Origin of the sequence: Haloferax sp. Atlit-6N, from assembly GCF_003383195.1 — an archaeon.
GTDB classification, from domain to species: Archaea; Halobacteriota; Halobacteria; order Halobacteriales; family Haloferacaceae; genus Haloferax; species Haloferax gibbonsii.
Genome location: NZ_QEQJ01000003.1, coordinates 229,246 through 285,001, shown reverse-complemented (window position 1 = coordinate 285,001; position 55,756 = coordinate 229,246). Strand labels below are relative to the sequence as shown.

The window sequence follows — 55,756 nt, the reverse complement described above, 5'->3', positions numbered from 1 at the left end:
GAGAGGTCGCCGAGAACCGCCGGCCAGTCGTCGAGTTCGAGTCGCGCTTCGGCGGCGCGTCCGAGCGCCTCCATCCCGACGCGAGTCAGTTCGGCGTGTTCGGAGAGGCCGACGTTGCCGCCGGAGACGACGGCCGCGACGTGCTCGCCCTCGACGTCGACCGCGCCCGATAGCAGCGCTGCGACCGGGGCCGCACCGGCCGGTTCGGCGACGGTCTTCGCCCGCTCGGCGAGGACCGTGGTGGCGACCGCGAGGTCCGTGTCGTCGACCGAGACCACGTCGTCGACGCGGTCGCGGACGACCGCGAAGGTCCGCTCTAACAGCCGCGCGTCGGCGATGCCCTCGGCGACGGTATCGACCTCCGAGAGCATGCGAATCTCGTCGGCCTCGAGCGAGGGCTTGGCGTGGGCCGCGCCCTCGGGTTGGACGCCGACGACGCGCACGTCGGGGTTCCGCGCCTTCAGCGCGGTGGCGATACCGGAGATGAAGCCGCCGCCGCCGATGGAGACGAGAACCGTATCCACGTCGGGCGCGTCAGCCGCGAGTTCCCGTCCGACGGTCCCCTGTCCGGCGATGACGGCCGCGTCGTCGAAGGGGTGGACGAACTCCAGTCCCTCGTCGTCGGCGAGTCGCAGAGCGTGTTCGTACGACTCCTCGTACAGGTCGCCCTCGACGACGACCTCCGCGCCGTAACCGCGGGTGGCGTCGATTTTCACCGCCGGCGTGATTTCGGGGACGACGATGGTCGTGTCGATGTCGAGCAGGTCGCCGGCGAGCGCGACGCCCTGCGCGTGGTTGCCGGCGCTGGAGGCGACGACGCCCCGTTCTCGCACCGACTCGGGGAGCTGCGCCATCGCGTTGTACGCGCCGCGAATCTTGAACGACCCCGTCCGCTGGACGTTCTCCAGTTTGAGGTCGACCCGCTCGGCCCCGCAGCGGTCGGCTATGGTTCGCGAGCTATCGAGCGGCGTCCGGTGGACCACGCCGTCGAGTCGCTCGTGGGCGTCCGCAACGTCGTCGGCGGTGACGACTTCCGACGCCGGGGGTGCCGACTCGCCGGTGACGCGCCCGTCGCTCATCGGTTCGCTCCCGCGATTTCTGGAACCGACTCGACGCCGGCGACCGACAGAATCGACCGCGTGAGGACTTCGACGCCGGTTTCGAGGCTTCGCTCGTCCACGTCGAACGTCGCGGTGTGGTGGCTCGTCGGGTGGTCGGTGCCGACGATGGAGTAACATGCGAGGCCGCCGTCGCGCTGGACGCGCTCCATGAGGAACGTGGCGTCCTCGCTCGCGCCGAAGTCGGCGGTCGGCACGACGCGGTCGACGCCGCGCACGCCCTCGGCGGCGTCGGCGACGGCCTCCACGAGTTCGGGGTCGCTGTCGGCCCGCGGGCTCTCGCTGACCACGTCGACCGTCGCTTCGCAGTCGTGCAGTTCGGCGGCCTTCTCGAACCGCCGGCGGAGTTCGGACTTCGCGTACTCCATGAGTTCGGTCGTCTCGCCGCGCGCCTCGGCGACGGCTTCGACCTCGTCGGCGATGACGTTGCTCGCGGTGCCGCCTTCGACCCGACCGACGTTGACGCGGGTCATCCCGTCGGAGTGCCGCGGAATCCCGTAGACGCTCTCGATGGCGGTGCCGAGCGCGTGGATGGCGTTCGCGCCGGCTTCCGGTTCCTTGCCGGCGTGGGCAGTCGTCCCCTCGATTTCCGCGTCGATGTGGCACATGGCGAGCGGCTTCTCGATACCGGCGACGACCTCTCCCGTCGGGTGGTCGAGGCCGACGTGGACCGCGAAGAAGTAGTCGATACCGGCGGCGTACTCGCTTTTCGCCATAGGCGCGCCGCCCCCCGAGATCTCCTCCGCGGGCTGGAAGAACACGACGAGCCGACCCGAAAAGTCGCTTTCCTTGACGGCTTCGAGCGTCACCAGCCCCCACGTCATGTGGGTGTCGTGGCCGCAGGCGTGCATCGTCTCGCCCGTCTCCGAGCGGAAGCCCTCGGCGGCGGGGTCGTGGCCCGCGTCGTCCGACTCCTCGATGAACAGCCCGTCGATGTCGACCCGAAGGCCGACCGTCGGCCCCTCGCCGCGGTCGAGGACGGCGACACAACCGGTCGTCCCGCCGCGGAGCGGTTCGAGGAGGTCCGGGTCGACCCCGCTGTCGAGCGCCCGGTCGTACCACTCGTCGAGTCGGTCGTCGCTCGGAACGGCCATCCGGTCGTCGGGGTCGTAAGCGTCCGCGCCGACGGCGAGTTCGTCCACGCCGATGGCGCGCAGTTCCTCGACGAGCCGCGCGGTCGTCCGGAACTCGCACCAGCCGGGTTCGGGGTGGCGGTGGAGGTCTCTGCGAAGCTCCGCTAGTCGCGCTCGAACGGCGTCGGCCATGCGTACACGTACCACTCGCCACCCACTTAAGCATAAACGGTATCCGTGGACACCGGCTACACAAAAAGACTAAGGGAACGTCACCCAATCGATGTAGCAACCGCGCCCGCGACGCGCGCGACTCACACCATGACCGAGACAGACATCGTCGTCCTCCGCGAGGGGACCGAGGGCCTTTCGATGGAATCGTACGCGAACGCGCTCCGCGAGCGCCTCCCGGACCGGACCGTGACGCTCGCCCGGACGCCGAAACAGGAACGCGAACTCGTCGCCGACGCCCGCGTCGTCACGGGCATCACGATAGACGAGGACCTGCTGGACCGCGCCGACCGCCTCGAACTGTTCGCCTGCACGTTCGCCGGGACCGACCACGTCCCGATGGACGCGCTCGCGGAACACGGCGTCGCCGTCACCAACGCCGGCGGCATCCACGCGCCCGGCATCGCCGAGCAGGCTATCGGCAACATGCTCGTGTTCGCCCGCCGCCTCCACGAGGGCTGGCGGCGCAAGGAGCGCGCCGAGTGGCGGCACTTCCAGTCCGGCGAGTTCACCGACAGCACGGTGACGATTATCGGCCTCGGCTCCATCGGGCAGGCCGTCGCCCAGCGGTTGCAGGGCTTCGAAGTCGAGACTATCGGCATCCGCTACACGCCGTCGAAGGGCGGCCCGACCGACGAGGTCGCCGGCTTCGAACCCGACGCGGTTCACGATGCGCTCTCCCGGAGCGAGTACGTCGTGGTCGCGTGTCCGCTGAACGACCTGACCCGCGGGCTCATCGACGAGGCGGAGTTCGCCACGATGCCGACCGACGCCGTGCTCGTCAACGCCGCCCGCGGCGGCATCGTCGACACCGACGCGCTCGTGTCGGCGCTGCGGTCGAACAAGATTCGCGGGGCCGCGCTCGACGTGACCGACCCCGAGCCGCTTCCCGCCGACCACCCACTGTGGGGACTGGAAAACTGCCTCATCACGCCCCACACGGGCGGCCACACGCCGAAGCACTGGGACCGCCTCGCCGACATCGTCGCCGGGAACCTCGGGCGGCTCGACGAGGGCGAGGAGCTGGAGAACCAAGTGCTGGCCGCCGAGTCGAACTGACTCCCGATGGCGACGCAGGAACGTCCGGACGACTCCAGCGACGGCCAGCGGACCGACCCGTCAGCCGACCCCGGCGACGACCCGCGCGCCGACTACGACTACGTCGGCGGCGACACCGACCGCGAGGCGCTCGTCCGCGACCTCGAACGCCTCGTCGACGGCGACGTGCGGTTCGACGAGTACACCCGACAACTGTACGCGACCGACGCCTCAGCGTACGAGGTGCTCCCCGTCGGCGTCGTCATGCCGACCTCGACCGCCGACGTGGCGGCCGTCGTAGAGTACTGCGCCGACCGCGAGATTCCCGTCCTCCCCCGCGGCGGCGGCACGAGCCTCGCCGGACAGGCCGTCAACGAGGCGGTCGTCCTTGACCTCTCGCGGCACATGGACGGGGTCCAGTCGGTGGACTCCGAGGCGGCGACGGCGACCGCGCAGGCCGGGGTTACGCTCGCGGACCTCAATAACTCCGCGGCCGACCATGGTCTCACGTTCGGCCCGGACCCCGCCGCGGGCGACCGGAGCGTCCTCGGGGGCGCTATCGGCAACAACTCCACCGGCGCGCACTCCCTGAAGTACGGCAAGACCGACTACTACGTCGAGGAGTGCGAGGTCGTCCTCGCCGACGGGAGCGTCCACCGCTTCGACGAGATGCGCGTGGACGAACTCCGGGAGAAGGCCGACCCCGAGAGCGACGCGTGGGGTTCCGACGGGCCGCAGAGTCCGCTTCTCCCCCGAATCTACGCCGAGGTCGTCCGCGTGCTCGACGAGGAACGAGCGGAGATAGACGCCCGCTACCCGGACCTCAAGCGCAACGTCTCGGGCTACAACCTCGACGCGCTGGTCGAGGAGGCCCGCGGGGAGCGCCCGCTGGCCGACGGGACCGGAACCGACCCGGACTGCGAGTCGGGGACCGTGAACCTCGCGCGCCTGCTCGCCGGGAGCGAGGGGACCCTCGCCGTCGTGACCGAGGCGACCGTCTCGCTCGAATCGCTCCCGGAGACCAAGGCCGTCGCGCTCCTCACCTACGAGGACGTGTTCGACGCCGCCGCCGACGTGGCCCCCATCCTCGACCACGACCCGGCGGCGGTCGAGCTCATCGACGACGTGCTCATCGACCTCGCGCTCGACACCGCGGAGTTCCACGACGTGGCCGCGTCGCTCCCCGACGGGACCCGCGCGGCCCTGCTGGTCGAGTTCTACGCCGACTCCGACGCTGACGGCCGGCGGAAGGTCGCCGACCTGCTGACGGCTCGCGCACCCTCGGTGACGCCGGAGGCGACGCCATCTTCGGGCGTCGGCGTCGCCGACGACGCCCGCGCGTTCGACGCGCTGGAAGCCCACGACGAGGCGGCCCGCGCGGGGCTCTGGGAGATGCGCAAGGCCGCCGCGCCCATCCTGCTCTCCCGGACGACCGACGAGAAACACATCTCCTTCATCGAGGACTGCGCCGTGCCGGCCGACGAACTGCCGGGCTACGTCGAGCGGTTCCGCGAGGTTATCGACGACCACGACGCCAACACGAGTTTCTACGCCCACGCGGGGCCGGGCGTGCTGCACGTCCGCCCACTCGTCAACACGAAGACGCTCGACGGCCTCGATTCGTTCGAGACCATCGCCGACGAGGTGACGGACTTCGTCGTCGAAGCCGGCGGGTCGGTGTCGGGCGAACACGGCGACGGCCGCGCGCGGACCCAGTGGAACCGCAAACTGTACGGCGACCGCCTCTGGAACGCCTTCCGCGACCTCAAGACCGCGTTCGACCCCGACTGGCTCCTCAACCCGGGGCAGGTCTGCGGCGACGTGTCGATGACCGAGAACCTCCGGTTCGACCCCGACTACGAGTTCGACGCCGGCTTCGACCCCGAACTCGAGTGGGACACCGAAAACGGCTTTCAGGGGATGGCGGAACTCTGCCACGGCTGCGGCGGCTGTCGGGGCGACCAGTCGACCACCGGCGGCGTGATGTGTCCGACCTACCGCGCCACAGAGGAAGAGGGGCTCTCCACCCGCGGTCGCGCGAACATGCTCCGGCAGGCCATGAGCGGCGACCTCGACGCCGACGCGACGGACACCGAGTTCATGCACGAGGTGCTGGACCTCTGTGTCGGCTGTAAGGGTTGCGCCCGTGACTGCCCCAGCGAGGTCGACATGGCGAAGCTCAAAGCCGAGGTCGAACACGCCCACCACCAGTCTCACGGCGCGAGCCTCCGAGACCACCTGTTCGCCGAGGTGGACCGACTGAACGCGCTGGGCTCGCGGCTCGCCCCGCTTTCGAACTGGGCGGCGAAGATACCGGGCGCGCGGACGGTCATAGAGAAGACCGTCGGCATCGCCAGAGAGCGGTCGCTCCCGACGTTCCACCGCGAATCGCTGGAAGACTGGTTCGAGGCGCGGGGCGGCGCTCGCGTCCCCGAGGCCGAAGCCACCGACAAGGTGCTCCTGTTCCCCGACAGCTACACCAACTACAACCACCCCGACGCGGGGAAGGCCGCGGTCCGCGTCCTCGAAGCCGCCGGCGTCCACGTCTCGATTCCGGACGACGTGACCGCCACCGGCCGCCCGGCCCACTCGAAGGGCTTCCTCGACCGGTCGCGGGCGCGCGCCGAGACGAACGTCGACGCGCTCGCGCCCCGCGTCGAAGCCGGCTGGAGCGTCGTGCTCGTCGAGCCCTCGGACGCGGTCATGTTCCAGTCGGACTACCTCGACCTGCTTTCGAGCGACGCGGCCGAGACCGTCGCCGCCGAGACCTACGGCATCATGGAGTACCTCGACGCGAAGCGCCTCGTGGAAAACATCGACGCCTCAGCGTCGGCCGAGACGCTGACGTACCACGGCCACTGTCACCAGAAGGCGACGCGCAAAGACCACCACGCGGTGGGCGTCCTCCGGCGCGCCGGCTACGACGTAGACCCGCTCGATTCGGGCTGTTGCGGCATGGCCGGGAGCTTCGGCTACGAGGCCGAACACCACTCACTGTCGAAGGCCATCGGCGGCATCCTCTCGGACCAAATCGGCGAGAGCCGCGGCGACACCGTCGTCGCGCCCGGGGCGTCCTGTCGAACCCAACTCGAAGACATGGACGGCGCGGCCGACGACCCACCGCACCCGATAGAGAAGGTCGCCGAAGCGGTCGCTGACTGAGAAGCGCGCCGAAAAAGAAACCGGGCCGCACCGCGGCCCTTGAGTCGTCGGTCGATTGGGGTTCGCTCGACGCTCAGCCGCTCAGGGCCAGAGGCCCCGCGTCTCCTTCGCGCCGCCGATGCGGGAGAGCGCGACGACGTACGCCGCGTCGCGCCACGTCAGGTCGCGTTCGTCGACGTGTTCGCGGACCGCGTTCCACGCCTTGAGCATCTCCGCTTCCAGTTCCTCGTGGACGCGGTCGAGCGACCACTGGCGGCGGTTGATGTCCTGCAGCCACTCGAAGTACGAGACGGTGACGCCACCGGCGTTGGCGAGGATGTCGGGGACGACGGGAATCCCGCGCTCTTCGAGGACGGCGTCGGCCGCGAACGTCGTCGGCCCGTTCGCGCCCTCGACGACCATGTCCGCCGAGATGGCGTCGACGTTTTCGGTCGTGATGACGTTCCCGATGGCCGCCGGGATGAGCACGTCCACGTCGAGTTCGAGCAGTTCCTCGTTCGTGAGCGACTCGGGGGCGTCGTAGCCCGACACCATGCCGGGGCGCTCGTCGTGACCCTCGACGTCCTGCGTGTCGAGGCCGTCGGGGTCGTAGATGGCCCCGTCCACGTCGGAGACGGCGACCACCTTCGCGCCCCACTCGTCGAGGAGGCGGGCGGCGTTCGCGCCGACGGAACCGAACCCTTGGACTGCGACGGTGGTGTCTTGGATGTCCCAGTCGTAGAAGTCGATGGCTTCGCGGGTGACGATGGCGACGGAGCGACCGGGTGCCTCCTCGCGACCGTACGAGCCGCCGATGACCGGCGGCTTGCCCGTCACGACGCCGGGCGTCGTCTCGCCCTGCTGCATCGAGTAGGCGTCCATGAACCACGCCATCTCCTGCGGACCGGTTCCCATGTCGGGCGCGGGAACGTCCTTCTTCGGCCCGACGACGTTCCGAATCTCCTCGGCGAACCGTCGCGTGAGGCGCTCGCGCTCCTCGTCAGAGAGCGTCTTCGGGTCGACCGCGACGCCGCCCTTGCCGCCGCCGAACGGGAGGTCCATCACGGCGCACTTCCAAGTCATCCACATCGAGAGCCCGATGCACTCGTCGGCGGTCACTTCCGGGTGGTAGCGGAGGCCGCCCTTGTACGGCCCGCGCACGTCGTCGTGCTGCGCGCGGAAGCCAGTAAACACGTCGAGGGAGCCGTCGTCGCGGCGGAGCGGGACCGACACCTGTTGGACTCGTGTCGGGTGCTTCAGGCGCGCGACGACGCCGTCGTCGACGTCGGCGTGGCTCGCCGCGCGTTCGAGCTGCCTGCGCGCCGTCGCCAGCGCCGATTCGGGTTCGGACTCCGAGCCGCCGTCGGCGACCGCTTCGCCGTTTCGATTTTTGCCATCTTCGGTCATCATATGAGGGCTGTGACCCGGAGTCATAATTAAGTTGTGAATAGCCGGCGGGGGAAGTCGGCCAGCGGTTCCGCCCCAGTGGCCGTGACGACGAACGTCTCGCTGAGTTCGACGCCGAAGTCGTCGAACCAGAGGCCGGGGATGGTGTGGAACGTCATGTTCTCTTCGAGCACCGTCTCGTCGCCGGGGCGGAGGCTCGCGGTGTGCTCGCCCCAGTCCGGCGGGTAGCCGAGCCCCATCGAGTAGCCGATGCGGTCTTTCTTCTCGATGCCGTACTCGGCGATGGTGTCGCGCCACGCCTTCTCGACGGCCTCGCAGGTCACGCCGGGTTCGACCGCGTCGAGGGCGGCTTCCATCCCCTCGACGACGATGTCGGCCCGCCGGGACAGCTCTTCCGGGGGGTCGCCGACGAACGTCGTCCGGGCGAGCGGCGAGTGGTAGCGGTGCCGACAGCCGGAGAGTTCGATGATGACCGGGTCGCCGTCCTCGAACTCGCGGTCGGTCCACGTGAGGTGCGGCGTCCCCGTGTGGTCGCCCGAGGGCATCAGCGGGACGATAGACGGGTAGTCGCCGCCGTAGTCGTCGGTGCCCTCGATGAGCGCCGAGTAGATGGCCTCGGCGGCCTCGTACTCGGGAACGCCCTCCTCGATGACGTCGAGGCCGGCCTGCATCGCGTTCTCGGAGATGCGGGCCGCCTCGCGCATGTAGTCGAGTTCGGCGTCGGACTTCTTGATGCGCACCCGGTTCACGAGGAGCGTCGTGTCCTCGAAACTCGCCTCGGGGAGATTCTTCTGCAGGCGCGTGTAGGACTTCGCGGTGAAGTAGTAGGCGTCCATCTCGAGGCCGACGCGCGCGTCGTCGACGCCGAGGTCCTCCAGCACGGCCGCGACGAAGTCCATCGGGTGGAGGTCGTGGGGCGACTGCACGTGGTCGTCGCTGTACGGCCGGATGCTCTCCTCGCTCAGCGTGGTCGTCGCGCGCGCGCCGTTGGCGTCCATGTCGCGACCGACCCACACGGGTTCGTCGCGGTCCCGCGTGACCACGACCCCCTGATGGACGTAGAACGACCACCCGTCGTAGCCGGTGAGATAGTTCATGTTCGCGGGGTCGCTCACGAAGAGCGCGTCCAGCCCGCGTTCGGCCATCCGCTCTTTGGTCCGGGCGATGCGTCTGTCGTACTCGGCGCTGTCGAATACGGCTCTTGGCATGGGAACCTCTATCGAACCATCGGATAGGGCCCGTAAAAATTTTTTGTGGACCATGGTCACGAATTCTGTGTACACCGACGGCTCGGGAGATGAGTATAATGGGTAGATAGTACAAGAATACAGTCCGACCCAGATAACTATAGATGTCTTCTATCCAGATATCCCACGTAGGATGCCTTAAAATGCATAACTGCTTAAATAATCTAGATTATTCGAGTTTTTCAAGATATTCAAACATATAATAAGGTACTATATAAACAATACTAATGTCCCTCCGACCCACCGAGAACAGTACGCATCTGCTGGGAGCCCAATCGTTATTCCTCGCAGTCTCGGAGGCGGGGTATGGACCTCTCTATCGTCGACCTCTCCCCGGTTCCGCGGGGCGGGACCGCGACCGACGCCTACGCGAACACCGTCGAGGCCGCCGCGCAAGCCGAGCGACTGGGTTACTCGCGCTTCTGGGTCGCCGAACACCACGGCATGGCGAGCACCCTCGCGGGAACGACCCCCGAGGTGTTGCTCGGCCACCTCGCCGCGGAGACCGACTCGATTCGGCTCGGCTCCGGCGCGGTGCTGCTCAACCACTACAGCCCGTTCAAGGTCGCAGAGCAGTTCGGCGCGCTCGACGGGCTCGCTCCCGGTCGCATCGACGCTGGGCTCGGCCGGGCGAACGGGTCGCCCGCCTCGGACCAGGCGCTCGGGACGGACCGGCACGTCGAGGACCCTGACGGCGACCACGCCGAGAAGGTCGAGGCCGTCGTCAACCACCTCTACGACGACTACCCCGACGAACACCCCTACGCCGACCTCGAAATTCCGCGAGGCAACGGCGATCCGCCAGTTCCGTGGGTGCTCGGGTCGAGTCCGTCGAGCGCGACCATCGCGGGCGAACTCGGGCTGCCCTACTGTTTCGCGGGCTTCATCAGACCGCAGTTCGCCGTCCACTCCTTCGAGGAGTACCGAGAGAGCTTCCGGGCGTCGCCACTGGCCGGCGGCATCGACGAACCCCACGGGATGGTCGCGGTGAACGCGGTCTGCGCCGAGACCGACGAGGAGGCGGCGCGGCTCCGCGCGGTGGCCGAGGCGACGTACAAGCGGATGCGTCGCGGCGAGGTCGGGACGAGACCGACTGTCGAGGAGGCGATAGACGAACTCGGCGGCGTCCCCGAACCCACGCCCGCGACGCTCGGGGCGAAAGAGTGGCCGCGAGCCATCTCCGGCAGTCCCGAGACGGTTTCGGGGCTGTTGGACCAGCTCGCCGAACGCGTCGGAGCCGACGAGATGATGATTCAGCACGTCGTCGGCGACCACGAAGACGGCCTCCGCTCGCACGAACTGCTCGCCGAGGGCGTCGGGCTCGTCTGACGCGTCAGCTTCCGCGACAGTCCGTCGGCCCGGATAATTCATATTGCGGTCCCCGAAATGGAGAGTGTGTCACGCGTACGGTATCTTCGACTCAAGGACACGCCCTTCGAGGCGCGGGAATTCTCGCTCCTCTGGCTCATCGCGCTCGCAACCTACGGCGTCGGCGACATCGTCACGACGCTCACTATCCTCTACTACGAGCGCCGGTTCGACGAGGCGAACGCCCTGCTCGTGGCGAGCACGGACGCCCTCGGCCATTGGGGGCTCGTCCTCCCGAAGCTCGCGGTCTTCTTCCTCTGTCTCGGAATCTGCGTCTACGGCGCTCGCGTGGGCGATAAGGTGCTGTACTACCTGCCGCCGGTCACGCTCTCCGTCATCGGGGCGTTCGCCACGGCGTTCAACCTCAGACTCTTCGTCGGGTGAAGGGGGGCCAGGAGAAAACGTGTCGCAACCCGCTCAGTCGGTCGCCTGTTCGAGCGTGAAGACGAACTCCACGTCGACGCTGTCGGTCTGTATCTCGTTGCCTGCCGACTCCCGAATCCGCCACTCGACGACGAGCGACAGGGATTCCCCGCCATCGAGTCGGCCGAGCGTGACGGACTCGTTCCACACGTCGGCGAAGTCGAGATACGTCGTCTCGTCGCCAAGCACGTAGGCGCTCGTCCCGTTCGCCCGCTCGACGCGAAGTCGGACGGCGAGCGCCTCGTGGAGTTCACCCTCGTCGGCTCCGCCCGTCGAATCGACCGACAGTTCAGGTCCGGAGCGGCCGTTTTCGGCGGAGTCGAACGGCATCGAATCCAGCGTCAACACGCCGGGGTCGCGCCCGCGGTTGGTGAGCGTCCCCGTCGAGTTGCCCGCGGAGCCGGGCGCGACCGACTGCGTGTCGAGAAGCGAGACGCCGGCCCCGCCGGAGCCGAGTTCGAGGTCGACGCCCTCCGGGGCGCTCCCGGCGGTGTTTTCGACGGTTACGTCGAACGACGCGGTCTCCTCGGTTCGGGCGACCTCGGTCGAACCGCGGAAGAACACCGCAGTCACGGAGACGTAGCCAGTCGTGACGGCTGTCTCGCCGTCGTCGCTGGCGGCGAAGCCCGCGGTTCGGTCGCCGTCGGCGTAGGTCACGTCGGAGCCGAGCGCGTCGGCGACGTCCACGGGACTCGACCCCCGGCTGGTGACGCGTCGCTCCTCCTGCCAGCCGTCGTCCGGTGCCCACGTGTTCACCACGAGAACCACGCTGTCGACCGCGCCGGTCCACGAGAGCGATCCGGTCACGGGGCCGCTGAGCGTCCCGACCGTTCCGTCGGCGCTTCGGACCGTCGGTGGGTCGGCGGCCTCGACCGTCAGCGTCGGGTCGGGCGCGGGCGACGATGCGGCCGTGGTCGCGGTCGTCGTTTGGCTGTCGCCACCAGAGCCACCACCGCCACCACCTCCGCTGCCCGTAGAGCGCGCCGTAGTGGTCGGCCCGGGAGTGCTCGTCGGCGCGGACGTCGGCGACGGCGTTGGTGGAGCCGGTGTCGATGTCTGCGCCGGCGTCTCCGTCGACTCGGGGTCCGTCGTCGTGGCCGGCGTAGACGTCGCACTCGTGGTTGGCGTGGGCGTTGGTGTCGGCGTGTCGCCGGACTGGTTCGTCTCGTCGGACGGGGCGTCCGATGTCTGCGGAGGCGGCGTCACGGTGACCTCCGGCGGCGACGGCTCGGGGTCACCGTCACCTCGGAGGTCGGAGAGCGCGTCGTTGACGCCGCTGTCGTCGAGGAAGCGGTCGATGCTTCCGGGGGCGGCCAAGCCGGTTCCGACCAGCACGATGCCGACAACCACGAAGACGATGACTAACCGGCCGAGGACTTGAGAGAGCCGCGGCGAGAGCGTGCCGAGAAGTTTCGCCGAAAAGAGCGAGGCGAGCGACAGCGGAATCGGGAGCAGGCCCGCTCGCGACGGGCGGTACTCGACCACCAGCGCCGTCTCGGTGGGGCGGTCGCCGGCTTCGACCTCGTCGCCGACGGCGACCGGACGCTCGTCGGTTCGCGGGCCGTCGTCCTCGTCGGTCGAGATGCGCTCGACGGTCGTGGAGTCGGCGGCTGTGTCGCGCACAAACGACGACGAGCGGGGGCTCCAACGGCGAACCTCTCGGACGACCCCGTGGACGGGCAGGCCCTCGCCGGGGAGACAGAGGACGCGGTCGCCGCGTTCGAGGCGCTCGAAGTCGACCTCGTCGAAGTCGTCCGTGTCAAAGTCGGTCGCGTCGCGGTCGGCTTCCGTCTCGTCGACGAGGCGGCGGCACCGGGTCGCGTCGGCGAGAATCAGTTCGGGCGACTGCTCCGGAGTCCAGTCGAGCGCGTCCGCGTCGTCCGGGCCGCTCACGAGGGAATCACCGCCCGTCCTCGGATGCGGGCGTCTCGTCGGCCGCCGTCGCCGCCGCATCGCGGTCGGCAGGGTCGGTCACCCACTCGATATCGTCGGTCGAAGCGGAGGTGTCGGAGGCGGAAGACGAGGGAGGCGATTCGACGACTGCGACGGGGTCCGAAAGGCGGACCCCCGTCCGCTCCGGGTAGAGCGTGACGCCGCCGTCCGAGGCGCTGACGTAACCGGCGTCGATACCGGCTCCGCCGTTGGGCCGGCCGTCGCTTCCAGCGCTTTCGGCGCTCCCCCCGGGGCCGTCCTCCTCGTCGCCGTCGACCTCGACGAGCGCGTCAGTGTACAGCGAGTAGAGTTCGGTCACGACGAGGAGCGCGCCGGGGAGGATGACGAACAGGACCAAGCCGAGTTTCGACTGGGCAAACTGGGAGGCGAGTCCGAGGTACGGCACGTGGAACCAGACGCTCCCGACCACGCGGTCGGCCGCGACGGGGTCCGAGTCGACGTCCTCGTTGGCGTCGCCCTTCGTCCGGAACACCGGACTGTCGCCGCTTCGGTCCACCGCGACGACCCGGTGGGTCACGCGGTCGGTCCGCTCGTCGGTGATGGCGCTGCCGGCTTCCCGGTAGGTGATGATATCTCCCTCCGAGATGTCCGTGGGCGGAACGTCGCGGACGACCACCACGTCGCCGGCGTCGAACGTCGGCGACATGCTCCCCGAGAGGACGGTGTAACTGGCCTCGGCACCGAATACCTGCGGGGCAGCGAGCACGACGACGAGGGCGACGGCGACGAGGAGGACGACGCCGCCAAGGACGCGAGCCGCCGCGGCGAGACGGGACCAGTGCATCGGTCAGTCGTCTCCGTCGTCATCGTCGTCGTCGTTCTCGTTGCCGTCCTCGTCTTCGTTCTCGTCGTCGTCTTCACCGTCGTCGTCATCGCTGTCCGAGCCACCGTCACCGTCGTGACCGTGGTCGTCATCGTCGCCATCTCTGTCGTCGTGATGACTGTCGTCGCCGTCATCGTCGCCCGTCTTGACGTCGACCCGAACCACGAGGTCGTCGGGGTCGATATCTTCGTCAGCATCCCACGAGAACCGGAGCGTCCCCGTGAGCGAGAACGACCCGTCAATCTCGCGGTCGATGCGGACGTGGCTCGTGCCGGTCGCGTCGACCGAGACGTCGGCGAGGGCGCTCGTCTCCCCGTCCGCGGAGAGTTCGAGGTCCGAGACCGTGACCGACGACCCGGCGGCCGAGGCGGAGACTGTGACGCCGAGCGCGACCACGTCGTCCGCGCCGACGCCCTGCGCCTTCCGCCCGTTCTTGTCCGGGTACTCGGTGCCGCCGATGGTCATCGTCACCTTGCTGCCGTCGAAGTCGACCCGGAACGACTCGGTCCGTCCCGAGGACCACGCGTGCTGCCAGTGGTCGTTCTGCTTGTGGACGCGGGTCTCGGAGCGTCCGGAGCGCTTCAGCACCGCGACTTCGTAGTTCTCCGGCTCCGAGTTACCGGGGGCGGAGCCGTTTTCGGGGTCGCCGTAGCGAGCGAGCGTCGCCCAGTCCCACCCGCCCATCGCGGCGCGGGCGTCGCCGGAACCGGACGCCGAATCGTCGTCACCGTCGCCATTGTCGTCATCGTCGTCACCGTCGTCGTCGACCTCGCAAGTGGCGTCGCCGTCGTCGTCGGCCCGCTGGTCGAGCGCGAACCGGAGGTCGACGCCCGCGACGTCCGAGGCGACCTCGTTGCCGGCGCTCGACGGGAGCCGCCACGCGATGACGAACTCGACGGACTCGCCGGGGGCGAGTTCGTAGTCGAGGTCGAACGTCTCGTCTGCGACGAACATCGAGTCGAGGATCGCGTAGTCGGAACTGCCGCAGAGGAACGTCTTCGACCCGTCCGGGGCTTCGAGCCACGCGCGGACTTCGAGCGCCTGCGCGAGTTCGCCGTCCCCGACGCGGGGGTCGTTCTGCGACGGGGGCTCCGACTGGCCGTTCTCGTCGTCGGTGACACCGAGTACGTCGATGTCGAGAAAACCCGGGAGCGACCCGCGGTTGCGGAGCGTCACCGACGCGGTGCCGCTGTCGCCGGGCGCGAGGCCGGACTCTTCGAGGAACGTGAGTCGCTCGTCGTCGCCGTCGACCGTCAGGTCGAGCGTGCCGACGCCGAACGACGCGTCGGCGCGCTCGGTGTCGGAAAACGCCGAGTACGTGCCAACGCCCGCGGCGGCGCTCCCGGCGCTAATCGTGAAGAGGCCGCCGAGGAATCGGCGTCGAGTGAGCGTCAGCGTTGGTGTCTGTTTCGGCATCGAGTGGCGTCGGTGAGTGCGTCCGGCGGGTCGGGACGAAAGAGGTGAACTCGGTCGACTGCGACCGGGTGCGTCGTCTGCGTCGCCCGCGAACGCGAGTGTGGTTACTGGCTGTCCCGCTGGTTCAGCTCGAAGTCGAACTGGACGTCGAGGCCGTCGGCCTGGAACTCGTTGCCGGCGCTCTCCTGCATCTCCAGCGCGAAGGAGAACGTCTTGGTCTCGCCGGACGCGAGCGCGATGTCTCGGACGTTGGAGTCGTCGTCCTCGCCGGCGTTGTTGGCGACCACGTCCGCGAGGGTAGCCGACCCACCGAAGCGGTCGGCGAGCACGTCGAGGCTCCCGACTTCGAACGTCGTCACGTCGAGGACGCCCGCGAGGTCCGCCACCGAGGCGTTCGCGTCGCCGTCGTCGCCGGCCGTGGCGTCGCTGTCGTTTTCGGTCAGCGCGAGGTCGATGTCGAGGCTCCCGTCGAGCGTCCCGTCGTTTTCGAGGTCCACTTCGAAGGTGTCGGTCTCGTCGCCGGGCGCGAGGCCCGTGGCGCTGAAGCTCGCGGAACTGGCTCCGTCGGCGAGGCTCAGCGTCCCCGCCTGGAGCGTGTTCTCGGTGCTCGATTCGGTGTCGTTGAAGAGGGCGAACGTGCCCACCCCGGCTGCGGCGCTTCCCGCACCGATCGTGAGGAGTCCCCCGAGGGCGCGGCGTCGTGTGAGTTTGAATACTTTCTCTGGCATCGGTTTCTCCGTGCGGCCCACCATACACCCACTCCCTTCCGTGACGTTCTGGGTGGGGTGACCTTCAGAGATAGCTACTCGATTAGGCGGCAATAATCCGATACCACCACTATGCGGTATCCGGCAAAAACCGGGTGACGTGATAGCCTTCGTCAGGGGAGAGATGAGACGAGGACCGACCGGGCGTGTCGGCTCGACTGGATTACACGTCGCCGGGCTCGCCGTCGAACAGCTCGGCGAAGACCTTCCGCTGGGCCGCCCTGAGGTGTTGGGTGAACGTCGACCGCGAGACGCCGATGGCCTCCGCGACCTCGGCGGCGCTGCGGCGCTTCGGACGCTCGAAGTAGCCCGTTCGGTACGCGACTTCGAGCGACTCGCGCTGTCGGTCTGTGAGTCCGGCCAACACGCTGGCCCCGATATCGGACTCGACGGAGCGGTGGTTCCGCGCGGTCATGACGACGCTGTCGAACCCGGCTGCGAGCGCCTCGACGAACGGGCCGGCCGGTCGCCGCCGGGGGAGGTCGACGACGACCGTCGCCTCGCCGGCGGCCACGACGACGCGCTGGAGGACGCCGCCCGCGTCGGCGATGGCCGTCCCGAAAGAGGGCGCGGCCGTGTCGAACTGCGCCCTGACAACTTCGTCCTCGGCCACCACGCCCCCGGGCGTCACGCCGTCGAGACTCGCCAACGCGTCGGTCACCGCGGCCTCGGTCGCCCCGCGAACCGTCACGAAGTAGCGCTCGCTGTCGCCGCGGGGCAACACCGTGTGGACGACGAGTTCCGCGTCCCGACCGAGGGCGTCGCCGACCGCCAGAACCCCCGCGCCGCCGTCGCGGACGCTGAGTCGGACGCGGACGACCTCGTCGGCCACGAGCGCCTCCCGGCCCTCGGCGGTGCTGAGGGCGTACCCGAGCGTCTCCGCCAGTTCTTCGAACCGCCGGCGCTCGCGGTCGTCGTCGGCACCGCGGCGGTAGACGCCGAGGACGCCGTAGTCGACGCCGCCGTATCGGAGCGAGACTGCGACCGCAGTTTCGATTCCGGCCGCGGACGCGGCCTCGACCCAGCGCCGGTCGGAATCAGCGTCGGGGCTCCCGGGGTGTGACGCTTCTGCACCGACTGTGCGAACGGTTGTTCCCCCCTCGCGGAAGGCGGTCAGGCTCGGTTCGGTCGAGTCGCGCCGCGCGGCCGCGTCGGCGTCGAGCACGCCGGCGGCCCGGAGGTACGACCCGTCGCCTTCGACCGCGAGCGGGTCGAGTCCGCCGCCCGCGGTCCGCTCGCCAACCCACGCCACGGTGGTGTCGGGGTCGCTCCCGATGTACCGGCAGAACGCCTCCGCGACCTCCACCCGCGAGGACTGTCGGACGAGAATCTCGCGAATCGCCTCCTTCGTGTCGCGCTCGCGTTCGAGTCGGCGCTGGTGGTGGACCTGCGCCGTGATGTCGCGGAGGACGCCGATACTGCCGGGCAGGCCGTCGTCGACGACGTGGTCCACGTCGAGGATGCAGTGGCGAGTCTCGCCGTCGCGGGTGCGGATGCGGATGTCGAGCGACTGCGGGGCCGACAGGTCGAGCGCGTCGCGGACGCGGACCCGGTCGTCCGGGTGGACAACCGTCTCGACGATGTCGTCGGCGAGGAGCGCCGCGCGGTCGTAGCCGGTGAGCGTCGTCGCCGCATCGTTGACGAGGACGACGCCGCCGTCGCGAGCGACGAAGATGGCGTCGCGGACGCTCTCGACGAGCGTCCGGTAGCGCGCTTCGCTCTCCGCGAGCGCGCGCTCCGTCCGGTGCTTGTCGACCGCGGTTCGGACACGCGTGGCGAGCGCTGCGGCGCTGTCGTCGACGCTCGTCTTGACGATGTAGTCGTCCGCGCCGGCCGACAGCGCGCTGCTGGCGAGCCCCTCGTTTCCGGCGCCGGTAAAGAGGAGAAACGGGAGGTCCGGTCGGTCTTCGCGGACCGCCGCCAGCAGTTCGATACCCGTTCGTCCGGGCATGTAGTAGTCGCTGACGACGCACTCCACGTCGTCGGTGAGGCGGTCGAGCGCCCCGTCGACGCTGTTGGCCGCCCGAACGTCGAAGTCGGGGGCCTCCTCGTGGAGTCGCTGTACCACGAGCGTCAGCCAGTCGCGGTTGTCGTCGACGAGGAGGACCGCGACGGGGTCCGCGCTCGTCTCGTCTGTCGTCTCGGTCACGGCGGTTCGGCCGTCCGTGGCACAGCGACTGAGATAAACTGTTCGGGTGACGAACCCGAGGGAATCGGGGAACTGGGAACCCTATGACGGTTTACGCCGATATCGAGGCGGAATCGGCTTCCGAACAAGTACTTCTAAATACCAGAGCGGGAACAGAACACGCACCGATGGACGCGAGCGGCGGTTGGGGGCGGTGAGAGATGGGGTGGCAATACACCGTCTTCGCGCTGCCGACCCTCTTTGCGATGATTACCTCGGCCCTGTTGGGAGTCTACAGCCTTCGGCACATGCGGCTCCACGGGCGGTCGTCCGACCTCGGCGCGTTCTTCGCCGTGAACGTCGGGCTCGTCCTCTGGACCGGGTTTTCGGCACTCAAACTCCTACAGACCGACCCGTCGCTGAAGCTGCTTTTCTACCGGCTTCTCTACTTCGGCGTCGCGCCGCTCGGCGCGCTCGCGCTCCTCTTTACGCTCCTTCACACCGACCGGATTCGCCGAGTCACGCCCGGAGTGGTCGCGGCGCTCATGGCCGTTCCGGTGGTCTTTCTGGCGCTCCTGTTCGCGAATCCCCACGACCTCGCCATCGAGGGGACGCGCCTCGTCGAGACGAACGGCGTCGTCGTCATGCGGGTCGACGTCGGCCTCGGCCACGTGGTGTTGCAGTTGCTCTACAACGCGGTGCTCTCCGTGCTGGCCGTCGCGCTCATCCTCTACGAGGCGGTTCGGCTCAGACGGCCGTACATCCCGCAGGCGGTGCTGGTGAGCGTCGGCCTCGCCGCCCCGTTCGTTTTCGTGGCCTGCACCACGTTCGGAATCCCCCCGTTCAGTAGCGACGGCGTGAACCTCGTGCCAACTTCGGCGGCCGTCACGTCGGCCGCTATCGGCGTCGCGCTCTTCCGCTACCGGTTTCTCGACCTGCCGCCCATCGCCTACACGACCGCGATGGAGGAGTCGCCCGACGGGGTGTTCGTCCTCGACGCCGACGAGCGAATCGTCCACGTCAACGACCGCGGCGCAGCGCTCTTGGAGCGCTTCGGCGCGGCCGTCGGCGACCCGCTCACGGGGGTCTCGCCGGACCTCGACCTGACGACCGAGAGCAACGACAGCGTCAGGACCACGCGAGAGGGCGGCGAGACGGTGTACCTCAGCGCCCGGTCCCAGCGGCTCGAGCGGGGCGACCAGACCATCGGATGGGTCATCGTCCTCCGCGACGTGACCGAGTTACACCGCCAAAAGCAGACGATTCTCTCCCAGAACGAGAAGCTCACCCTGCTCAACCAGATAATCCGCCACGACATCCGCAACGACATGGCCGTCATCCTCGGCAACGCCCAGTTGGTCGAGGAGTCGGTCGACGACGAGGTGGTTCGCGAGCGCCTCGACGCGATAATCAGGAGCGGCGAGCACGCCACCGAACTCACCGAGAACGTCCGGAACCTCATGGCCACGATGCTCGACGACGAGGAGACGAACCGGCCGACGACGCTCGCCGGGCCGCTGTGGGCCGAGGCGAGCGCGGTTCGCGACGGAACGTCCGAGGCCGCGGTCTCGCTCCCCGGCGAGCCGCCGGACGTGACCGTCGTCGCCGACGACATGCTGGGGACCGTCTTCCGCAACCTCCTCACGAACGCGGTGCGGCACAACGACGTCGACCCGGCCGAAATCGACGTGTCGGTCGAGGTCCGGGACGACGAGGCGCTCGTCCGAATCGCCGACAACGGACCGGGCATCCCCGACGACCGAAAAGAGGAGGTGTTCGGCCGCGGCGAGAAGGGCCTCGAAAGCCCCGGAACCGGTCTCGGGCTCTACCTCGTCGACACCATCGTGAGCGGCTACGGCGGCGACGTGTGGGTCGAGGACAACGACCCCCGCGGCGCGGTTTTCGTCGTCCGCCTGCGGAGGGCCTGAGAGCGGGACGACTGCACAGTCCCAACACTCAAAAGGTCAGCAGAAATATATGAACGGGATGCCCTCCGCCGTTCTCCACACCGACGTCAGCCGGTGGCGACTGGCCGTTTTTGCGGTCGTCGCCGTCGTGCTCGTCGCTCTACTGTCTCTCACCGACGAGTCGGTCAGTCCGGCGCTCGCGGCCATGGGACTGCTCACGCTCGTCTACATGGCCACGGGCGCAATCGATGCCTTCCGCGAGCATCCAGTCTTCCCGCTCGCCTCCGCGGTGTACACGACGCTCCTGTTCGCCGGCGGGTACGCCAGCGGCGCGCTGTCGAATCTCCTGTGGGGCGTCCTCGCCATCCTCTCGGCGGTCGGCGTCGCCGTCGAGGCGTACAACTACCGACACGGAGCGAGCTATCTTCGGCTCGATTTCGAATGACGAGGCTGAGCGAGACGACCGTGTCGGGGACGATAGCCGTCGCGTCGCTCGTCGTGGGACTCGTCGTCGCCTTCGACGACCCGCAGGTCGACCTCGCGGGCGGGGCCGTCTGGACCAGCGCGACCGGCATGGTGCTTCTGCACTTTCGCGGGAAAGTCCGCGACGCTCGGAGCGACGAGTCGCCCGAGCCGGGACCGCTCTTGCGTCTGGCCGAACTCGACTACGACCCGCGATACGACCGCTATCTCGGCGTCGCCCTGTTCGCCCTCGGCATCGCGGCGTTCGCGGCGGTCATCGTGGTCGACACGTCTGGCTCGAACGAACTGTTCCTCATCGGCGTCGGGAACTTCTGTCTGATTTCCGCGCTCGGAGCGGTCGCGCTCTCGTATCGATAACACGGACGGACGGGTGAAAGCCGACGCAGTCGGCCGTTTTTGAGAACCGGGCCAGAAAGACTACTTAGGTGGCAGACAACTCTTACGTGTCCGCTCGACGCTGTCTGGTCGGCGGACCGGTGACATAACAGCACAGACAGGCGGCCCATCCCGTGCCAACGGTACTCCGACCCTGCCCCCTCGGACCGCCGCTCGATGGGTCCGCCCCTACATCTCTACCCCTCTCAGTTCTACTTCCGCGAGTGACCCGTCCGCGACTCAGTCGCGTCCCGGAGCCCCGTGCCCGGCGAGACTGACCACGCGAGACTCGATTTTCCCGTAGACGCGCGCGACCTCGCCGAGGAGCGATTCCGTCGCGAGGACGGCGAAGCCGGTGAAGATGGTCGCGAAGCCGACGACGGTGAGCGTCGAAATCGACTCGCCGAGGAGCACCGTCCCCCCGAGCGTCGCGACGATGGGCACGGCGTAGAAGACGAGGTTGCCGCGAATCGGACCCACGTCGTCGAGGAAGCCGAAGTAGGTGAGGTAGGCCACCGCGCCGGCGAAGACGCCGACGTAGGCGAGCGCGAGGAGGGCCGTCGGCGACCACGTGGCCGCGGCGAACGACTCGCCGGAGGCGACGCTCATGCCGTGGGTGAGCGCCGCGCTGACGGGGAGCGCCCACGCCGTGCGGACGGTGCTCGAAAGCGACGTGTCGGCCCAGCGGATGAGCACGGTCCCGAGCGCTCCGCTGACCGCGCCGAGGAAGACGACGCCCTTCCAGAGCGCCTCGCCGCCGAGCAGGTTCGCGGGGTCGACGCCGACGACGAGGCCGACGCCGAGGAGGCCGATGAGCATCCCGAGCGCGCCCCGCGTGGAGAGTCGCTCGTCGGCGAGAAGCGCCATGGCGAACACGGGCGTCAGAATCGGGTTGAGGCTGAAGATAATCGACCCGACGCCGCTGGAGACGTGCTCTTGTCCCACGAACAGGAGAGCGTTGGCGAGGCCGATGACGAACACGCCGGTGGCGAGGATGCCGACCACGTCGCGGACGGACCGCGGGAGCAGTTCGGCGCGCGGCCGGGTCGCGACGACGTAGCCGACGAGCAATACCGCCGCGATGTCGAACCGGAGGGCGACGAACAGGAGCGGCGGGAGGTAGTCGAGGCCCGCCTTCGCGGCGACGAACGTCCCGCCGAAGAAGAACGCCGTCAACGCGAACAGGACGAACCGCCGGCGCGTCGCCGTCACCATTCGACACCACCGACCGAGAGACCGAACGCAGAGTGAAGTGAACGCATCTTAGAGAGTCATACAACTCCCCCACGTATAGTTTGATTCAGAAATCAATTCATAGCAAGAAAAGTCCGCGGCGGACGAGGATGATTCATTCTGTGAAATTATTTCGCGCCACGAAAGAAGTATATTCGAGCGCGCACAACCCCGCCGCATGGAGTCGGCATTAGACGAAATAGCGTTTCTCGCGCTCTCGCAGAACCGCGTCGACGCGCTCAGATACCTCGCCGAGCGGCCGCACTCCCGGCGCGAGTTGGTCGAGCGGACCGGGGCGTCGCAGCCGACAATGGGTCGGGTTCTCAGCGACTTCGAAGACCGGTCGTGGCTCGTCCGCGAGGACGGCGCGTACCGGGCGACGGTGACCGGTGAACTCGTCTCGCGGGGGTTCGACGACCTCGTCGACATCCTCGACACCGACGCCAAACTCCGGCCGGTCGTCGAGTGGCTCCCGACCGACGCCATCACGTTCGACCTCGAACACCTCACCGAGGCCACGATTACCACGCCGAGTCAGGTCCGGCCGAACGCCCCCGTCAAGCGCGCCGTGTCCCTCCTGAGCGAGGCCGAAGACGTGCGCATCTTCTCCTACGCGTTCAACGAGCAGAACCTCGACATCGTCAGGGAGCGGACCGCCGCCGGCGACCAGCGGTTCGAGGGCGTCTTCTCGGCGGACGCCATCGACGCGCTCGCCCACGACTCCCAACTGCGCGAACAGCTCCGCGACCTCCTCGACGCCGACGCGGCCGCCGTCCGCATCACCGACGAGCCGATTCCGATGGCCGCGACCATCGCCGACGCGACCGTCCACCTGTTCCTCCGCGACGACAACGGCATCCTCCAAGCCTCTATCGACGTGACCGAACCTGAAGTGCTCGCGTGGGCCGACGAACTGTTCGAGCGGTACTGGGAGGCGGCGGAGCCGCTCGACCTCGACCGACTCTAAAAGCGACGCTCGCTGGGGAGCCACCGCGTCGTCGCCCCACCCACCGACCCACAATACATATCGGCAACCTGCGAGAAGCCGACGTATGCCCTCGCCTTCGTCCCCTCCATCGCGCGTTCCCTCCGATTCCGACTCTCCGTCGCGTCGCGCGTTTCTCGCCGCCGCGGGGATCGCTCTCGCCAGCGGACTCGCCGGCTGTTCGTCGCTCCGACAGTTCCGGTCGCCCGACGGGACGGACTGGTCTGCGTCCGTGCCCGAACCGAGCGTCCTCTCCCCACCGTCGGTCACTGAGGGGGTCGTCGCCGTCATCGGCCATCGAGACGGCGACATCGACGAGGGGCGGGTCGTCGCGTTCGACCGAGAGAGCGGCGAGCGCCTGTGGGACCACGACTTCGGCCGCCCGACGGGGCTCCTCGCCGCTGGCGGGTCGGTGTACGCGGGCGAGAAACTCGGAGCGGGGCGCGGGCGAGTCCGTGCGTTCGACGCCAAAAGCGGGAGCCATCGGTGGTCTCAGACCGTCGGGAACATCGGCTCTGCGATGGCCATCGCGGGCGACACTCTCTACGCGGCGAACGGGACGCTCGCGGCGCTTGCGACCGACGACGGCGCGGTTCGGTGGGAGCAATCGGCGGTCGACGGTGTCGGCTTCACCGTCGTCATCGCTCCGCAGGACCAACTGTTCGCCGACGAGCGGGCGGTCTACTACGGCGACGACGAGGGCGTCCTCGCGATGGCACCCGAGGACGGGAGCCTCCGGTGGGCGTGGCGACCGGACCGCTGGGACTGGGCCGACGTGGGGCCGATTCCGGCCGGCGATAGCGTCTACGCCGGTGGCGGCGGCGACATCGCCATGCTCGACGCGGCCGACGGGTCGCTCCGGTGGCGCACCTCGTTCGGGGCCGGCGCGCAGGTGGTCGGCGTCCACGAGCGGGGCTCGACGGTTCTGGTCGCTGAGGGGACGGACGAACCGCCGTCGGACACCTTCGGGACGCTGTACGAACTCGCGGTTCGGGACGGCTCGGAGCGGTACGAAGTCCGCTTCGACAGCCCGGTCGAGCGAACCGCCTCGACCGACGAGGCGTTCGTCGTCGGGACCCGCGCGGGCCGGATTCGGTGGTCTCGCGGCGCGTCGTTTTTCCACCCGTTCGAGACGACGCTCTCGGCGGACGGCTATCTCCTCGGCGCGGCCGGGACGCAGGCGTTTGCACAGACGGGCGAGGGGACGCTCTGGGCACTCTCGCCGAGCCAGTAAGTCACGGAAGGCAACGCTGTCGCCGTCAAACACCCGTCGAAACGAGCCCCGCCGAGCGCGCGGTGCGTCGGCGTCCGAAACCACGACCGAACGATGCCCTCGCGCCCCGGCCGTCACTCGAGTTCGTCGAACGAGTCGAACTCGTCCCAGCAGGAACACGGCAGGTCGTCCAGAGAGGTGACTTCGTCCGGGAGGCTGGTGATGGGAATCCCGGAGCCGGCCTCGTCGCAGTCGCGCAGGTGAACGCTGAAGTCGTCGCTGGACATCGTGTACATGGTCAGCACGCTCAGTTCGCCGGCTTGGTTGAAACAATTTGTGAGTGCGACAAGCGAGCGAGAGGAGGCCTGTCGATGGCGCGGTATCGGCCGCTGAGACGGGACCGACGGCGACCAGTGTTAGAGAACCCGAAAGACGCGAACCGTGTCGCGCTTGCCCGGTTCGCAGAGGAGTTGCGCGAGGCCGAGGTCGGAGAACTCGTCCTTCCAGTTGCGGTGATACAGCGGGAAGTCGTCGTTGACGTAGCTCACCTCTGAGCCGGAGCGTCCGCGGGTCGGTCCGTTACCCTCGTTCTCGGCGGTTATCACGAGGTCCGACGAGACGCGGGCGATTTCCTCGAACACCCACGTGTCGTCGGGGTGGACGTGCTGGAGCGTCTCGACGGAGTAGATAACGTCGAATTTGTCGTCGGGGAAGTCGGGAAGCAGGTCCTCGATTGCGCCGGTGAGGAACGTGCCGGTGTCGACGAGTTCGGGGAAGTACTCGGCCATCACCTCGAAGGAGTCGTCGTTGATGTCGATGCCGGTGAGGTCCTCGTAGCCGCGGTCGCGCAGGTGTGCGAGGTGGCGACCGGAACTACAGCCGAGTTCAAGAACCGACGCGTCTTCCGCCGCGTAGTGCTCGAACACGGTCGCGAGCGTCTCGCTGACCTCGTTCGGGCCGATTTGGGCGTAGTACTCCGGCGAGAAGTCGCCGGAGCGCTCGGCCCACCCGCGGTGGTTGTCGTCTGCGTCCATACCCCGAGTAGCGAACGGGCGGGTAAATGTTCCGCGGAGTGCGCGCCGCCGGTACGACGTGCGGGGGAAGTTCCGAAAATCGGGTGACTCCGACTGGGGTGGGTGCGCTGGAGGGCGCGGTGAAGGCGTGCTGGAGGGCACGGGCGAAGGGCTGCGTCAGGGGGACCGAATTTGGAGGGGTGCGTCAGGGGGATTCGGATGTCCCGCGGGGGGACCGGGTCCGAGTGTGCCGTGGAGGGCTGGAGAGGGTGAGCGCCGGTGCGGGCACGAGCAGTCGGGTGTACCAGTCGAGCGTGCCGTGCCTCGGTCGCGGCGCGGGCGTCAGCGGGTCATCGGGTCGACCGCGGCCGTCACGCCGAGTCGTCGGTCGTCGTTTCGTTTTCGGTCGTCTCGTTCGTCGATGTCTCGTTCGCCGTGGTCTCGTTTTCGGCCGTCTCGTTCGCCGTCGTCGAGTTGTCGAGCGACGAGTCGGTCGTCTCCATCGTCGTCGTCTCGGTGGTTTCCATCGTCGTTTCTTCCGTCGTGGTCTCGTCTTCGGTTGTCGCTTCGACACCACCAGTCTCTGCGGTCGTCTCGGTGCCGCCGACCGCGGGTTCGGCGTCCGTGCCGTTCGTCCCGTTCACCGGGCCGCCGCTCCCGCCCGTGTCCGTACAGCCGGCGAGGGCGACGGTCGCCGCGGCGACTCCGGCACCGAACTGCCGTCGAGTGAGGGTTTCGCACATCGCAGTCAGCAGTATCGCTCGGCGGATGATAATGGGGAAGAGTCGTCCCGACCGTTCTCTCCCGAGCAACCGTTTCGCCTGACCGTTTCGACCGTTTCAGTCGGATTAACGGAACGTTTTCCGGCGCGGCGAGCGCCGACGAAAGCGGTTCTGTACGTCGGTTACCTCACGTCAGAGGGGCGACCGGGCGAGAGACGACAGGGGGCGAGCGCGAGCGGCGACAAGCGGCGACCGAGGCCCGTCGAGAGACGAGAGAGGCGCCCGTGAATCTCAGCGACGACGGCCGAGACCGACGCCGCGTCCGCACCGCGACGACCGGCACATAATTCACGATTCGGAAACATTCTTGGCAAATTGACTTTCAAAAGAGTTGCAAAAATACCCAATGAACAGATAAACAAAACATTATACACTAGCAGAGTCGACAGATAAGGAGCGAACACATGCCAGTCAAACGCGTCTCGCGGGTCGGGTGGGCGCTCGTCGTGACGTTGCTCGTCGTCGCGGCAGGCCTCTCACCGGTCGCCGTCGTCGCGGCGGACGGCGTCGAGGTGGGTGCGGTCAACCACGCCGGCGCGGGCGTCGTCGCGACCGAGAACGGCCGGACGTACGTCGCCTCGTGGCAGCCGTCGACGGTTTCGGTGGCCGTCGCATCCGACAGCGACGACTACGAGGTCTGCCTACAGACCGACCTCGACGACGGCTCGACGATGCTGTTGGCGTGCGAACCGCTCGGGAGCGCGGGGGCGAACGCGAGCGATGAGCGGCGCGTCGAGTTCGCCTTCACGACGTGGCCGGTGAACGCGACCGGCGACCGAACTCTGACCGCCGTCGTCAGACCCGGCGGGGGCGGCGAGCCGGTCGCGCAGGCGAGCCACGGCGTCACGGTGCTCGCGCCGGCCGGGGACGCCGACGGCGACGGCCTCGGCAACCGGGACGAACTCGACCGCGGTACGGACGTGCTCGTCGCCGACACCGATACCGACGGCGTGCCCGACGGCGAGGAGGTGAACCGCTACGAGACCGACCCGACGAACACGGACACCGACGGCGACGAACTCAGCGACGGCGTCGAGGTCAACGAGCAGGGGAGCAACCCGACCGAAACCGACACCGACAGCGACGGTCTCGACGACGGCGCGGAAGTGACGACCCACGGCACGGACCCGACGACCGCCGACACCGACGGCGACGGCCTCGACGACGGCGCGGAAGTCAACGATTACGAGACGAATCCGACCGAGGCCGACACAGACGGCGACGGCCTCGAAGACGGCCCCGAGGTCAACGTCCACGAGACGGACCCGACCGCCGCCGACACCGACGGCGACGGCCTCGAAGACGGCCCCGAAGTCAACCGATACGAGACGAACCCGACCGCCGCCGACACCGACGGCGACGGTCTCGACGACGGCCGCGAGGTCAACGTCCTCGGGACCGACCCGAACCGCGGCGACACCGACGGCGACGGGCGCGGAGACGGCGCGGAGGTCGAAGCGGGGTCGGACCCGAACGCCGCGCCGGGGTCGGTCGTCGGGTCGCTGGGGCTCGGTGGCGACGGCTGGCTACTCGTCCTCGCGGTCGCGGCCGTCGCGGTCGTCCTGGTCGCCGTCGGCGCGCGAGTCCGCGGAAGCGAGGTGCGGGCGCTGCTGTCGGACGTTCGCTCTCGCGCGACCGACCGCACCGCCGGCCGGCGCGACGGGGCGGCGGCGGACGCAGTCCAAACGGGCGGGAGCGACGGCCCGGTTCGCCCGGAGCCGACCGCCGACGCCTATCCCGGCCCGGAGGAACTCCTCGACGACGAGACGCGCATTCTCAAACTCCTCGACGACAACGGCGGTCAACTCCGGCAGTCGAAGGTCGTCGAGGGAACGGGCTGGTCGAAGTCGAAAGTGAGCCGCGTCCTCTCGCGGATGGCCGACGAGGGCAGCGTCGCCAAGATAAACCTCGGCCGAGAGAACCTCATCGCCCGCCCCGAGAACGTGCCCGAACACGCCCGGTCGCCGTTCGACGAGTCCTGAGCGGGGCGAGCGACCGAAGTTCGGGCCCCGAGCCCGTGGTCCCGGGCGGCGAGCCGAAGTTGGAACATACCAACCAAGGCTATAGGCCTTCGGCGACTACCTCGAATCCATGCGCGAATTCGTCTTCACCGTCGAGTACGAGTGGGGTGCCGACGAGGTGATGGACCTCTTCATCGAGAACCCGGACTTACACTCCAAGACCATGGCGATACACGCCACGAGCGAGTCGATGTGGCGACTCGACCGCCTCACCGGGCCGACGGAGGCGCTCGAAGCGTTCGACGAGGTTATCGAACAGGCCACCCGGTGCAACGGCGTCCTCGGGATGTGCGGCGCGCCGGTCGTCGAGTGGGACTACGAGGTGCTCTCGGAGACGCCCAACGGGCGCATCGTCTACTCCTGCCGCGAGGAGGGCGACGGGATTCAGTCGATTCCGCACGTCGCCGCGAAGCACATCGGCGACGGTCTCCTGATGCAGGCCGAGCGCCGAGGGGCCCAAAACCAGTGGCGACTGCTCATCTCCGACGACGACACGGTGAGCGAGATTTACGAGGAGGTCAAAGACAGCCTCAGCGACGGCCTTTCGCTGAGCGTCCAGCGCATCAGCGAACCCGAATGCTGGCTCGAAGAGGGCGTCTCCGCCGACGGCCTCCCGCCGGAACAGCAGGCGGCGCTCGAAGCCGCCGTCGAGTTCGGCTACTACGAGACGCCGCGCCAGCACACCGTCCAAGAGATTTCCGAGGAACTCGACATCCCGAACTCGACGCTCCAGTACCGTCTGACACGCGCCGAGGCGTGGCTGGCCCGGCAGTTCGTCACCGGCACGCTCGGCACCGAGGTCGAAGAGCGCGTCGACCCGGAAAAGCTCGAAGCGAGCGCGTGACCGACGACTCGGGTCGAACGTCCCGCGGGACACGCCCACAGGAGGGTTGGAATATTCCAACCACATCCTGATACGCCGCGGACGCGTACCCGAATACGTGGGAAAGGACACTTTCAGCGACATCACCGGCCTGCCGGACGACCTCGGAATCGGCGACGACCTCGCGCGGGCGGACCAGCGCGCGTCGATTCGCGTCGACACCCGACGGTACGGTAAGCCCGTGACGGTGGTCGACGGCCTCGACCTCCCGACCGACGAACTGGACGCCCTCGCGTCGACCCTGAAGCGACGGCTCGCAGTCGGCGGGACCGTGACCGACGACGGACGTATCGAGCTACAGGGCGAACACGGCGAGCGCCTCGAAGCCGCGCTCCGCAACGAAGGCTTCGGCGTCGAGACCTGATTCCGGGCGCCGCCCGTCGAAGTCGCCACCATCTTACCTGACCTTACTGCACCTCGCCCCACGCCACCCCGTCCGCGCTTTTCCCGGGAAGCGACCGAGTGCGAACCCAGCAGGAAGACTGGTTCGGCAACAGACATGTAAACCAAGGAACTTATGTGGAGCTGGCTAGTTCGACTAGCCAATGATGGCAGCAAGACAACATTATCACGTGAGGAGAAACGGATGAGTCCGCGGGAACCGAACGACGGCGTCGGCTCGGTTCTCTCGTGGCTCTTCGTCGCGGTCATCGTGCTCTCGACGGTCGCCGTTCCGCTGGCGACGGGGCCGGCGAAAGCGGCCGAGGCGCACATCGGAATCTCCGACGTGACGGTCGCGCCGGCGGAGCCGACGCCCGGCGAACAGACCGACCTCGAAGTGACGATTCGGAACGGCGAGAACAGCCCGAGCGTCGTCGACGTCACCGACGTCTACGTCCGCCGACAGGGAAGCCCCACCGACATCGCGCGCATCGAAGACGTGGGAACGATAACCATCGGGTCGAGCATCACCATCCCGGTCGCCGTCTCGTTCGACGAGCCCGGGTCGAAAAACCTCCGCGTCGTACTGGTCGGCAGACAGAACGACGGCTCGCACGTCCGGGTTCGGTACCCGGTGACCGTCGACGTGAAGGAGGTCTCCCGCCCGCAGCTAGAGCTCTCGACCGAGGAGGCCGTGCCCGGTGCCACTCGGTCCGTGAACGTCACCGTCTCGAACGGACTCACCGAGGACATTCGACAACTGCGGGTCGTCTCCTCCTCGTCGGAGGTGAACTTCAGCGTCACCGAGCGCGTGAAGCCGCGGCTGGAGGCGGGCAACGCCACGACGTTCACCTTCCCCGCGCGGGTCGACGAGGCCGGGTCGTACCCGGTGAACGTGACGCTCCAGTACTCGAACCGCGGCGAGAAACACGAACTCACCCGCACGTACCGCCCCGCGTTTAGCTCTCCGACGAACCCCGGACAGGTCATCCTGACCGACGTGCAGGCGACGCAGGCCGGGGGCGCGCTCGAAATCTCGGCGACCGCCGGGAACGTCGGCTCCGACGCCGTCGAGGGAGTCGTCGTCTCCGTCGCGGACTCGTCGAGCGTCGAGCGAAGCAACTACTTCATCGGGAGCATCGACGGGAGCGACTTCTCGTCGTTCACCCTCCGAACCGCCGCACAGGGCAACGTCTCTTCGGTTCCCGTCGAGGTTCGGTACAGCGTCGGCGGCGTCGAGAAGTCGGTCACCACGTCGGTCAGCGTCGACCGTCAGACGATGCGTCGCCCCGTGCCGGACTCGGGGGCGGGCGGGCTCCCGCTCCTCCCGGTCGGCGGTGCCGCCGCGGTCCTCCTCGTGGGTGCGGTCGTCTATCGCTGGCGGAGCTGACGACAGATGAGATGGGACATCTCCGACTCCGAGGAGGCGGAGCCGACAGAGCCGGCGGAGGCCGGCCGCGAGGACCTCCCGAGTGACGCCGCGAGCCTCGCCGGCGACCTGATACTCCGCGGCGAAGACGTCACGAAGGAGTACCAGACGGGGACCCAGACCGTCCGGGCGCTGAAAGGCATCGATTTCGGCATCGCGCCGTCCGACTTCGTCGCCATCGTCGGCCCCTCGGGGAGCGGGAAGTCCACGCTCCTCAACCTGCTGGGCCTACTCGACGTGCCGACCGACGGCGCGGTCAGTCTTCGGGGACAGGACGTGTCGACGTTCTCCGACGCGGACCGAACCCGAAAGCGGAAGCGCGCAATCGGCTTCGTGTTCCAGAGTTTCTACCTGATTCCGACGCTGACGGCGCTGGAGAACGTCGAGATGCCGCGGATGCTCGACAAGACCCCGGTGAAGACGCGCGAGCGAGCGAAAACACTGCTTCAGCGGGTCGGCCTCGGCGACCGGCTCGACCACTACCCCGACGAGCTGTCGGGGGGACAGAAACAGCGCGTCGCCATCGCGCGATCGCTCATCAACGACCCCGCGCTCCTGTTGGCCGACGAGCCGACCGGGAACCTCGACCGCGACACCGGCGACGAAATCCTCGCCCTGTTCGACGAACTCCGAGCCGAGGAGGACGTGGCCATCGTCACGGTCACCCACGACACCTACGTCGCCGAGGAGGCCGACCGCGTGGTGAACCTCGTCGACGGCGTCATCGAGGACACGGGCGAGACAGCTGCTGACGGGGGGCACGGAGCGTGAGCGTCTCGAAGCGGCGGCCGCGCGCCGTTCTTGTTCGAGGTGCGTCCCCGTGAGTTGGCTCCGCCGGGTGACCGCCCGGTTCCCGACGGTCGTGTTGGCCCGCCGAAACCTGTCGCGCGCCACCGCGCGGACCACGCTGGCCGTCGTCGCCATCGTCATCGGCGTCGTCGCCATCGGGACCATCGGCGCGGGCGGCGAGGCGTTCAAACAGGACCAGATGGAGGCGTACGAGGGGTTCGGCGGGACCGCCACCGTCAGCCCCGTCTACTACCAGAACGACGACGGGGACATCGTCGGCGGCATCTCGGACAAGGACGTCAGTCGAATGCGACAGGTGACCTCGGGCGCGACGGTACACCCCGTCATCGAGCGCTGGGACACCGTCGTCCGCACGTCGTCAGGAGAGACCTCCCCCTCGGCGCAGGTGAAGGGACTGGCGGCCCTCGGGACGTTCTACGAGGCGCAATCGGGGTCGATACCCGATAGCTGGCGACAGCAGGTCGTCGTCGGCTCCCGGTTCGCCGACAACAACGACGTGGAGACGGGCGACCAGCTGACGGTGACGATAAACGGGAGCTTCGAGCGGACGTTCCGCGTCGCTGCGGTGCTCGAACCGCAGGGGTTCGCCGATCAGCTACAGGCCGACCGCTCGGTGTTCCTCCCGTTCGACCGCCTCAGCCAGCTCGAAGACTCCGATTCGAAGTACGGCTCGGTCATCGTCAGGGTCGACCCGCAGACGGGGTCGATAGACGAGGCGGCCGAGAGCCTCGAAACGGAGTTCAACACCCGAAGGCGAACCATCGCCGTCTCGGGGGTCCAAGAACAGCGGGAGCGCTTCAGTCAGACGTTCGAGATGATAAACCAGTTCCTCATCGGCGTCGGCTCGATTTCGCTCCTCGTCGCCGCGGTCACCATCGCGAACACGATGTTGATGACGGCGATAGAGCGCGAGCGCGAAATCGGCGTCATGCGGGCGGTCGGCTATCCCAAGCGGGCGGTCGTGAGCCTGCTTCTCGCCGAGGCGACCATCCTCGGGCTCGTCGGTGCCGCAATCGGCGTCCCGCTCGCGCTCGGCATCGGGATGGGGCTCAACCAGTTCCTCGTCGGCGACCCGCTGGCGTTCACGGCCGCGGGGCTTCGATACGTCGGTCTCGGGGCGCTGTTCGGCGTTCTCACGTCGCTGTTCGCCGGCGTGTACCCCGCGTGGAAGTCCGCGAACAAGCGGCCCGTGGAGGCGTTAGAATGACGCGAACGAGGGGCGAGAGACGATGAGCCTGCGCCACCGAATCGCCGGGCGGTTCCCGCGGCTCGTCATCGCCCGGCGGAACATCTCGCGGGCGAAGGTCCGGTCGATACTCGCGGCGGCCTCGATACTCATCGGCGTCGTCGCAATCGGCGCAATCGGCGCGGGCGGCGCGGCGTTCAAGCAGAGCCAACTGCAGAGCATCCAAGCCCAGGGCGCGACGAACGTCTACGTCTCGCCGGGGGCCGACATGGAGGCGTCGCACTTCGACAGAGAGGACGTCAAAGCGATAGACGAGACGGTCGGGGCGGCCGCGGTCGTGGCGACGCAGACCGGGAATATGGAGCTGATAACGGACGACGGCACCCGCGAGGGGGTGACTGTCACTTACGTCGACGACCCCCGGAAGACACACGAGATAGCGCGGGGAGAGATTCCCCTGAACTGGCGGCAGAGCGTCGTCGTCTCCCACGAGTTCGCGGCCGACCGTGGCGTCGAACTCGGTGAGCGCCTCACGTTCGTCTCCGAGACGGAGACGGCCACCGGGACGATCGAGACCGAACACACCTACCGCGTCGTCGCCGTGCTGGCCGAGACCCAGTCGTTCGGCGGGAGTCGGCTGTACCTCCCCATCGAGGAGACTGGGGACCGACAGTACAGTCGCGTGCAGGTGATGACAGAGTCGACTGACAGGGCCGAAGCCGTCGCCGAGGCGCTCCGAGACCGCTTCAACGACCGGAAAGACAGGCTGTTGGTGTTCGAACTCACCTCGCTCGTCCGCCTGCTCAAGACGCTCGTGAACGGAATCAACGCGTTCCTCGCGGGCCTCGGCTCCATCTCGCTTCTCGTCGCCGGCGTCTCGATTGCGAACACGATGCTGATGGCCGTCATCAAGCGCCGCGAGGAGATCGGAGTCCTGCGGGCGGTCGGCTACGGGAAAGGCGATATCGTCCGGATTCTCCTCGTCGAGGCGGTGCTCCTGGGCGCGCTCGGATCGGCGGTGGGGCTCGCTATCGCCGTTGTCGTGGCGATGGTGGCGAACGCGCTGTTCCTCGGCGACCCCTTCGCCTTCACGCAGTCGGCGCTCCTGTACTTGGCCGGGGCGGTCGGGTTCGGTATCCTGACCAGCCTGCTCGCCGGCGCGTACCCCGCGTGGCGGGCGGCGAACGAGCGGCCTATCGACGCGCTCCGGGGCTGAGTGGTCGGAATCGCCCTCCGGCCGTCACCCCTCGAATCGAAGGTATTTGGCATATTCCAACCGAGGGCCCATTACCCTCGATAGAGAATAAACCGATACTCAATGGATACGAAACACGTCGACTGGCGTTCGATGCGGGACGAGTCGGCACCGACGGCGGAGCCAGAGGCCCGACGGTCCGGCGACGAGCGCGACGAAGACGAGGCCGAGTCGTCCGAGGCGGCGGTCGCAGACCGGACCGACCTCGTCTACGACGAGCAACACGGCGAGTGGGTCGACCCCGAGACGGGCGAAATCCTCCGCGAGGACGAAATCGACCGCGGCCCCGAGTGGCGCGCGTTCGACGCCGCGGAGCGCGATCAGAAGTCCCGCGTCGGGTCGCCGACAACGAACATGATGCACGACAAGGGGCTGTCGACCAACATCGGCTGGCAGAACAAAGACGCCTACGGCAACTCCCTGTCGTCGGGACAGCGTCAGAAGATGCAGCGGCTCCGCACGTGGAACGAGCGGTTCCGCACCCGCGACTCCAAGGAGCGCAACCTCAAGCAGGCGCTCGGCGAGGTCGAGCGGATGGGCTCGGCGCTCGGGCTTCCGGACACCGTCCGCGAGACCGCCTCGGTCATCTACCGCCGCGCCCTCGACGACGACCTGCTCCCCGGCCGCTCCATCGAAGGCGTCGCCACGGCCGCCATCTACGCCGCGGCCCGACAGGCCGGCGTCCCGCGCTCGCTCGACGAGGTCCGACGCGTCTCCCGCGTCGACAAGATGGAACTCACCCGCACGTACCGCTACGTCTCCCGCGAGCTGGGCTTGGACATGAAGCCGGCCGACCCGGCGCAGTACCTCCCGCGGTTCGTCTCCGAACTCGACGTGACGGACGACGTGGAGCGCCGCGCTCGGTCGCTCCTCGACAACGCGAAGCGACAGGGTATCCACAGCGGCAAGAGCCCCGTCGGCCTCGCGGCGGCGGCCATCTACGCCGGCGGGCTGCTCGCCGACGAGGAACTGACGCAGTCCGAGGTGAGCGAGGTGACCGACATCAGCGAAGTGACAATCAGGAACCGCTACCGCGAACTCCTCGAAGCGACCCAGAAGTCGGGCGAGATGACCGTGGGTTCGACCGCGTAACGCGGGATTTCGGGCGCTAAAAGCCGCTTTTCTCTTCGATTCGGTCCGTTTCGTTTTCAGCCGGGCGTTCAAACCGTTCGGGCTCGGCCGCGAGGACGCAGTAACGTTCTCGGACCCGTCAGCGATTGCACGTGCACGACGAGCGAGTCGCACCGCCGCGTCCCGGCAGAGCGCCGCGGGCGCGGGCGGCGAACGCGCTCGCAGTCTCGCGGACTGCCCGCCGGAGGCTCGATTCGGGGCGTCGCTCCCGGAAGTCGAAGTAGAGCGCCGTCGGCAGGAGAAGCGAGGCGTACACGCCGCTGACGGCGACGGCAATCTGTAGCGGATGGTCGGCGGGAACGACCGCCCAGCCGACCGCGATAAGCGCCCACAGCGCGATGCCCTGTCGGACGGTCGGGCGCCATTGGTTCGCGGGCGTCGACTGCGCCCGCGCGTCTGGGCCGCCGTCAGCGTCGGCGGCGGCGTCGACGTCGACGCTCGATTCGAACGCCGGGCGGTCGGCTCGGGGGGACTCGGTTCGTGTGTCGTCACGTGGAGAAGAGGCGTGACGGAGCGTTCGTTCGGACATGCGGTGGTACCGACGGCTACGGCTCGGAACCTAATGGGACCCCGGTTGGAATATGCCAACACCGCGGGGCGAAAGCCGCGGTCGGTCTCGACGGGTCAGTTGGCGCCCGCGCCGTCGACCGGTTCCGCGAACGCGACGGTCTGTTTCACGTCGGTGATTTCGACCTCGACGCGGTCGCCGGGCTCCGTGCCGGGGACGATGATGACGAAGCCGCGTTCGACCTTCGCGATGCCGTCGCCCTGGTCGCCGAGCGTGTCGATGATGACGGCTCGGACGTCGCCCTCCGCGACGGGCGGTTTTCGCGGCTGTGAACGCGCCTCGCGGGAATCCGACGCCGAGGCCTCCGGTTCCCGCTCGCCGTCCGAACTGATGCCGCGGCCGTCGGTCGTCTTCGCTGCCGTCGGTTCGGCCGAAACCTCGGTCGTCGACGCGGTGCCCGGACTCGTCAACAGCGCGACGCGGTACAGTTCCTCCGTCGAAATCGACCCGTTTTCGACGAGTTCGCTCGGAATCGACACCACGTAACGGTCGCCGTCTCGCTCGACCGAAGTCTCGAAAAGGAGCCGAAGAGAATCTGAGATATCAGTCACTTCCCCCTACTTCGCGTCAAACCAAATAAAAGGTGGTGAAAATACCGCACTCGTCTCGGGCGACAGAGACCAGTGGAACCTACCGAGACCCGACTTGCAACGGACCTCGGGCGCGCCCGAAGACACATGACAACGTGGTTTGAATTTCGAGTATGGCACGCGACACGCTCGTTTCGTGGCAGACGTTCGCGCTGTTCGTCCTGTTCCCGCCGGCCGCGCTCGTCGCCCTCGTGTTCTTTCCCCTGACGCTGCTCGTCTTCGGGTGGCTGTACTACCGCGGCAAATACGAGGCGGTGCTGGAACCGGAAGACAGCGGCCCCAAAGGACAGTTGAGCGACTCCGCCCGGTAGGCCGGCGCGCCAACCACCAGTTCAGTCGGCGCACTCGTCGAGGTCGGAGAGCGAGTCGATTCCTTCGTGGCTCAGTTCGAGCGACTCCGTCGCCACCGCGGCCGCGTCGGCGACGAGGTGCGGCCCGGTCCACCTGACCGGCGTCGCCGCCCGGCAGACCCACCCGCGGACCGGTTCGCCGGTCGCGTCGAGCAGGCAGATGCGAACGTCCTGCGGGGTCGTCTCGCCGTCGACCCACGACCGGAACCACGCCCACAGCGACCGGTCGTCGGTGACGCCTCGGCGGAGTTCGAGCGGCGGCGAACTGGTCGCTCGGCGCGACGGCGAGGGAGGCCGCGGTCGCGGACCCGGTCGCTTCCGTGCGCGGGGGTCGTGGCGGTCGGTCTCGGGCGGCGGCGAGTCGGACCGCGCCACGTCTCCGTTCGTGGACTCGACCGCCACCGAGAGCCCGCGAACCTCGGAGAACCCCAGTTTCGGGAGCGCGTCGCACCGAACCCGAAAGCGGTGTGCACCGTAGGGAGTCGACTCAGCCGCGGTCACGTCTCGTCGGGCTCCTCGTCGCCGGCGCGGCTCGTCTTCAGTCGCGGTTCGTCGATTCCCTGCGGCAGTCCCTCGCCGACCGGGAAGTCGAGGTCCGGGAGCGACGGGGTCGAGCCGCCGTCGCTCTCGGTGTCGTCCTCGTCGTCACCGGTTTCGACCGCGACGCGAGCGAATCCCTCGTGGACGACGACGAGGCGTTCGACGGCGACTTCGGAGGTCATCGCGTCCAATCGGGGCGCGTCGTACCGCGAAGGCCACGCCTCGCGGAAGACCCAGCGAGCGGCGGGGTTGCCCGTCGCGTCCAGCAACACGACCGCGGCGTCGCGCCGGGCTTCGGTCATCTTGCCCTGCTCGACGAGCGTCCGCCACTCGGACAGTTCGAGCGACCGGTCGGTCACGCCGACTTCGAGCACGAGCGGCCCGTACTCGTTCAGTCCGGGAAGCTTCCGCGGCGTCGGCTGGTCTGCCCCTTCGCGGTACTCGACGACCGCCGAGGTCGCAGACGGGAGGTCACAGCGGCTGAACCCGGCGGTCACGAGTCCCTCGATTTCGAGCACGAACCGAAGTTGTCGGTACGGGTCGGTTCGGGCAACCATCGTTAGGGGCCTCCGATGAGGACGAGCACCGGCATCCGGGGCACAGCGGTCCGCGAAGTATTGTCACGTGAAAACATGGCAATCGTGACTCGCCGCGGCGGCTAATGAACGTGTACCCTACGTGTGAAAGCACGCGGAATGGGAGATATGTACGAGCCGTCAACCGGAGGCTATAGCACAGACGGCCTCCCATCAGGCCGAGAGGTCGACGCCCCGGAGCCGGCGGGCGTTGATAGCGACGATAATCGTCGACAGGGACATGAACACTGCGCCGACCGCCGGCGACAGGAGGATACCGACGGGCGCGAGGACGCCGGCAGCGAGCGGGAGCGCGAACACGTTGTAGCCGGTTGCCCAGACGAGGTTCTCCTGCATCTTTCGGTAGCTCGCCTTCGAGAGCTTGACGAGTCGAACCACGTCTACGGGGTCGTTGTCGACGAGGATGATATCGCCCGATTCGATGGCGACGTCGGTGCCGGAGCCGATGGCGATGCCGACGTCCGCCCTCGCGAGCGCCGGTGCGTCGTTGACCCCGTCACCGACCATCGCGACCCGTTTCCCCTCGGACTGGAGCCGCGCTATTTTGGTGTCTTTCTCCTCGGGCAGGACCTCCGCGAAATACTGGTCGATGCCGAGTTCCGCAGAGACGGCGCGCGCGACGTCCTCGGAGTCGCCGGTCAGCATCGCCACCTCGATTCCCATCGCGTGCAGCGCCTCGATGGCCCGCCGGCTCTCCTCGCGGACGACGTCGGCGAGCGCGAACGCCGCGACGACCTCCGACTCGTCGCGAATCAGATAGATGACGGTCCGCGCGTTCGAGCCGGCCTCGTCGGCGAACAACGCGATGTCGTCGGGGCGCTCGACACCGAGTTGGTCTATCAGGTTGGGGCCGCCGAGGTGCACCGTCTCACCGTCACCAGAACCCGATTCGGGTTCTGGTTGGCTCGACGGAGCGCCGCTCTGTCGAACGTCGACGGTCGCCCGGACGCCGAGTCCGCGGAGGTTCTCGAAGTCCGACACCGTGGCCCGTCGAACGTCGCGGTCGGCGGCGGCGTTCCGAATCGCGCGGGCGATCATGTGCTCCGAGTCGCCCTCGACGCCCGCGGCGACCTCGAACGCCCGCGTCTCGTCCCAGTCGCCCGCGGTCTCGACGCCGACGACCCCCTGTTCGCCCTTCGTGAGCGTGCCCGTCTTGTCGAAGACGACGGTGTCGAGGCGTCTGGCTTCTTCCATGGCGATTCGGTCGCGGACGAGCATCCCGTTCCGGGCGGCCGTCGAGGTGTTGATTGCGACCACGAGCGGGACCGCCAGACCGAGCGCGTGCGGACACGCGATGACGAGAACCGTCACGACGCGTTCGAGGACGCCGACGCTGAACCCGACCGCGAGAACCCACGCAACCGCCGTGATTCCCGCGACGGCGAGCGCGGCGTAGAACAGCCACCCCGCCGCGCGGTCCGCAAGGAGTTGCGTGCGGGATTTGGACTGCTGGGCGTCCTCGACCAGACGCATGATGCCCGCCAGCGCCGTCTCGTCTCCCGTCTTCGTGACCCTCACGCGGAGGCTCCCGTCCTGATTGACCGTGCCGGCGATGACCTCCGAACCGGCGTCCTTGTCGACGGGGCGGGACTCGCCCGTAATCATCGACTCGTCGACCGACGACTCGCCTTCGACGACTTCGCCGTCGGCGGGAACCGACGCGCCGGGCCGGGCGAGCACGACGTCGCCTTCCGAGAGCGCGGAGACGGGGACTTCCTCTGTGTCTCCACGCTCGGTGACGCGCTCGGCGGTGTCGGGCATGAGTTTGGCCAGTTCGTCGAGCGCCCCGGAAGCCTGCCGGACCGACCGCATCTCCATCCAGTGACCGAGGAGCATGACGTCGATGAGCGTGACGAGTTCCCAGAAAAACGGCGTCGTCCCCTCGATGAACAGGCTCGCAATCGAGTAGACGAACGCGACGGTAATCGCCAGCGAGATGAGCATCATCATCCCCGGTTCGCGGCTTTCCAGTTCAGTCCGAGCCATCGAGAGGAACGGCACACCGCCGTAGGCGAAGACGACGATAGAGAGGACGGGCGTAATCCAGACGCTTCCGGGGAACGTCGGTGCGGTGTAGCCGAAGACACCTTGGACGAACTCGCTGAAGTAGACGACCGGCAACGACAGCGCGAGCGACACCCAGAACCGCCGCCGAAACATCTGTTCGTGGCCCGAATGGTCGGTGTGAGCCTGGCGATGGTGGTGCGACGAAGCGTCGTGGTCGTGGTCTGGGTGGGTGCTCATGGATTGGTGGGTGGTGCCGTTCCCCGTATCTTGTCCGGTGCCTGAAACAGCGCGGCGCGGTCAGGCGAAGGAGATTCGGGAGCGGGCGGCGAGGCGGTCGTCGAGCGGCATGCGGTCCTCGAACCGTCTAGGTTCTCGCAGACGCGAGAAGCGCATCGTATCACGCGACTTCGGCTCTCTGTTCACGGTCAGCGGGTATCCCTCGACGGAGACAGTCGCCGACGTACACAGAAACGTACGCTCTCCGACCTTATGCGGATTTTCCCTTCGAAACATCGGCTCTGAGACGGTCGGTATCTTGGAATCGAAAACATCGCGGGTCATCCCGGACCCCACCGAGCGCACGCAGGAGTGGACGAGGCAATCACAACTGGTACACCGGTGTCGCTCCAATCACCGTGCATGAACGAGCACCACGGCGAACCGAGGCGGGACGGATGAATCGGCGACGGGCCGACGCGGTCGTCGGCGCGCTCGTCGCTGGCACCGTTCTCATCGGTGGGGCGCTCAGTTGGCAGGCGTACCAGCGACAGCAAGCGTTCGAGCAGATGGGCTCGATGATGGATATGGGAACGTCGATGGGGGCCGTTCACGGAACGAACCCGCTGTGGTACGTCCTCGGGACAGTCCTCGCCGCGACCGTCATCGGCGGCGGGTATCTCGCGGTTCGAGACGCGCTCGACGGTGCGGACGCGAGCGAGCGCGTTCAGGACCAGACGGTGAATCCGACCGAGCGAGAGCGGTCCGAACCGCCGGCGGAAGCCGAGGAATCGGAGGAAACGAGTCCCTCGGCGTCGCACCCGCGAACTCGCGTGCTGGACCTCCTGCCGGAGGACGAGCGCCGGGTGCTCGAACCGGTTCTCACCTCGCCCGGTATCACGCAGATAGAACTCCGGGACCGCTCTGACTTCTCGAAGAGCAAGGTGAGCCAGACGGTGAGCGCCCTCGAAAAACGCGGGTTGCTGTACCGCGAGCGACAGGGGCGGACGTATCGAATCTATCCGAGCGACGAGTTACAGCAGAACCAAGCGCCGTAGCCGACCGCCGCGGCGTCTCTTCTCCCGCGGGGTGCCCGAACCGGTACGGGAGAGTACGCGGAGAAACCCGACACCGACGAATTCGGCGCGGATGAACGGTCTCGTTTCTGAAAAACGATTAGAGCGCAGTATAAACGTTCTCGAACGCTCTCAGCGCAGGGTTCACACCCATCCCGATAACCCCGGAGCGGCCCTACGACCAACCGAGGAGAAACACAATGACCAACGTCAAACTCGGCCGCTGGCTGCTCGCGGTGCTCGCAATCGTCGGACTCGCGGTCGCCGCGCCCGCGGTCAGCGCACACGGCGACGAAACGGCTGTCGACGACGCGGCCCCGGCCGGCGGAACCGCCGCCGAGTGGGCGGCGTGGATGGAGTCGCAGATGACCGAACACATGGGACCGGAGAGCGTCGAGTGGATGGAGTCGCACATGGGCGTGACCGTCGACGAGATGGCCCGGGACATGGCTGACGGCGACCACGACCACGGAAGGTACGGACAGAACGGCGGAATGTACGGGCAGAACGGCGGAATGTACGGACAGGGCCACTGCTGACGGCTCTGACCGGCTGAATCGCCTCGACAGAACACCGCAACTCACCGATTCGAAATATGACACAATGTGACACGCACCACGGACGTACTGCTCGCCGACTCGCGATGCTCGCGGTCCCGCTACTGGTCGCGGCGACCGGCACGGCCGCCGCCATGGGCGGCGGGTACGGCGGCGGCATGATGGGTGGCGGCTGGGGGCTCTTCGGCGGCGGGATGGGCCTCTGGGGACTCCTCTGGATGGGGCTACTGCTCGCGGTTCCGCTGTACCTCGTCTTCGCCCTCGGGAAGCGGCGGGAGACCGAACCCAACGAACGGCCGCTGTCGGTCCTCCGAACCCGCTACGCGCGGGGCGAACTCTCGGACGACGAGTTCGAACGGCGGCGCGAACGGTTGAAGCGCACCGAATAGCTCGTTCGGCAGTCTATCGTGACACCGTCGTCTCGGCTCGAACGTCGCGAGACGAGCGACCGACCTCGATGACGTAGTCGCCGGCGTCGACAGTCCACCCCTCGGAGTCGTCGTATCTTCGGAACGCGTGCTCGGACAGGGTGAGTTCGACCGTCTCGGTCGCGCCGGCGGCGAGTTCGACGGCCGCGTAGCCGGCGAGTTCTCGCGTCGGGCGCTCGACGCCCGCGACGGTCGGCGGCCGGACGTACGCCTGGACGACCTCTCTCCCGTCGCGGTCGGACGCGTTCGTCACCTCGACCGCGACTGCGTCGTCGCCGCGCACCTCCGCCTCGCCGTACTCGAAGGTCGCATACGAGAGCCCGTGGCCGAAGGGGTAGGTCGGCTCGTCGTCCGCGTCGGCGGCGTCGAAGTGTCGGTAACCGACGAAGACGCCCTCGTCGTACCGCGCCTCCTCGCCGACACCCGGGAATCGCTCCTCGGCGGCCGTGGGGTACGAGTCCTCGGGCGCGAACGTGACCGGGAGGCGGCCCGCTGGGTCGGCGTCGCCGTAGAGGACAGACGCGAGCGCGTCGCCGTCGGCCTGTCCGGGGTACCACGACTCGACGATAGCATCGACCGAGTCGCGCCACGGCAGTTCGACCGGGCCGCCGGACTGGACGACGACGACGGTCCGGTCGGCGGCGTCGGCGACGGCCGCGACGAGTTCGTCCTGTCCGCCGGGGAGTCGGAGCGTCTCGCGGTCCGCGCCCTCCGTGGTCGCGTCCCTGACGACGACGACCGCGACGTCGGCCTCGCGAGCGCAGTCGGCCGCCGCGTCAACGTCGGGCGTCTTCCCGCCGGGGAAGTCCTCGGCGTCGCCATCGGAGTCGGCGTCCCCGCCGTCGAAGAACGAGGGCGTGACGACGCGCTCGACGCCGGGTTCGAACGCGACCGAGCCGTCGGTCCGGGCGCGGATTCCTTCGAGCGCCGAGACCTCGCGGGCGGGGGTGACCTCGGAGGAGCCGCCGCCACCGAGCATCGCCTCCGCGACACCGGGACCGACGAGCGCGACGTCGGCGTCGTCGGAAAGCGGAAGTGCCCCGTCGTCGTTCTTCAGGAGAACGGTGCCGCGGGCGGCGAGCGTCGCCGCGAGGTCGCGGTGTTCGGCCGTGTCGAGCGCGCCGCCGTCGCCCCACTCGCCGTCGAGGAGGCCGATACGGGCCATCTGCCCGAGGATTCGCGCGACCATATCGTCGAGGCGGTCGGCCGGGACCGCACCGGACTCGACCGCCGGTTTCAGTTCGGTCGCGAACTTGGGCGTCGTGGTCTCGCCGGCCGGGATGCTCTCGTCGTCGCCCTCCGCCAGCATCTCGGCGTCGGGGTCGATCCCGAACGCCTCGTGGAGCGCTTCGAGCGAGATACCCGGCATTTCGAGGTCGAGGCCGGCGGTGGCCGCACCGACGGCGCTCGCGGTTCCGAACCAGTCGGAGACGACGTAGCCGTCGAAGCCCCACTCGTCTTTCAGTACCTCGGTGACGAGCCGCCGGTGGTCGCTCATGTGCGTCCCGTTGACGCGGTTGTACGCGGTCATGACCGACCCCGCGCCGGCCTCGACGGCCGCCTCGAATCCGGGGAGATAGAGCTCTCGGAGCGCCCGCTCGCCGACCTCGGCGCTGACGACGAGTCGCTTCGTCTCCTGGTTGTTGGCGACGTAGTGCTTCGGCGTGGCGATGACGTCCTCTGACTGGAGGCCCTCCACGGCCGCGGCGGCGAAATCGGCCGTCACGACCGGGTCCTCGGAGTAGTACTCGAAGTTGCGCCCGCAGTTGGGGACGCGAACGAGGTTCAGCCCGGGACCGAGAACCGCGTGCTGGCCGCTGGATTTGGCCTCGCGGGCCATCGCGACGCCCTGTCGCCGCGCGAGTTCGGGGTCGAACGTCGACGCCACGGCGATAGAAGCCGGAAAGGCGGTCGACGAGCGACCGGGGATACGAATCCCGAGCGGCCCGTCGGCGAGACGAAGCTCGGGGATGTCGAGTCGGGGGACGCCGGGGACGTAGCCCGTCGCCGTCCCCTCGGGGTCCGCCGCGCCGCGCACGAGCGAGCACTTCTCGTCGAGGGAGAGCGAGTCGACCACGTCGGAGACGTCGGTATCCGAGAGAGCCATAGAACTAGTACGAGTTTCGCCAGTGGCTCGAATAGTGTTGTGATGCCAGCAGGGAAGGCACCTTGTCGGAGAGTCGACGACCGGGGCAGTGAATGTCGACGAGGCAACGGGTTTTTGAACTCGTCAACTTAGAGATGAGATATGGTTTACGAGACTGGAAACCCGACTGTCGACGACGCGGTGCGGCGAGTGCTCGGCGGCGAGGAACTCGACCGGACCGACGGGGTAGCGCTCATCGCGCAGCCGGTCGAGCCTCTCGCGGCGGGGGCCGACTACGTCCGTTCCGTCCGCTCCGACGGGACCGTCGACGCCTGTTCCATCGTCAACGCCAAGGCCGGTGACTGCGCCGAGGACTGCGGCTTCTGCGCGCAGTCGGCGCACTTCGACACCGGCGTCGAAACGCACAGCTTTCTCGGACCCGAGGCGGTGTTGGACGCCGCGCGGCGGGCCGAACGCGACGGCGCACAGCGGTTCGGCATCGTCGTCGCCGAGAAGGGCGTCTCGAAGGAGCGCCGGCCCGACGAGTGGGCGGACGTGCTGGAGGCGATTCGACTCGTCCGCGACGAGACGAGCGTCGAAATCGACGCCTCGCTCGGCCTGCTCACCGAGGAGGAAGCGCGAATCCTCGCCGACGAGGGCGTGAACCACTACAACCACAACATCGAGACCTCGCCGCGGTACTTCGACGAGGTGGTCGGAACCCACGACTTCGAGGACCGACTCGTGACGCTCCGCCGGGCGAAAGACGCGGGAATGGACCTCTGTGCCGGCGTCATCCTCGGGATGGGCGAGACGCCGGCCGACCGCGTCGACGCCGCTATCGAACTCCAGAGAATCGGCGTCGAGTCGTTCCCGGTGAACGTGCTCAACCCCGTCCCCGGGACGCCGCTCGGTGACGCCGACCACGCCGACATCACGACGACGGAACTCGTCAAGACCGTCGCAGTCTACCGACTGCTCCACCCCGACGCGCGCGTCCGCTTGACCGGCGGCCGGGAGGCGAATCTCGCGCCCGACGAGCAACACCTGCCGTTCGAGGCCGGCGCGGACGGCGTCCTCACCGGCGACTACCTGACGACCGACGGCCAGTCGCCGGCGGCCGACATCGAGGTCGTCGAGCGGGCGGGCCTCGAACCGAACCGCGCGGTCAACGACTTCGACCCGGAGGCCGTCAAGCGCCGAGAAGCGAGAGACGGCTGAGAGTGCTGGCGAACCGCCGAACCGCCAAACTGCCGGGCTGCCAAACGTCCAAACCACCAGTCCGAGACGCGTCACTCACCCGAGGGCGCTGTGCCGCGACATGAGCGAGATGACCTGCCGGTGGAGGGCCTGATTGGACGCGACGACGGTGTCGCCGGTCACATCGTCTATCGCTTCGACGTGCGTCACCTCGCCGCCGGCCTCGCGGACGAGGAGCGGGCCAGTTCTCGTGTCCCACATATCGAGGTTCTGCTCGAAGTACACGTCGAAGCGGCCGGCGGCGACGAGCGCCAACTCCGCGGCGGCCGATCCCATCCGTCGAACGCCTCGCGTCGACTCGCAGAGCGCTTCGAGATACGCGCCGTCGCCGTTCGCTCGGGCCAGCGAGTCGAATCCGGTCACGACAAGCGCGTCCGATAGCTCCGCGGCGTTCGAGACCGAGAGCTTCCGTCCGTTGACGAACGCGCCTTCGCCCTCGATTGCGACGTACAACTGGTCCGCCGGAACGTAGTTGACGACGCCGACGTCGGGCCGTGTCGCACCCTCGTACATGACAGAGACGGAGAAGTGCGGCACGCCGTTGTGGAAATTGACCGTTCCGTCGAGCGGGTCGATGACCCAACGCGGCTTCGGGCGGAACTCCGGAGAGCACTCCTCGGAGACGACGTTGTCGTCCGGAAACGCGGTTGCTATCACGTCGATGATGCGCTCTTCGGCGGCCTCGTCCGCCGGGCGGTCGCGAGACCGCCCGCGAGACCCCGACCGGAAGCGGGCCCGTAACTCGTCGCCGGCGACCTCGGCCGCCCGAATCGCGGTCCACAGGTAACGGTCGTCAACCATACACCGGCTTGGCCGGGACTCGTATATTGTGACTGCTATGTTGTCTCAATAGTAATCTGTTCAGTACGTTGCTATCATAGCACGGTTGATAAGTCGTTGCCGGTGACGTATCGTATGCTCACTATCGGGCATCGAGGCTGTGCGGGCCAGTATCCAGAGAACACGATTCCCGCGGTCAAGCAGTCTGCCCCCCACGTCGACCTCGTCGAGGTGGACGTGATGCGCTGTGGCTCGGGGGAACTGGTGGCGTTTCACGACGACGACCTGTCGCGGCTGACGACGGTCTCGGGGAAACTCGCCGAAACCGCCGTCGACGACCTCACAGCGCTTCGAGTCGGCGGGTCGGAAGCGACGATTCCGCGCTTCGAGCGGGTGGTCGACGAGTGGCCCGCGGGCACCGGCATGAACCTCGATACCCGTGACCCGGGGCTCGTCGAAGACGCCTTAGCGGCCGTCGAGACGCTCGACGAGCGGGTCGTCTTTTCGTCCCCGTCGCGCGAAGCGGTCGGCATCGCCCTGGAGACGCCGTCAGCGGCTGATATCGGCTACTCGTTCCGCGACGAGGTTTCCGCGGAGTTGGCGTGGACGACAGAACGGGGCTGTGATTTCGTCCACGTCGAACACGGCCTGTGCACCTCCACGGACCTCGTGGAGCGCGCGCACGACGCCGGCCTGCTCGTCGACGCGTGGACCGTCGACGACGAATCGACTGCGACGACCCTCCAGTCGGTCGGCGTCGACGCCCTCACCGTCGACCGATGGGACGTCGTCACCACGGGGCCGTGTCCGTGACTCCGACTCGACGCTCGATGCCGACGTGGTTTTTATACCCCAATCAGAGCGGTACGAGCCACACCAGAGAACAACATATGTCTAATTATTTGAGTTATAATAGTAAAATTTAAATTATATGTCCAGATATGTTCCGATACATGCCTGAAAATGGCCCTGACGGCGAGCGAGCCGAAATGACGAACCGAGCTATCGGACGCACAACCAGTCGGCGCGGATTCCTCGCAACGGCGGGGGCCGTCGGTGTCGCGGGACTCGCGGGCTGTTCCGGCGGAGGCGATTCACCCACCCAGACCGGGGGCGGGAGCGCCGAACAGTCGGGAACGACGGCCGGCTCGTCGGGCGCTCAAGACGTGAGCGTCTCGTTCTGGCATATCTTCGGGGGAGAACTCGGCCAGACGCTAGAAGACATGGCCAGCGAGTTCTCACAGCAGCACGACGGAATCACCATCGAGGCGGTCAACAACGGCGGTTACCGACAGAATCTCAATCAGTCGCTGCAAGCGTCGCGGGCCGGCGACCCGCCGGGAATCGTCCAGATATTCGAGGTCGGGACGCGACTCGCGCTCGACAGCGGTTCGTTCACGCCAGTCGAGGAGATTCTGCCCGAAGACAAAATCGACCTCGACGACTTCCTGCCGTCGGTCTTGAACTACTACCGCATGGACGGGACGCTGAACTCGATGCCGTTCAACTCCTCGAACACCATCATGCTCTACAACAAGAGCGCGTTCGAGGCGGCCGGCCTCGACCCCGAAAGCCCGCCGCGGAGCCTCGCGGAAGTCCGGCAGGCCGCACAGACCATCGTCGACCAGACCGACATGGAGAGCGGAATCAGCTGGCCGAACCACACGTGGATGCAGATCGAACAGCAGTTCGCGAAGCAGGACCAAGTGCTCGTGAACCAGGAAAACGGCCGCGACGGTCGACCCGACCAGACGTTCTTCAACTCCGAGGCGGGGCGCAGCGTCTACTCCTGGTGGAAGCAGATGGCCCAAGACGGGCTCTATCTCAACCCCGGCATCGAGGCGTGGGGAGAGGCGCGACAGGCGTTTCTCACCCAGAAGGTGCCGATGCTGTGGGATTCCACGTCGAACATCGTCTCGATGCAGTCCGGCGCGAAGGAGAACGGCTTCGAACTCGGCTCCGGCTACCTGCCGACGCCCGACGGCGCGAACACCGGCGTCGTCATCGGCGGGGGGTCGCTGTGGGTTCCCGACGCCCTCGCCGACGAGAAGAAGCAGGCCGCGGGCGAGTTCATCGCCTACGTCACACAGCCCGAACAACAGGCGCGCTGGCATCGCAACAGCGGCTATTTCCCGGTTCGGCAGAGCGCCATCGACCGACTCACGAACGACGGCTGGTTCGAGAACAACCCCAACTTCAGCACGGCGTTCGACCAGCTACAGGACACCGAGGATACGCCCGCGACGCGCGGCGCGGTGATGGGCGTCTTCCCCAAGACCCGGTCCATCAACGAGGAGATATCGGTCAGCATCATCAACGACCAACTCGGCGTCGAGGAGGGGCTGTCGCGGATGGACACGCAGGTCGGCGAGGCGCTCGCCGGCTACAACGGCAACTACGACGGGAGCGAGTAGGCTCCCCCGACACGTTATTTACATGTCTACTGCCACAAAACCGTACGATTCGACGCTTCAGGCGGCGCTGTTGTTACTCCCGACGGCGGCGGTCCTCGTCGCGTTCCTGTACTACCCCGCGCTCGAGACGTTCCGTCTCAGCCTCTACGAGACGCTGTTCCTCGGACAGCGACAGACGTGGACCGGGCTCGGGAACTTCGTCAGCCTGCTCACCTCGGACGTCTACCAGTACAGCTTCCTCGTCACGGTCGCGTTCGCGGCGGTCGTCGTCTTCGGAACGCTCGGCGTCTCGCTGCTGATAGGCTACCTGATATTCTCCGTCGACGTCCGGTCGTCCGTGTATCTCGTCGCCGCGATTTGGCCGTACGCACTCCCGCCGGCGGTCGCCGCGATTCTCCTGAACTTCATCCTGCACCCGAACCTCGGCATCTTCACCCACTACCTCGAGCTTCTGACGCCCTTTACGCTGGACTGGTTTAACGACGGCCCGCAGGCGTTTGCGATACTCGCGGTCGTCGCGGTCTGGAAGCAGCTCGGCTACAACATCATCTTCATCGTCGCCGCGCTGAACAACATCCCCGAGATACTGACTGAGAACGCCCGTATCGACGGTGTCGGTCGGTTCAGGATGCTGTACAAGGTGTACGTGCCGATGATCGCACCGACCATGACGTTCCTCGTCATCATGAACACGATATACGCGTTCTTCTCGACGTTCCCGCTCGTGGACCTGATGACGAGCGGCGGTCCCAGCGACGCCACGAACTTTCTGATATTCAAGCTCTACCGCGACGCCTTCCAGTTCAACAGCCTCGGGCTGGCGTCCGCGCAGTCCGTGATTCTGTTCGTCGTCGTGTCGATTCTGATGTACCTCCAACTTCGGTTCGCGTCGGGGTACGGGCGGTACGGAGGATAACGAGATGGCAACAGAAACAGACACCACGAACATCGACGCGAGACGGCTCGTCCACCGACTACCCGACGATGTGCTGCTGCACGGCGGCATCGTCTTCTCGATTCTCCTGATGGCGTCGCCGCTGTTGCTCGCGGTTATCATGAGCACGCAGTCGACGACGGAGGTGTATCAGGTGACGAACCTCGGCCTCGGGTCGAAGGGGCTTTCGAACTACTCGGACGCACTCGTGAACTACGACTTCAGCACGTACATGCTGAACTCGTTCGTGATGAGCGTCATCGTCGTCGTCGGGAAGGTCACGCTCTCGCTTTTCGCGGCGCTCGCGCTCGTCTACTACCGCTTCCCGTACGAGCGGGCGGTGTTCATGTTCATCCTGCTGACGCTGTTGTTGCCGGTGCCGGTTCGAATCGTCCCGCTGTTCCAGTTGATGGCCGACCTCGGCTGGACGAACTCACTCCTGGCGTTGACCGGGCCGTACATCGCGAGCGCGACGGCCGTCTTCCTCTTTCGCCAGCAGTTCATGGGAATCTCGGCCTCACTCGTCGAGGTCGCGCGCCTCGACGGCGTCGGCCCGCTCACCTTCCTGTTCAGGGTGCTCATCCCGATGTCGAGGGGGATGATAGCCGGGGTGTGCGTTATCACGTTCATCTACACGTGGAACCAGTTCCTCTGGCCGCTGGTCGTCGTGACCGACAAGAGCAGTCAAGTCGTCCAGGTCGGGATTCGGTACCTCCAGGGTTCCGCGCAGGCGGGGCTGACGCAGTGGGGGCTCATCATGGCCGGTGCGGTCCTCGCATTGCTCCCGCCGCTCGTGGTGCTCGTCGTGCTGCACCGACCGCTCCTGCGGACACTCACCATCCAACAGAAATAGCGAACTCACCATGTCAGACATCACGATTCAGAACCTACGGAAGACGTACGACGACGTGCGCGCCGTGAAGGGTATCGACCTCGAAATCGACGACGGCGAGTTCCTCGTCGTCGTCGGCCCCTCGGGATGCGGGAAATCCACGACGCTCCGGATGCTCGCCGGCCTCGAATCGGTGACGGACGGTTCTATCGCCATCGGCGACCGCGTCGCCAACGAGGTGCCGCCGAAGGACCGACGCATTGCGATGGTGTTTCAGAACTACGCGCTGTACCCCCATATGACGGCGGCCGAGAACATGAAGTTCGGCATGAAATCGGCGAGCGAGTTCTCCCGCGACGAAATCGAGCGACGCGTCGAAGATGCCACCGAGACGCTCGACATCGCGCATCTCCGCGACCGAAAACCGAAGGAACTCTCGGGCGGGGAGCGACAGCGGGTCGCTATCGGCCGCGCGCTCGTCCGCGAGCCGGACGTGTTCCTGATGGACGAGCCGCTTTCGAACCTCGACGCGAAACTGCGGGTCCAGATGCGCGCCGAGTTACTCAAGCTCCACCGCGACCTCGAAACGACGACCGTCTACGTCACCCACGACCAGACGGAGGCGATGACGCTCGGCGACAGGGTCGCCGTACTCGAAGACGGGAGGCTCCAGCAGGTCGCTGCGCCCCAGGAGCTGTACGACTACCCGACGAACCAGTTCGTCGCGGGGTTCGTCGGCGAGCCCGCGATGAACTTCATCCCCGCGTCGGTCCGACAGCGAGGGGATGAACACGTCGCAACGGCACCGGGGCTTTCGCTCACACTTCCCGCCGGCTCGGGACTCGACGGTATCGACGACGACGGACTCACGCTCGGCGTCAGGCCCGAAGACGTGTCCCTCGTCTCGAACCGCGCCGGGGTGTCAGAGTCGTTCACCGCCGAGGTGACGGTCACCGAACCGCTCGGAGAGCTACTGCTTTTGCACTGTCGCCTCGGCGACGAGGAGATTCGAGTCAAGGTCGAGCCGCGGAGCCGAATTGCGGCCGGGGACACCGTCGAACTCGCCGTCGATACGGACCGACTCCACCTGTTCGATTCGGACGGCGACGCCGTGTACCACTCGTCTGTACCCGAGCAGGAGACCGAGAGCGCCCTAGCAGATTGACGAGGGCGAGGTGGGCACGGACCCCGTCACTACTGTCCGTCGAAGGGGTCAGGCGACAGGTCCAGCCCCGCCCGCTCCTCGTCGGTGAGCTCTTCGAGAACGCTCGTCCCGGAGCCCGGTTTCGAGTCCCACGACCAGTCCTCGTGGAGGCGGAGGCGACCGTCGCCCAGTCGCTCGATGCGGTCGGTCGAGTGGCCGGTCGCGGTCGTCCCGTCCTCGGTGACGTGGGAGTACCGGAAGTCGAGCGTGTCGTCGAGGCGGAGACCGACGAGGTGGCCCAGCCTGACGGTTCCGCCGCGGTACGTCGCGTGAATCAGGTCGTCGGACTGGTCGAACCAGAAGTAGGTGTCGCCGCCGACGTCGCCGCCCTCGGCGTTGGCGACCGACTTGAAAACTCGTCCGTCGAGCGACGGCGTGCGAGATTCGGGCATAATCCGTGTGGGCGGCCGAACGGTATGAGTGGTTCGCCGAAACGTGTGCAGGTGCGGGCACCCTCCCGGCCGGCCGCCCGTCACGGCCCGTCACGGCCCATCACGCCACCGTCGGTCAGTAGCTACTCCGGTCTCCCGAGCCGCCGTCAGAGCCGCTTTCAACCGCGTCAGTCGCCTTCTCGATGCCTTTCTTGGCCTTCTCCTCGCTCACCTTCGTTCGCTTTCCGATCTGCTTGGCGACGTCGTCTTCGTGTCCCTCTACGAGGCCGAGCAGCCGTCGAAGCTTGCTCATCACGCCCATAGCATCAGAGATAACGACTCCTCGGAAGAAAAGGTGGCGGCCGTCGAACGAACACAGCGGATTCCGAGAGCAGACACCGAAAGAATAGTAAATTATTCGTTATATATTCAGAAGTGATATTTCACGAGGCGACGTCTCGAACCTCGATTCGTAGTTCGGAAGTACAGGGAGACAACGGAGAGAAGCGAACGAGCCGTAATGACCGTTTGATCGGCGTTCACGGATTGTTCTCGATGGCGAACTGTGGCGGTTCGGGGCAGTGTCGACCGGTGCCGAAAGCCCGAGCCGAAAATCGGTCCGAGCGGGCCATCTAGTAATTTTCGCCGTTTCAGCGACCGAGTAGTGATTTCTCGGATGCCGTCGAACGCGAGTCGATAGATAGCGCCTCGGGGCTCCGAAATGAATTTATTCTGATGAAATTGTTAATTGGTATAGTATCCGATAGTAAGATTGCGCCGGGCGTAATCGAGCACGTGCAGTCACTGCGTCCGAACGCTCGCTCACCACGGTGGCGCGTTACGAAAATATATTACAGACGTACGAGCGTAATTTGTTGATTCGCAGTAATAATCCAGCGGAGAGAGCAGCTGTAACTATCGTAAGTATATAATGTTCGGCAGTTCCGAACGTCCGAAGAACGGTCGCCGGCGGCGAGTGACGCGAGTCGGTCCCACCCGAGTCACGCGAGCGCGAGTTCCAGTTCGAACTCGCTGACGATGTCTTTGACCGTGTGCGCGAGCTCGGCTTTCCTGTCCTCGCCGGTCACCGAGTGGGCCGGCCCCGTGACACTGAACCCGCCGATAACGTCGCCCGAGCGGCGCGTCGCGGCGACACCGATAGCGTAGAGTTCGTTGAAGTTCTCGGCGCGGTTGACGGCGTAGCCCTGCTCGCGGACGCGCTCTAACTCCTCGAACAGCGCCTCGCGGTCGGTGGTGGTGTTTTCCGTCTCCTGCGGGAGGCCCCATCGGTCGATTATCTGTTCGATGCGCGGCTCCGGGAGTTCCGCGAGAATCGCCTTTCCGACGGCGGTGTTGTGCAGGAACAGTCGGTTGCCGAGTTGCTCGTGGGACCACCCCATCTTACTCCCCGACGCGGTGTGCAGGAAGACGGCCTTTCCCCCCATCTCGACGGTGAAAATCGACCGGAGGCGGGTCTCTTCGAACAGTCGCTCCGTGAACTGCCGCGCGAGGACGAACGCCGGCTCTCGCGTCCGGACTTGGTTCCCCAATCGGAGCAGTTCCGGGCCGATGAAGTAGAAATCGCCCTCCTTGATGACGAACTGCTCCTGCTTGAGCGTCGCGAGGTGGCCGTGAATCGTGCTCTTGGGCTTGTCCATCCGCTCGGCGATTTCGGAGACTCGCGCGCCGTCTATCGCTTCGAGTTGCTTCAGAATCTCTATCGAGGTGGCGGTCGTCCGGAGCGTCTTGGTCGAGTCATCCGTTGGCATGACTCAATATTTTCGGCTATACATTTAAAGTTCAGGATAGTCGAACAGCTGGTCGACCCCGCGGCGCAGGGTGGCCCGGCGGGCGCGGCGTCGTCGGGCGCGTTCACCCCTCGACTTCGACCCAGCCGCCGCGCTCGCCGGACTCGTAGGCCGCATCGAGGACGCGAAGCAGCTGCACGGCGTCGTCGGCCGTCGCGGGCACGTCGCCGGTCTCGTAGCCCGCGAAGTAGTCCTCGAAGTAGTCCTGCACGAAGTCGCCCCACGCCGGGAACCGGTCGTAGGTGAACTCGAACTCGACGGTCCGCTTGGGCGCGGCGGTCCAGTCGGGGTGTTCCGAGGTGATGTCGAGCGGGACCGTGGGTTCGTGCTGCAGCGAGTCGTGGTGCAGCGGCGTCAGCGCCTGCCCCTCGGTGCCGTAGAGCCCGAGGTGCGTGTCCTTGCCGCGGTCGCTCAGGTAGTAGCCGGTGTGGTACGTCCCGAGCGTCCCGCTTTCGGTCTCGAACTGGAGGACTGCTCCGGCTTCCACGTCAGCCTCGACCGCGTCGTGGAACCGGGCGTTCACCCGCGCGATGGGGTCGTCGAGAATCCACGGCATCACGTCGACCCAGTGCGGGCCAATCCACTGGAGCGCGCCGCCGCGACTCGTCTCCCGGTCGTAGAGGTAGTGGTCGGTGTCCCGGTAGGAGAGCTGGCTGGCGTTGAAGCGGCCGTCGAGCGTCCACACGTCGCCGAAGAAGCCCTCCGAAACTCGGTCGCGGAGCGCCATCGCGACGGGGTTGCGCCGGTAGTACATCGTCGGCGAGACGGTCACGCCGAGCTCGTTGGCCCGCTCGGCGATGTCTTCGAGGTCGGCGGCGGTCCGAGCGATGGGTTTCTCGCTGACGACGTGAACGCCGTTCTCGACGGCGCTCTCGATGATTTCCGGCGTCTCGTCGCTCCGGTAGGTTATCCACGCCACGTCGACGTCGGCGTCGGAGACGAGTTCGTGTGGGTCCTCGTAGACCGCCGCGCCGCCGACGAGGTCCGCCATGTCCTGTCCCTCGGTCGTGATTTCGTCGGGCCGGTCGTCCATCGCCGCGATGTTCTCCACGTCGACCCGCCGGCCGGGCTCGCAGACCGCGGTAATCGTCGCGTCCAACTCGCTCGCGACCGCGAAGTAGGGGTCCCGGTGGTGGTGGTCGATACCGATGTATCCGATATTCGTACCCATACACGTAGTTCACCGAAAGTGATTTAAAAATGTTCGGGTACAAGCAAGGTAATCGGCGGCGGACGGTGCGGTGGCAGACGGTGCGTCGGCTTCGTGCGGTTAGCGCTGCGGCGTCTCAACCCGACGAGACCACGACCGGAGCCACGGGCGAGTCCCGCCGTTGGGGACGTTCAGCTCGTGGCTGTTGACCGGGAGGTCCGGGTAGCCGCCGACCTGTTCCTGACTGTCGACGAGGTAGCTCTCTCCGCCTTCGACGTTTTCGAGAATGCGTTCGTCGGTCGCCGTCCGGTCGGCCGGGCGCGCGCCGACGTTCGCGAGGTTGTGGTCGAACGTCCGGTCCGACGACATCGCCGCCAGTCCGTCGGGCCACAGCGGCCGTTCATCGACGACAGTCACGTTCTCGTCGACCATCGCCACGTCGCCGTCGGTGAGGTTGTCTTCGAGGTACGCCACGGCGGTGTCCACGTCGTCCTCGGTGAAGACGTTCGCCTTGTCCGAGTTGGGTCGGAGGTAGGCGTTGCCGACGATGCTCGCCTCGGTGTCGGGGTCAAGCCAGGTGCCGTCTTCGAAGTCGTACATCACGTTGTTGACGACGACGCTCTCGGTTCCCTCCTTGAGTCTGGGATGGCGGTCGGTATTGAACGCCCAGACGTTCCCCAGCATGGCGACGTTCTTCGCGTCGTTGCCGATGAGCGACCCGTAGCCGTGTTCGCCCTTCGGGTGGACCGAGTCGTCGAGCGCCTCGGCG

52 protein-coding genes (2 of these 52 running past the window's edge) are annotated in these 55,756 nt (G+C 67.3%); 27 read left to right on the top strand and 25 right to left on the bottom strand.

What is annotated here, in order from left to right:
• Nucleotides 1-1,079: the 5' portion of a threonine ammonia-lyase gene (gene ilvA, locus DEQ92_RS13610; protein ID WP_049968807.1), read on the bottom strand. 220 nt of this gene lie to the left of the window's left edge; the window shows 1,079 of its 1,299 coding nt (coding positions 1-1,079); the start codon lies at nt 1,077-1,079; its stop codon lies off the left edge, out of view.
• A complete protein-coding gene (locus tag DEQ92_RS13605) occupies nt 1,076-2,383 on the bottom strand; it encodes an amidohydrolase (protein ID WP_115820966.1) in 1,308 nt (435 codons plus the stop codon). The genes ilvA and DEQ92_RS13605 overlap by 4 nt, the downstream gene beginning before the upstream one ends.
• A 129-nt stretch (nt 2,384-2,512) precedes the next feature.
• Between DEQ92_RS13605 and DEQ92_RS13600 the strand changes: the two genes are divergently transcribed.
• Together DEQ92_RS13600 and DEQ92_RS13595 are read left to right on the top strand one after the other, a co-directional pair.
• The gene (locus tag DEQ92_RS13600; protein ID WP_008097259.1) at nt 2,513-3,481 is read left to right on the top strand and encodes a D-2-hydroxyacid dehydrogenase; all 969 of its coding nucleotides are present in this window, start codon (nt 2,513-2,515) and stop codon (nt 3,479-3,481) included.
• A 6-nt stretch (nt 3,482-3,487) separates the two neighbouring features.
• Nucleotides 3,488-6,622, top strand: coding sequence for an FAD-binding and (Fe-S)-binding domain-containing protein (locus tag DEQ92_RS13595; protein ID WP_115820965.1), 3,135 nt, complete (start codon nt 3,488-3,490; stop codon nt 6,620-6,622).
• A gap of 81 nt (nt 6,623-6,703) precedes the next feature.
• Here the strand turns inward: DEQ92_RS13595 and gdhB are convergent, their stop codons facing one another.
• Complete coding sequence (gdhB, locus tag DEQ92_RS13590) at nt 6,704-8,011, bottom strand: glutamate dehydrogenase GdhB (RefSeq protein WP_193493656.1); 1,308 nt, start codon at nt 8,009-8,011, stop codon at nt 6,704-6,706.
• A gap of 26 nt (nt 8,012-8,037) precedes the next feature.
• Nucleotides 8,038-9,216 carry a M24 family metallopeptidase gene (locus DEQ92_RS13585; RefSeq protein WP_008097255.1) on the bottom strand — a complete coding sequence of 393 codons (1,179 nt, stop codon included), beginning with the start codon at nt 9,214-9,216 and terminating at the stop codon, nt 8,038-8,040.
• 345 nt (nt 9,217-9,561) lie between these two features.
• On the opposite strand from DEQ92_RS13585, the gene DEQ92_RS13580 reads away from it, so the two are divergent.
• Both DEQ92_RS13580 and DEQ92_RS13575 read left to right on the top strand, forming a co-directional pair.
• A complete protein-coding gene (locus DEQ92_RS13580) occupies nt 9,562-10,584 on the top strand; it encodes an LLM class flavin-dependent oxidoreductase (protein ID WP_008097253.1) in 1,023 nt (340 codons plus the stop codon).
• A gap of 66 nt (nt 10,585-10,650) precedes the next feature.
• Nucleotides 10,651-11,007, top strand: a complete 357-nt coding sequence (locus DEQ92_RS13575; RefSeq protein WP_008097251.1) for a hypothetical protein — start codon at nt 10,651-10,653, stop codon at nt 11,005-11,007.
• A gap of 33 nt (nt 11,008-11,040) precedes the next feature.
• On the opposite strand, the gene DEQ92_RS13570 is transcribed toward DEQ92_RS13575, so the two are convergent.
• The 5 genes from DEQ92_RS13570 to DEQ92_RS13550 form a co-directional block, all read right to left on the bottom strand.
• Entirely contained in the window at nt 11,041-12,939 is a 1,899-nt protein-coding gene (locus DEQ92_RS13570) for a hypothetical protein (RefSeq protein ID WP_115820964.1), read from the bottom strand.
• 7 nt (nt 12,940-12,946) lie between these two features.
• On the bottom strand, nt 12,947-13,783 hold the full coding sequence (locus tag DEQ92_RS13565; protein WP_008097249.1) for a signal peptidase I: 837 nt from the start codon (nt 13,781-13,783) through the stop codon (nt 12,947-12,949).
• A 3-nt stretch (nt 13,784-13,786) separates the two neighbouring features.
• Nucleotides 13,787-15,238, bottom strand: a complete 1,452-nt coding sequence (locus tag DEQ92_RS13560; protein ID WP_115820963.1) for a TasA family protein — start codon at nt 15,236-15,238, stop codon at nt 13,787-13,789.
• 104 nt (nt 15,239-15,342) lie between these two features.
• The gene (locus DEQ92_RS13555; protein ID WP_115821017.1) at nt 15,343-15,966 is read right to left on the bottom strand and encodes a TasA family protein; all 624 of its coding nucleotides are present in this window, start codon (nt 15,964-15,966) and stop codon (nt 15,343-15,345) included.
• Between the two features lie 202 nt (nt 15,967-16,168).
• Nucleotides 16,169-18,154: a helix-turn-helix domain-containing protein gene (locus tag DEQ92_RS13550; RefSeq protein ID WP_115820962.1), complete on the bottom strand. Its 1,986-nt coding sequence runs from the start codon at nt 18,152-18,154 to the stop codon at nt 16,169-16,171.
• A gap of 200 nt (nt 18,155-18,354) precedes the next feature.
• Between DEQ92_RS13550 and DEQ92_RS13545 the strand changes: the two genes are divergently transcribed.
• From DEQ92_RS13545 to DEQ92_RS13535, 3 genes are read left to right on the top strand one after another with little or no spacing between them, the layout of a single operon-like run.
• Nucleotides 18,355-20,061 carry a histidine kinase N-terminal 7TM domain-containing protein gene (locus DEQ92_RS13545; RefSeq protein ID WP_115820961.1) on the top strand — a complete coding sequence of 569 codons (1,707 nt, stop codon included), beginning with the start codon at nt 18,355-18,357 and terminating at the stop codon, nt 20,059-20,061.
• A 58-nt stretch (nt 20,062-20,119) separates the two neighbouring features.
• Entirely contained in the window at nt 20,120-20,485 is a 366-nt protein-coding gene (locus DEQ92_RS13540) for a phosphatidate cytidylyltransferase (protein WP_199522914.1), read from the top strand.
• Nucleotides 20,482-20,880, top strand: coding sequence for a hypothetical protein (locus tag DEQ92_RS13535; RefSeq protein ID WP_115820960.1), 399 nt, complete (start codon nt 20,482-20,484; stop codon nt 20,878-20,880). Before DEQ92_RS13540 ends, DEQ92_RS13535 begins: the two co-directional genes overlap by 4 nt.
• 258 nt (nt 20,881-21,138) lie before the next feature.
• Here DEQ92_RS13535 and DEQ92_RS13530 read toward each other — a convergent pair whose 3' ends face one another.
• Nucleotides 21,139-22,113 carry a DMT family transporter gene (locus DEQ92_RS13530; RefSeq protein ID WP_008097238.1) on the bottom strand — a complete coding sequence of 325 codons (975 nt, stop codon included), beginning with the start codon at nt 22,111-22,113 and terminating at the stop codon, nt 21,139-21,141.
• Between the two features lie 196 nt (nt 22,114-22,309).
• Here DEQ92_RS13530 and DEQ92_RS13525 point away from each other — a divergent pair, with 196 nt between their 5' ends.
• Nucleotides 22,310-23,098 (top strand): winged helix-turn-helix domain-containing protein, encoded by a 789-nt coding sequence (locus DEQ92_RS13525; protein WP_115820959.1) that lies wholly within the window; start codon nt 22,310-22,312, stop codon nt 23,096-23,098.
• Between the two features lie 250 nt (nt 23,099-23,348).
• Nucleotides 23,349-24,350, top strand: coding sequence for a PQQ-binding-like beta-propeller repeat protein (locus DEQ92_RS13520; RefSeq protein ID WP_115821015.1), 1,002 nt, complete (start codon nt 23,349-23,351; stop codon nt 24,348-24,350).
• Between the two features lie 113 nt (nt 24,351-24,463).
• Here DEQ92_RS13520 and DEQ92_RS23900 read toward each other — a convergent pair whose 3' ends face one another.
• From DEQ92_RS23900 to DEQ92_RS13510, 3 genes are all read right to left on the bottom strand, one after another.
• Nucleotides 24,464-24,625, bottom strand: a complete 162-nt coding sequence (locus DEQ92_RS23900; RefSeq protein WP_004971617.1) for a hypothetical protein — start codon at nt 24,623-24,625, stop codon at nt 24,464-24,466.
• A 120-nt stretch (nt 24,626-24,745) separates the two neighbouring features.
• Nucleotides 24,746-25,363, bottom strand: a complete 618-nt coding sequence (locus DEQ92_RS13515; protein ID WP_004971616.1) for a class I SAM-dependent methyltransferase — start codon at nt 25,361-25,363, stop codon at nt 24,746-24,748.
• Between the two features lie 350 nt (nt 25,364-25,713).
• Nucleotides 25,714-26,085 carry a hypothetical protein gene (locus DEQ92_RS13510; protein ID WP_115820958.1) on the bottom strand — a complete coding sequence of 124 codons (372 nt, stop codon included), beginning with the start codon at nt 26,083-26,085 and terminating at the stop codon, nt 25,714-25,716.
• A gap of 443 nt (nt 26,086-26,528) precedes the next feature.
• Between DEQ92_RS13510 and DEQ92_RS13505 the strand changes: the two genes are divergently transcribed.
• The 8 genes from DEQ92_RS13505 (at nt 26,529) to DEQ92_RS13470 (ending at nt 35,181) form a co-directional block, all read left to right on the top strand.
• Nucleotides 26,529-28,106 (top strand): helix-turn-helix domain-containing protein, encoded by a 1,578-nt coding sequence (locus tag DEQ92_RS13505; RefSeq protein WP_115820957.1) that lies wholly within the window; start codon nt 26,529-26,531, stop codon nt 28,104-28,106.
• A gap of 109 nt (nt 28,107-28,215) precedes the next feature.
• Complete coding sequence (locus tag DEQ92_RS13500) at nt 28,216-28,989, top strand: helix-turn-helix domain-containing protein (protein ID WP_115820956.1); 774 nt, start codon at nt 28,216-28,218, stop codon at nt 28,987-28,989.
• A 97-nt stretch (nt 28,990-29,086) separates the two neighbouring features.
• The gene (locus DEQ92_RS13495; protein ID WP_008097228.1) at nt 29,087-29,392 is read left to right on the top strand and encodes a translation initiation factor; all 306 of its coding nucleotides are present in this window, start codon (nt 29,087-29,089) and stop codon (nt 29,390-29,392) included.
• A gap of 222 nt (nt 29,393-29,614) precedes the next feature.
• Nucleotides 29,615-30,799 carry a hypothetical protein gene (locus tag DEQ92_RS13490; RefSeq protein WP_049968793.1) on the top strand — a complete coding sequence of 395 codons (1,185 nt, stop codon included), beginning with the start codon at nt 29,615-29,617 and terminating at the stop codon, nt 30,797-30,799.
• Nucleotides 30,800-30,805: 6 nt separating this feature from the next.
• The gene (locus DEQ92_RS13485) at nt 30,806-31,609 is read left to right on the top strand and encodes an ABC transporter ATP-binding protein (protein ID WP_115820955.1); all 804 of its coding nucleotides are present in this window, start codon (nt 30,806-30,808) and stop codon (nt 31,607-31,609) included.
• 49 nt (nt 31,610-31,658) lie between these two features.
• The gene (locus DEQ92_RS13480) at nt 31,659-32,855 is read left to right on the top strand and encodes an ABC transporter permease (protein WP_049968792.1); all 1,197 of its coding nucleotides are present in this window, start codon (nt 31,659-31,661) and stop codon (nt 32,853-32,855) included.
• A 22-nt stretch (nt 32,856-32,877) separates the two neighbouring features.
• Complete coding sequence (locus tag DEQ92_RS13475; RefSeq protein ID WP_008097220.1) at nt 32,878-34,050, top strand: ABC transporter permease; 1,173 nt, start codon at nt 32,878-32,880, stop codon at nt 34,048-34,050.
• 102 nt (nt 34,051-34,152) lie between these two features.
• Entirely contained in the window at nt 34,153-35,181 is a 1,029-nt protein-coding gene (locus tag DEQ92_RS13470; protein WP_008097219.1) for a transcription initiation factor IIB family protein, read from the top strand.
• 118 nt (nt 35,182-35,299) lie between these two features.
• Here DEQ92_RS13470 and DEQ92_RS13465 read toward each other — a convergent pair whose 3' ends face one another.
• Both DEQ92_RS13465 and DEQ92_RS13460 read right to left on the bottom strand, forming a co-directional pair.
• Nucleotides 35,300-35,749: a hypothetical protein gene (locus DEQ92_RS13465; protein ID WP_115820954.1), complete on the bottom strand. Its 450-nt coding sequence runs from the start codon at nt 35,747-35,749 to the stop codon at nt 35,300-35,302.
• Nucleotides 35,750-35,844: 95 nt separating this feature from the next.
• On the bottom strand, nt 35,845-36,339 hold the full coding sequence (locus tag DEQ92_RS13460; RefSeq protein ID WP_049968789.1) for a TRAM domain-containing protein: 495 nt from the start codon (nt 36,337-36,339) through the stop codon (nt 35,845-35,847).
• A 152-nt stretch (nt 36,340-36,491) separates the two neighbouring features.
• On the opposite strand from DEQ92_RS13460, the gene DEQ92_RS13455 reads away from it, so the two are divergent.
• Nucleotides 36,492-36,689: a hypothetical protein gene (locus tag DEQ92_RS13455; RefSeq protein WP_008097216.1), complete on the top strand. Its 198-nt coding sequence runs from the start codon at nt 36,492-36,494 to the stop codon at nt 36,687-36,689.
• Nucleotides 36,690-36,710: 21 nt separating this feature from the next.
• Here the strand turns inward: DEQ92_RS13455 and DEQ92_RS13450 are convergent, their stop codons facing one another.
• The 3 genes from DEQ92_RS13450 to DEQ92_RS13440 form a co-directional block, all read right to left on the bottom strand.
• Nucleotides 36,711-37,229, bottom strand: coding sequence for a phage tail protein (locus tag DEQ92_RS13450; protein ID WP_115820113.1), 519 nt, complete (start codon nt 37,227-37,229; stop codon nt 36,711-36,713).
• On the bottom strand, nt 37,226-37,825 hold the full coding sequence (locus DEQ92_RS13445; RefSeq protein WP_008097214.1) for a phage tail protein: 600 nt from the start codon (nt 37,823-37,825) through the stop codon (nt 37,226-37,228). Before DEQ92_RS13445 ends, DEQ92_RS13450 begins: the two co-directional genes overlap by 4 nt.
• 192 nt (nt 37,826-38,017) lie before the next feature.
• A complete protein-coding gene (locus DEQ92_RS13440) occupies nt 38,018-40,024 on the bottom strand; it encodes a heavy metal translocating P-type ATPase (RefSeq protein ID WP_115821014.1) in 2,007 nt (668 codons plus the stop codon).
• Nucleotides 40,025-40,545: 521 nt separating this feature from the next.
• On the opposite strand from DEQ92_RS13440, the gene DEQ92_RS13430 reads away from it, so the two are divergent.
• The 3 genes from DEQ92_RS13430 to DEQ92_RS13420 all read left to right on the top strand — a co-directional run bounded on the left by DEQ92_RS13430 (nt 40,546) and on the right by DEQ92_RS13420 (nt 42,109).
• A complete protein-coding gene (locus DEQ92_RS13430) occupies nt 40,546-41,145 on the top strand; it encodes a MarR family transcriptional regulator (RefSeq protein WP_049968787.1) in 600 nt (199 codons plus the stop codon).
• Nucleotides 41,146-41,363: 218 nt separating this feature from the next.
• Nucleotides 41,364-41,702 (top strand): hypothetical protein, encoded by a 339-nt coding sequence (locus DEQ92_RS13425; protein ID WP_049968786.1) that lies wholly within the window; start codon nt 41,364-41,366, stop codon nt 41,700-41,702.
• A gap of 56 nt (nt 41,703-41,758) precedes the next feature.
• Nucleotides 41,759-42,109: an SHOCT domain-containing protein gene (locus tag DEQ92_RS13420; RefSeq protein ID WP_115805575.1), complete on the top strand. Its 351-nt coding sequence runs from the start codon at nt 41,759-41,761 to the stop codon at nt 42,107-42,109.
• Between the two features lie 13 nt (nt 42,110-42,122).
• Here DEQ92_RS13420 and DEQ92_RS13415 read toward each other — a convergent pair whose 3' ends face one another.
• Nucleotides 42,123-44,255, bottom strand: a complete 2,133-nt coding sequence (locus tag DEQ92_RS13415) for a glycoside hydrolase family 3 protein (RefSeq protein ID WP_115820953.1) — start codon at nt 44,253-44,255, stop codon at nt 42,123-42,125.
• Nucleotides 44,256-44,396: 141 nt separating this feature from the next.
• Between DEQ92_RS13415 and bioB the strand changes: the two genes are divergently transcribed.
• Entirely contained in the window at nt 44,397-45,455 is a 1,059-nt protein-coding gene (gene bioB / locus DEQ92_RS13410) for a biotin synthase BioB (protein ID WP_115820952.1), read from the top strand.
• 75 nt (nt 45,456-45,530) lie between these two features.
• Here the strand turns inward: bioB and DEQ92_RS13405 are convergent, their stop codons facing one another.
• Complete coding sequence (locus DEQ92_RS13405; RefSeq protein ID WP_049968782.1) at nt 45,531-46,295, bottom strand: inositol monophosphatase family protein; 765 nt, start codon at nt 46,293-46,295, stop codon at nt 45,531-45,533.
• A gap of 114 nt (nt 46,296-46,409) precedes the next feature.
• Here DEQ92_RS13405 and DEQ92_RS13400 point away from each other — a divergent pair, with 114 nt between their 5' ends.
• The 5 genes from DEQ92_RS13400 (at nt 46,410) to DEQ92_RS13380 (ending at nt 51,619) form a co-directional block, all read left to right on the top strand.
• Nucleotides 46,410-47,087: a glycerophosphodiester phosphodiesterase gene (locus DEQ92_RS13400; RefSeq protein ID WP_115820951.1), complete on the top strand. Its 678-nt coding sequence runs from the start codon at nt 46,410-46,412 to the stop codon at nt 47,085-47,087.
• Nucleotides 47,088-47,215: 128 nt separating this feature from the next.
• A complete protein-coding gene (locus DEQ92_RS13395) occupies nt 47,216-48,688 on the top strand; it encodes an ABC transporter substrate-binding protein (RefSeq protein ID WP_083864327.1) in 1,473 nt (490 codons plus the stop codon).
• A 22-nt stretch (nt 48,689-48,710) separates the two neighbouring features.
• Nucleotides 48,711-49,604 carry a carbohydrate ABC transporter permease gene (locus tag DEQ92_RS13390; protein ID WP_049968780.1) on the top strand — a complete coding sequence of 298 codons (894 nt, stop codon included), beginning with the start codon at nt 48,711-48,713 and terminating at the stop codon, nt 49,602-49,604.
• 4 nt (nt 49,605-49,608) lie between these two features.
• On the top strand, nt 49,609-50,475 hold the full coding sequence (locus tag DEQ92_RS13385) for a carbohydrate ABC transporter permease (protein WP_008097192.1): 867 nt from the start codon (nt 49,609-49,611) through the stop codon (nt 50,473-50,475).
• A 10-nt stretch (nt 50,476-50,485) separates the two neighbouring features.
• Nucleotides 50,486-51,619: an ABC transporter ATP-binding protein gene (locus tag DEQ92_RS13380; RefSeq protein ID WP_115820950.1), complete on the top strand. Its 1,134-nt coding sequence runs from the start codon at nt 50,486-50,488 to the stop codon at nt 51,617-51,619.
• A gap of 29 nt (nt 51,620-51,648) precedes the next feature.
• On the opposite strand, the gene DEQ92_RS13375 is transcribed toward DEQ92_RS13380, so the two are convergent.
• The 5 genes from DEQ92_RS13375 to DEQ92_RS13355 all read right to left on the bottom strand — a co-directional run.
• On the bottom strand, nt 51,649-52,050 hold the full coding sequence (locus DEQ92_RS13375; RefSeq protein WP_008097190.1) for a hypothetical protein: 402 nt from the start codon (nt 52,048-52,050) through the stop codon (nt 51,649-51,651).
• Between the two features lie 115 nt (nt 52,051-52,165).
• Nucleotides 52,166-52,351 carry a hypothetical protein gene (locus DEQ92_RS13370; RefSeq protein ID WP_004971567.1) on the bottom strand — a complete coding sequence of 62 codons (186 nt, stop codon included), beginning with the start codon at nt 52,349-52,351 and terminating at the stop codon, nt 52,166-52,168.
• A 679-nt stretch (nt 52,352-53,030) separates the two neighbouring features.
• Nucleotides 53,031-53,798, bottom strand: coding sequence for an IclR family transcriptional regulator (locus DEQ92_RS13365; RefSeq protein ID WP_008097189.1), 768 nt, complete (start codon nt 53,796-53,798; stop codon nt 53,031-53,033).
• A 103-nt stretch (nt 53,799-53,901) separates the two neighbouring features.
• A complete protein-coding gene (locus DEQ92_RS13360) occupies nt 53,902-55,008 on the bottom strand; it encodes a Gfo/Idh/MocA family protein (protein ID WP_004041221.1) in 1,107 nt (368 codons plus the stop codon).
• A gap of 99 nt (nt 55,009-55,107) precedes the next feature.
• Nucleotides 55,108-55,756, bottom strand: partial view of a pectate lyase gene (locus DEQ92_RS13355; protein WP_199522913.1) — the 3' portion only. 1,451 nt of this gene lie beyond the right edge of the window; the window shows 649 of its 2,100 coding nt (coding positions 1,452-2,100); its start codon lies off the right edge, out of view; its stop codon occupies nt 55,108-55,110.

What these genes read in the sequence shown, in the direction of transcription:
- DEQ92_RS13465 (WP_115820954.1), bottom strand. Translation starts at nt 35,749, where the DNA reads ATGTCCGAACGAACGCTCCGTCACGCCTCTTCTCCACGTGACGACACA.
- DEQ92_RS13455 (WP_008097216.1), top strand. Translation starts at nt 36,492, where the DNA reads ATGGCACGCGACACGCTCGTTTCGTGGCAGACGTTCGCGCTGTTCGTC.
- DEQ92_RS13360 (WP_004041221.1), bottom strand. Translation starts at nt 55,008, where the DNA reads ATGGGTACGAATATCGGATACATCGGTATCGACCACCACCACCGGGAC.
- DEQ92_RS23900 (WP_004971617.1), bottom strand. Translation starts at nt 24,625, where the DNA reads ATGTACACGATGTCCAGCGACGACTTCAGCGTTCACCTGCGCGACTGC.
- DEQ92_RS13565 (WP_008097249.1), bottom strand. Translation starts at nt 13,783, where the DNA reads ATGCACTGGTCCCGTCTCGCCGCGGCGGCTCGCGTCCTTGGCGGCGTC.
- DEQ92_RS13545 (WP_115820961.1), top strand. Translation starts at nt 18,355, where the DNA reads ATGGGGTGGCAATACACCGTCTTCGCGCTGCCGACCCTCTTTGCGATG.
- DEQ92_RS13440 (WP_115821014.1), bottom strand. Translation starts at nt 40,024, where the DNA reads ATGTTTCGGCGGCGGTTCTGGGTGTCGCTCGCGCTGTCGTTGCCGGTC.
- DEQ92_RS13505 (WP_115820957.1), top strand. Translation starts at nt 26,529, where the DNA reads ATGCCAGTCAAACGCGTCTCGCGGGTCGGGTGGGCGCTCGTCGTGACG.
- DEQ92_RS13400 (WP_115820951.1), top strand. Translation starts at nt 46,410, where the DNA reads ATGCTCACTATCGGGCATCGAGGCTGTGCGGGCCAGTATCCAGAGAAC.
- DEQ92_RS13430 (WP_049968787.1), top strand. Translation starts at nt 40,546, where the DNA reads ATGAATCGGCGACGGGCCGACGCGGTCGTCGGCGCGCTCGTCGCTGGC.
- DEQ92_RS13515 (WP_004971616.1), bottom strand. Translation starts at nt 25,363, where the DNA reads ATGGACGCAGACGACAACCACCGCGGGTGGGCCGAGCGCTCCGGCGAC.
- DEQ92_RS13600 (WP_008097259.1), top strand. Translation starts at nt 2,513, where the DNA reads ATGACCGAGACAGACATCGTCGTCCTCCGCGAGGGGACCGAGGGCCTT.
- DEQ92_RS13415 (WP_115820953.1), bottom strand. Translation starts at nt 44,255, where the DNA reads ATGGCTCTCTCGGATACCGACGTCTCCGACGTGGTCGACTCGCTCTCC.
- gdhB (WP_193493656.1), bottom strand. Translation starts at nt 8,011, where the DNA reads ATGATGACCGAAGATGGCAAAAATCGAAACGGCGAAGCGGTCGCCGAC.
- DEQ92_RS13605 (WP_115820966.1), bottom strand. Translation starts at nt 2,383, where the DNA reads ATGGCCGACGCCGTTCGAGCGCGACTAGCGGAGCTTCGCAGAGACCTC.
- DEQ92_RS13445 (WP_008097214.1), bottom strand. Translation starts at nt 37,825, where the DNA reads ATGGTTGCCCGAACCGACCCGTACCGACAACTTCGGTTCGTGCTCGAA.
- DEQ92_RS13370 (WP_004971567.1), bottom strand. Translation starts at nt 52,351, where the DNA reads ATGGGCGTGATGAGCAAGCTTCGACGGCTGCTCGGCCTCGTAGAGGGA.
- DEQ92_RS13420 (WP_115805575.1), top strand. Translation starts at nt 41,759, where the DNA reads ATGACACAATGTGACACGCACCACGGACGTACTGCTCGCCGACTCGCG.
- DEQ92_RS13485 (WP_115820955.1), top strand. Translation starts at nt 30,806, where the DNA reads ATGAGATGGGACATCTCCGACTCCGAGGAGGCGGAGCCGACAGAGCCG.
- DEQ92_RS13560 (WP_115820963.1), bottom strand. Translation starts at nt 15,238, where the DNA reads ATGCCGAAACAGACACCAACGCTGACGCTCACTCGACGCCGATTCCTC.
- DEQ92_RS13500 (WP_115820956.1), top strand. Translation starts at nt 28,216, where the DNA reads ATGCGCGAATTCGTCTTCACCGTCGAGTACGAGTGGGGTGCCGACGAG.
- DEQ92_RS13470 (WP_008097219.1), top strand. Translation starts at nt 34,153, where the DNA reads ATGGATACGAAACACGTCGACTGGCGTTCGATGCGGGACGAGTCGGCA.
- DEQ92_RS13475 (WP_008097220.1), top strand. Translation starts at nt 32,878, where the DNA reads ATGAGCCTGCGCCACCGAATCGCCGGGCGGTTCCCGCGGCTCGTCATC.
- DEQ92_RS13385 (WP_008097192.1), top strand. Translation starts at nt 49,609, where the DNA reads ATGGCAACAGAAACAGACACCACGAACATCGACGCGAGACGGCTCGTC.
- DEQ92_RS13555 (WP_115821017.1), bottom strand. Translation starts at nt 15,966, where the DNA reads ATGCCAGAGAAAGTATTCAAACTCACACGACGCCGCGCCCTCGGGGGA.
- DEQ92_RS13395 (WP_083864327.1), top strand. Translation starts at nt 47,216, where the DNA reads ATGTTCCGATACATGCCTGAAAATGGCCCTGACGGCGAGCGAGCCGAA.
- DEQ92_RS13595 (WP_115820965.1), top strand. Translation starts at nt 3,488, where the DNA reads ATGGCGACGCAGGAACGTCCGGACGACTCCAGCGACGGCCAGCGGACC.
- DEQ92_RS13365 (WP_008097189.1), bottom strand. Translation starts at nt 53,798, where the DNA reads ATGCCAACGGATGACTCGACCAAGACGCTCCGGACGACCGCCACCTCG.
- DEQ92_RS13535 (WP_115820960.1), top strand. Translation starts at nt 20,482, where the DNA reads ATGACGAGGCTGAGCGAGACGACCGTGTCGGGGACGATAGCCGTCGCG.
- DEQ92_RS13510 (WP_115820958.1), bottom strand. Translation starts at nt 26,085, where the DNA reads ATGTGCGAAACCCTCACTCGACGGCAGTTCGGTGCCGGAGTCGCCGCG.
- DEQ92_RS13540 (WP_199522914.1), top strand. Translation starts at nt 20,120, where the DNA reads ATGCCCTCCGCCGTTCTCCACACCGACGTCAGCCGGTGGCGACTGGCC.
- DEQ92_RS13530 (WP_008097238.1), bottom strand. Translation starts at nt 22,113, where the DNA reads ATGGTGACGGCGACGCGCCGGCGGTTCGTCCTGTTCGCGTTGACGGCG.
- DEQ92_RS13380 (WP_115820950.1), top strand. Translation starts at nt 50,486, where the DNA reads ATGTCAGACATCACGATTCAGAACCTACGGAAGACGTACGACGACGTG.
- bioB (WP_115820952.1), top strand. Translation starts at nt 44,397, where the DNA reads ATGGTTTACGAGACTGGAAACCCGACTGTCGACGACGCGGTGCGGCGA.
- DEQ92_RS13390 (WP_049968780.1), top strand. Translation starts at nt 48,711, where the DNA reads ATGTCTACTGCCACAAAACCGTACGATTCGACGCTTCAGGCGGCGCTG.
- DEQ92_RS13490 (WP_049968793.1), top strand. Translation starts at nt 29,615, where the DNA reads ATGAGTCCGCGGGAACCGAACGACGGCGTCGGCTCGGTTCTCTCGTGG.
- DEQ92_RS13525 (WP_115820959.1), top strand. Translation starts at nt 22,310, where the DNA reads ATGGAGTCGGCATTAGACGAAATAGCGTTTCTCGCGCTCTCGCAGAAC.
- DEQ92_RS13405 (WP_049968782.1), bottom strand. Translation starts at nt 46,295, where the DNA reads ATGGTTGACGACCGTTACCTGTGGACCGCGATTCGGGCGGCCGAGGTC.
- DEQ92_RS13425 (WP_049968786.1), top strand. Translation starts at nt 41,364, where the DNA reads ATGACCAACGTCAAACTCGGCCGCTGGCTGCTCGCGGTGCTCGCAATC.
- DEQ92_RS13375 (WP_008097190.1), bottom strand. Translation starts at nt 52,050, where the DNA reads ATGCCCGAATCTCGCACGCCGTCGCTCGACGGACGAGTTTTCAAGTCG.
- DEQ92_RS13580 (WP_008097253.1), top strand. Translation starts at nt 9,562, where the DNA reads ATGGACCTCTCTATCGTCGACCTCTCCCCGGTTCCGCGGGGCGGGACC.
- DEQ92_RS13585 (WP_008097255.1), bottom strand. Translation starts at nt 9,216, where the DNA reads ATGCCAAGAGCCGTATTCGACAGCGCCGAGTACGACAGACGCATCGCC.